Origin of the sequence: Chiayiivirga flava, assembly GCF_014202825.1 — a bacterium.
In the GTDB taxonomy this organism is placed as follows: domain Bacteria; phylum Pseudomonadota; class Gammaproteobacteria; order Xanthomonadales; family Xanthomonadaceae; genus Chiayiivirga; species Chiayiivirga flava.
In genome coordinates this window covers 459894-517564 of record NZ_JACHHP010000001.1, presented here as the reverse complement: position 1 = coordinate 517564, position 57671 = coordinate 459894, and the positions used below count along the sequence as shown (strand labels likewise).

Sequence of the window (57671 nt, the reverse complement as noted above, 5' to 3'; positions counted from 1 at the left end):
GGCGTCGCGGGTGTCGAGGCCTACCACGGCGTGCTGCGCCGGCGCGGCCAGATGCTGCCGCTGTTCGAGGTGGACGCGCGCGACGCCGGCCAGATGATGCTGTTGCTGTCGACCCTGGTCGCGATGGCCGATGCGCCGCCGCTGCCGGGCGCGGCGGTCGGGCGCGGGAGGCCAGCATGAACGTCTCCGCGACGCTGGCGCCGCGATCCGATCTCGCCTCGGTCTGCCGCGAGCAGCTCGACGCGATGGTGCGCGAGACCGCCGGCATCGAATCGGCCGCGGTCGTGACCGGCGACGGCTTCGAGCTTGCCGCCGTGCTGCGGCATGGCGTCTCGGGCAACAAGCTCGCGGCGATGACGAGTTCGCTGCTCGCGCTGAGCGAGGCCGTGGTCGAGGAACTGAACATGCGCGGCTGCCGCAACGTGATCGTCGAAGGCGAGGCCGGCACCGTGGTGATGATCCGCGTTCCCGCCGCAGGCAACGATCTGCTCATGAGCGTGCTGTGCCGGGAAAACGCCGTGCTCGGCAGCGTGCTCTACGCCGCCCGCGCCTGCGCCGTCCGGCTCGGCACCCTGCTGGCGCCGCCGGGCTGACACCGTTTCGATCCGGCCGCGGGGCTGCACCCCTCCGCGGTCGCAATACAGGGTGCGCACACCGGAGTACTGCAATGGCCAACGTGAATCAGACCCTCGAAGACATCATGAACATCGACGGCGCGCTCGCCGCCGCCGTGGTGGACGCGAACAGCGGCATGGTGCTGGGCAAGATCGGCGCCGGCGTCGACCTGGACATCGCCGGTGCCGGCAACACGGAAGTGGTGCGGGCCAAGCTCAAGACGATGAAGGCGCTCGGCCTGAAGGACAACATCGAGGACATGCTCATCACGCTCGGCAAGCAGTACCACATCATCCGTCCCATGACGGAAAAGCCGGGCGTGTTCATCTATCTCGTGCTCGACAAGGCCAAGTCCAGCCTCGCGCTGGCACGCATGAAGACCGCGGACCTGGAAGGCCAGCTCGCGCTCTGAGCGGTGCGGCCGGCCGGGCCGGCGGCAGGTGGGCATCGACGCCGTGCGATGTCCGCCGGCATCGCCGACGCGGGCGATGGCAGCTTTGCACGGCGTCTTGCGTATCGGGGGAGGGGTTGGGATGGGGGCGCCGGTCCAGGCGCGGCGGTCTTGATGCGTGACGGTGCGCTGCGGTCCCTGTTCCCGCGGCGTGGCGTCCAATCGATGCCTGCCTCGCAGGCGACCCCCATCTCAACCCGTCCCCCGATGCCCATCGGTTCCGGCGGCGTCAGCCGGAGCCGGCGCCTGCGCGGCGCAGGTTCGCATCGACGTAGGCACCGTGCGTGGGCCGCGGCAGGTAACGGCCGCGGCCGCGTTCGGCGCGCAGGTCGCCGTCCACCCACGCAAGATGCCCGCGCGTGAACGTGTGCGTGGCGATGCCGGTCACGCTGCGGCCCTCGAAGATGTTGAAGTCGACGTTCTGGTGGTGTGTCTTCGCCGAGATCGTGCGCGAGCCGTTCGGATCCCACACCACGAGGTCGGCGTCGGCGCCGACGCGCACCGCGGCCTTTTTCGGATACAGGTTGAAGATCTGCGCGGCGTTGGTCGACGTGATGCGCACGAACTCGCTCGGCGTGAGTTTTCCGCTGCCGACACCGTAATGCCAAAGCGCCGACATGCGATCCTCGACACCGGCGGTGCCGTTCGGGATCTTCGTGAAGTCGTCCTTGCCCGCGGCTTTCTGCGGCGCGCAGAAGGCGCAGTGATCGGTCGCCGTCGTGTGCAGGTGGCCGGCCTGCAGGCCGTGCCACAACGCGTCCTGGTGCTCCTTCGGCCGGAACGGCGGGCTCATCACATGCCCGGCGGCAAACGCGAAATCCGGGTTGCGGTACACCGAGTCGTCGATCAGCAGGTGCCCGGCCAGCACTTCGCCGAACACGCGCTGGCCTTCGCCGCGCGCCCGCGCGATGGCCTCCAGCGACTGCCGCGCCGAGTTGTGCACAATGTACAGCGGCGTGCCGAGCACTTCCGCAATCCGGATCGCGCGGTTCGCCGCTTCGCCCTCGACTGCGGGCGGTCGCGAGAGCGGATGCGCGTCGGGCCCGGTCATGCCGCGCGCGAGCAGGGCCTTCTGCAGGCGGTAGACGAGTTCGCCGTTTTCCGCGTGCACGGTCGGGATGGCGCCCAGTTCGATGCATCGCGTGAAGCTGTTCACCAGCACTTCGTCGTCGCACATGATGGCGTTCTTGTACGCCATGAAGTGCTTGAAACTCTGCACGCCGTGCTCGTTGGCGAGCACGCCCATGTCGCGGTGCACGCTCTCGTCCCACCACGTGACGGCCACGTGGAAGGCGTAATCGGACGCGGCTTTTTCGGCCCAGCCGCGCCAATCGCGCCACGCCTCCATCAGCGGCTGCTGCGGGTTCGGGATCACGAAATCGATGATGCTGGTGGTGCCGCCGGCGAGTCCGGCCGCGGTGCCGGTGTAGAAGTCGTCGCTCGCCACCGTGCCCATGAAGGGCAGCTGCATGTGGGTGTGCGGATCGATGCCTCCGGGCATCACGAGGCGATCGCCCGCGTCGACGATCCGCGTGCCGGCCGGAACGTCCAGATCGGTGCCGATGGCGGCGATGGTGTTGCCCACGATCAGCACGTCGGCGCGGTAGCTGTGCTCCGCGTCGACGACGGTGCCGCCGCGGATCAGGGTGGAGGATGCTGGGGACTGGGTCATCGATCCGGCTCGTCGAAAAGGTGGCGGGCCGCATTGCGCCCGTGTGTTATCGCGTTTTCCTGAAGCCCAACCGCGGCGACGTGGTGGCGAGCCACGAGGAAACACACGTCATGATGCCATCGCTCGGGGGCGGTGACCGAAGCGGACTTCGTGCAATGGCTGCGCACGCGCACCGTGGTGCAGGAGCCGCGCGGATGCTCCGGCAAACGCCGAGCCGCGCCTACTTCTTGCGGCCGAACACCAGCAGCGCCAGGCCCACCACACCCGACACCGCGCCGCCGACGATGTAACCCATCGTGCCGTCGCTGTAGCGCCCGGTCACGCCTTCGACGATCTTTTCGCCGACGGAATCGGTGGACTGCAGGCCGAAGTACAACAGCACCGCGCCGAGAATGATCAGGGTGATGCCGAGAATGCGTGCGATGCTCATGCGAAAGATCCTGCAGTGGGTTCGGGTGCGCACACTGTACGCGATCGGGACTCAGGCGCGCGCGGGCGTCCGCGGGATCGACGCGCGCATCCACACGAGGTAGATCAGGCCGGAGATGCCGAGCCCGACGAACCACGCGTAGGTGTAGATCGTCTTGAAAATGTCGGGCACCCCGGCAAATGATGCTGGAAACGCCGCATGCAGGAACCCGGGCAGGTTCGGCAGCACGCCCAGCACCAGCGCCACGATCGCCGCCGGATTCCAGCCGCCGCGGTAGCTGTACACGCCGTGTTCCTCGAACAGCTGCGCGGTGTCCAGCCGCGCGCGGCGCAGCAGCCAGTAGTCGACCAGCATGATGCCGGCCACCGGGCCGAGCAGGGCGGAGTAACCGATCAGCCACGTGAAGATGTAGCCCTCGGTGCTGGCGAGGATCTTCCACGGCATCGCCACCACCGCGATCAGCGCCGTGATCATGCCGCCGAGGCGGTAGCTGATGCGCTTCGGCGAAAGGCTCGCGAAATCGTAGGCCGGGCCGACCAGGTTCGCCGCGAGGTTGCAGCACATCGTGTCCAGCGTCAGCACCAGCAGCGCGAGGCCGACGCCGATGCCGGTGAAGCGGCTGGAGAGGTCGACCGGATCCCAGATCGCCTTGCCGTAGATCACGACGGTGGCCGAGGTGACGATCACCGAGATCAGCGCCAGCGCACCCATCGGCACCGGCAGGCCGATGGCCTGGCCGACGATCTGGTCCTTCTGCGAACGCGCGAAGCGCGTGAAATCCGGGATGTTCAGCGCGAGCGTGGCCCAGAACCCGACCATCGCCGTCAGCGACGGCCAGAACACGGCCCAGAACAGCCCGGCCTTCGCACCGCCGGGCTCGAACTGCGACGGCATCGACATCATCTGCCCGAAGCCACCGGCATTCGACAGCGCCCACCACACCAGGAACAGCAGCATCACGATCTTCACCGGCGCCGAGATCGTCTCCAGCCACCGGATCGATTCCGTGCCATGCAGCACGAAGTACAACTGCAGCAGCCAGAACGCGAGGAAACAGGCCAGCTGGCCCGCGTTGATGCCGAGCCAACCGATCGGATCGCCGGCCAGCGCGTTCCCGGTCATGATGTTGAGCAGCGTGTAGATCGCGAGCCCGCCGAACCACGTCTGGATGCCGTACCAGCCGCAGGCCACGATCGCGCGCAGCAGCGCCGGCAGCTTCGCTCCCTGCGTGCCGAAGCTCGACCGCACCAGCACCGCATAGGGAATGCCGTACTTCGCACCGGCGTGGCCGATCAGCAGCATCGGCACCAGCACGATGGCGTTGCCGAGCAGCACCGTGGTGACGGCCTGCCAAGGCGACATGCCCTGTTCGATGAGCCCAGACGCGAGCAGGTAAGACGGGATGCACATCACCATGCCGATCCACAGCGCGGCGAAGTGATACCAGGTCCAGGTGCGCTGTGCGGCGGTGGTGGGGGCGAGGTCGGCGTTGTAGAGCGCGCCCTGGCTCACGTGGGTCGATGCTGCGTCGGTGTGTGCCATGCGGATCCCCATCCGGAAGCGTGGTGCAATGTCAGGTGCGGGCTCCGCACGGTGTGAGCCATCGCGTCAGTCGCTCTATGGCCTGCGCATGGTCCAGCGTGCGTCCGTCCGACAGCGCCATTTCACCACGAGCGATGCCTTCGCTGATCAGGTTGGAGCGTGTTCGTTTCTGGCGTCCATTGCCATTGGATTGTGTTTGGCGCGCGTGTAGCAGGTGTGGCGGCTCATTGCAGCGATTGGACATGAGATGTCAGACCGGTTCCGGCTTCTTTGCCATCGGATTGTTCGGATGCGTGGTCCAGTTGCGGTACTCGCCGGTGTCCACGCGCTCCATCGTGATGCAGTCGTCGATCGGGCACACATGCATGCAGAGGTTGCAGCCGACGCACTCCTCGTCGACCACTTCGAAGAAGCGCAGGCCGTTTTTCTCTATCGTGATGGCTTGGTGCGAGGTGTCCTCGCATGCGATGTGGCACAGGCCGCATTTGACGCACTTGTCTTGGTCGATGCGGGCCTTGATGTCGTAGGCCATGTTGAGGAATTGCCAGTCGGTGACGTTCGGCACGGCGCGGCCGACGACGTCCTCGAGGCGTGCGTAGCCCTTCGCGTCCATCCAGTTGTTGAGGCCGTCGATCATGTCGTCGACGATGCGGAAGCCGTAATGCATCGCCGCCGTGCACACCTGCACGCTGCCGGCGCCGAGCGCCATGAATTCCGCCGCGTCCTGCCACGTGCCGATGCCGCCGATGCCGGAGATGGGTTTCAGCCGCGTTTCCGGATCGCGCGCGATTTCCGACACCATGTTCAGCGCGATCGGTTTCACCGCCGGGCCGCAGTAGCCGCCGTGCGTGCCCTTGCCGTCGACCGTGGGCGTGGGCGCCATCAGGTCGAGGTCGACGCTGGTGATGGAATTGATCGTGTTGATCAGCGACACCGCATCGGCGCCGCCGCGGAAGGCCGCGCGCGCCGAGGTGCGGATGTCGGTGATGTTGGGTGTGAGCTTGACGATGCACGGCAGCTTCGAGTGTTGCTTCACCCAGCGCGCGACCATCTCGACGTACTCGGGCACCTGACCCACGGCCGAACCCATGCCGCGCTCGCTCATGCCGTGCGGGCAGCCGAAGTTGAGTTCGACGGCGTCGGCGCCGGTGTCCTCCACCTGCGGCAGGATCCATTTCCACGAGTCCTCGTCGCACGGCACCATCAGCGAGACGATCATCGCGCGGTCCGGCCAGTCGCGTTTCACCTGGCGGATCTCGGCAAGATTCACCGCAAGCGGGCGATCGGTGATCAGCTCGATGTTGTTGAGGCCGGCGATGCGCTGGCCATTGATCCGAATCGCGCCGTAGCGCGACGACACGTTCACCACCGGCGGGTCCATGCCGAGCGTCTTCCACACCACGCCGCCCCAGCCGGCCTCGAAGGCGCGGTTGACGTTGTAGGCCTTGTCGGTGGGCGGTGCGCTCGCGAGCCAGAACGGGTTCGGCGAACGGATGCCGACGAAGTTGCAGGAAAGGTCTGCCATGGTCTGGTCCTCAGGCGGCTTTCAGCGCGCGCTGCAGCAGCGCGCGATCGATGGCGGCGGCGGCGCGCTGGCCGTCTTCGACGGCTTGCACGGTGAGGTCGACCTTGCCGCCGACGCAGTCGCCTCCGGCGTACACGCCCTGCAAGGATGTTTCGAAGTCGGCGTTGACGGCGATGCGGCCGTTGCGGATGTCGAGCAGGTCGGTGCCGCCGTCCTGCAGCGCGGACGGCACCAGCACCTGGCCGATGGCCTTGAGCACGGTGTCGGCGTCGAGCGTGAAGTGGTCGCCGCTGCCGAGCAGCCGGCCGGCGTCGTCGAGCAACGTGTGCTCAAAGCGGATGCCTGCGAGCTGGCCGTCCTGTGCGACAAAGCTCCGCGGCGCCGCCCAGTACACGACGTTCACGCCTTCGTCCTTCGCGAAAGCCTGCTCGTGCGTGGTGGCGCTCATCGATTCCGGGCCGCGACGATAGACGAGCGTCACCGATTCGGCGCCGAGGCGCTTGCTCTGGATCGCCGCATCGATCGCGGTGTTGCCGCCGCCGATCACGACGACGCGACGGCCGATCGGCAGTGTTGCGAGGTCGGCGCACTGGCGCAGCTCTTCGATGAAATCGACGGCGTTGCGCACGCCGGGCAGGTCCTCGCCGTCGAGGCCGAGGGCGTTGACGCCGGCAAGTCCGAGGCCGAGGAACACCGCATCGTGGTCGCGGCGCAGGTCGGGCAGATGCAGGTTGCGGCCGAGTTCGGCGCCGCCCTGGAACGTGATGCCACCGATCGACAGCAGCCAGTCGATCTCGCGCTGCGCGAAGCCCGGCACCTTGTACGCGGCGATGCCGTATTCGTTGAGGCCGCCGGGTTTGTCCTTGGCGTCGAACAGCGTCACTCGGTGGCCGGCGCGCGCGAGGCGATGCGCACAGGCGAGGCCGGCCGGGCCCGCACCGACCACGGCGACGTGTTTGCCGGAGTCCGGTGCACGCGAGAACAGCGGGGCGTTGGCGTCGTAGACCCAGTCGGTGGCGTAGCGCTGCAGCGCGCCGATCTGCACAGGTGCGTCGTCCGGCGTGTTCCGCACGCAGCTGCCTTCGCAAAGGATTTCCGTGGGACAGACGCGGGCGCAGGCGCCGCCGAGGATGTTGGCGCCGAGGATGTCGGCCGCCGCGCCCTTGAGGTTGTCGGTGGTGATGCGTTTGATGAAGCTCGGGATGTCGATGCCGGTGGGGCAGGCCTGGATGCACGGGGCGTCGTAGCAGTAGAAGCAGCGCTGCGCGGCGATCAGGGCGCCGCGGCGGTCGAGCGGTGGCGCGACATCGCTGAAGTTGCGCGCGAGGGTGTCGGCGTCGAGGCGGGCGGGGGCGATGTCGCCGAGATCCTTGCGGGGCATGCGGGGTCCTGGGGGTTGCCTGGGATGGTCGTTTGAAGTTGCGGCGGGATGCGGTGTCAACGATTCGCGGCTGGTGTCATGCCGAGCAGGTGCATCGAGCGTTGTGGAGCAGTGAGCAGGCTCCAACGGTTGGCGACGCGGACTCATCGGCCACGCCGAGCCACCCCAACCGTCGTCCCGGCGTCCGCCGGGACGACGGAGAGGAGAAGTGACGCGCCGAGGCAAGACGAATCCTTCGCGCTGCAATGCCCGAGCCTCCGTCGATATCACCGCGACGCCCGTCCCAGCATCGCATGCAGCAACACGTTCGCTCCGGCCTCGATCCATTCCGGCGTCGCATCCTCGATCTCGTTGTGGCTGATGCCGCCGATGCAAGGCACGAACACCATCGCCGTCGGCGCCACCTTCGCGAGGTAACAGGCATCGTGGCCGGCGCCGGAGACGATGTCGCGGTGCGAGTAGCCGAACCGCTTCGCGCCTTCGCGCACGGAGTCGACGCACGCCGCATCGAACGGCACCGGCGCGTAGTAGAAGATCTGTTCGAGTTTCGTCGTTTCGAGCTTCAGCTCGGAAGCAATCTTCGCGATGCCGTCGCGCACTTCGCGATCCATCTGCGCCAGCACCGCATCGTCCGGATGGCGGATGTCGACCGTGAAGAACACGCGGCCCGGGATCACGTTGCGCGAGTTCGGATGCACCTGCACCATGCCGACCGTCGCGCAGGCGAGCGGCGCGTGCGCGAGGCCGATGCGGTTGACGAGGTCGATGCAGCGCGCGGCACCCAGCAGCGCATCACGACGGCTCGGCATCGGCGTCGGGCCGGCGTGCGATTCCTGGCCGGTGAGCACCACTTCGTACCAGCGCTGGCCTTGCGCCGCGGTCACGACGCCGATGGTGATGCCTTCGTTTTCGAGGATCGGGCCCTGCTCGATGTGCAGCTCGAACGCGGCGTGGATCGGCTTGCCCATCGGCAGGTCGCCGGCGTAGCCGATGCGCTGCAGTTCCTCGCCCATGGTCTTGCCGTCGACGTCGGCGCGCGAGAGGCCGTAGTCGAGCGAAAACACGCCGGCGAACACGCCGGACGCCACCATCGCGGGCGCGAAGCGGGAGCCTTCCTCGTTGGTCCAGATCACCACTTCGATCGGGCGATCGGTTTCGACGCCGTGGTCGTTGAGCGTACGGATCACCTCCAGCCCGCCGAGCACGCCGTAGATGCCGTCGAAGCGGCCGCCGGTGGGTTGCGAATCGGCGTGCGAGCCGGTGACGACGGGCGCGAGGCTGTCGTCGCGACCGGAGCGGCGGGCGAAGACGTTGCCCATGCGGTCGATGCCGATGCTGCAGCCGGCGTCCTTCGCCCATTGCACGAAGAGATCGCGGCCCTGTTTGTCCAGGTCGGTGAGGGCGAGGCGGCAGACGCCGCCTTTCGGCGTGGCGCCGATCTTCGCCATCTCCATCAGGCTGTCCCAGAGGCGCTGGCCGTTGATGGCGAGGGGGCGGTTGCGGGTGGTGTCGAGCATTGCGTTCATTGGGTCACCGTTGTTTCAAACGAAGTCCGCGCGTTTCATGCTTGCCCATTCCTTCCATCGTCATTCCCGCGAATGCGGGAATCCAGTGACCTTGCTTGGTGTTGATTTAATTGTCTGGCGGGAAAGAAAAACCAAGAAAGGTCACTGGATTCCCGCATTCGCGGGAATGACGATCTGGATGGGTTGGAGAGGGGCATGGGCCACGACCTCTTCATCCCCCCGTCGGCATCACGAACTGCGCGCCTGCCCGAATACTCGTCGGCCACCGCGTCGTCACCGCCTTGAGCTTCGTGTAGAACCGCACACCTTCCGGCCCGTAGACATGGTGGTCGCCGAACAGCGACGCCTTCCACCCGCCGAAGCTGTGGAACGCACTCGGCACCGGAATCGGCACGTTCACGCCCACCATGCCCACCTGCACGCGGTGCACGAAGTCGCGTGCCGCATCGCCGTCGCGGGTGAAGATCGCGGTGCCGTTGCCGTACTCGTGTGCGTTGATGAGCTGCAGCGCCTCCTCGTATGTATCGACGCGCACGACGCACAGCACCGGCCCGAAAATTTCCTCGCGATGGATGCGCATCGCGGGCGTCACGCGGTCGAACAGGCAGCCGCCGAGGAAGAAGCCGTCCGGCGCGTCCGGCAGCGAGAATCCGCGGCCGTCGACGACAAGGTCCGCGCCTTCGCTCACGCCCAGGTCGACATAGCCGCGCACGCGGTCGCGATGCGCGGCGGTGACCAGTGGCCCCATGTCCATGCCCGACGTCATGCCGTTGCCGATTTTCAGCGCCCGCACCCGCGGCGCAAGTTTTGCCACGAGCGCATCGGCCACGGCGTCGCCCACCGCCACCGCGACGGAAATCGCCATGCAGCGCTCGCCGGCGGAGCCGTAGCCTGCGCCCATCAGCGCGTCGGCCACCTGGTCGAGATCGGCATCGGGCATCACCAGCATGTGGTTTTTGGCGCCGCCGAGGGCCTGCACACGCTTGCCGTGCTTCGTCGCGGTTTCGTGGATGTACTTTGCGATCGGCGTCGAGCCGACGAAGCTGATGGCAGCCACATCGGGATGTTCGAGCAGTGCATCGACCGCCACCTTGTCGCCGTGCACGACGTTGAACACGCCCGCCGGCAAGCCCGCTTCGGCGAGCCAGTCTGCGAGCAGCAGCGTCGCCGACGGATCGCGCTCCGACGGTTTCAGGATGAACGTGTTGCCGCAGGCAATCGCAATCGGCGCCATCCACAGCGGCACCATCGCGGGGAAGTTGAACGGCGTGATGCCGGCGACCACGCCGAGCGGTTGCCGCACCGAGTGCGCATCGATCTGCGCGCCGACGTTTTCGGTGACTTCGCCCTTGAGCAGATGCGGAATGCCGCAGGCGAATTCGACCACCTCGATGCCGCGTGCCACTTCACCCAGCGCATCGCTGTGCGTCTTGCCGTGTTCGGCCGTGATCGCCGCGGCAAGCTCCGACGCGCGCGCATCGAGCAGTTCGCGGAACTTGAACAGCACGCGCGCGCGTCGCAGCGGCGGCGTGGCGGACCACGCCGGAAACGCCGCCTTTGCGGCTGCGACGGCAGTGGCGACCACCGACGCATCGGCCAGCGGCAGCACACCGCTCTGTGCACCGGTGGCGGGATTGAACACGGGCGCGGACGCGGCATCGGCGCCGACGCGCACGCCGGCGATGACGTGGGGAATGATCTGCGGAACGGCCGCTGCCGGCACGCTGCGAATGGGAACGCTCATCTGTCACTCCGTGTGGTCGCGCGACATGCGAGCCATCGGATTCCCGCGCGTCTCGGTGAGCGGGAACGCCGCCTCGCGGCGGCGGGTGCGTGACGACGGACGGCGAACCGTCGCGTCGTGCTGCGCAACCGGATCGTTGCCGATCCAACCTTCCGCCCGGCCGGGGTGCGGAAGGACGAGGTGTCGCTTCGTTGCCCGTTCTACGCAACTCCGGCGCGGGTTGCAAGCCTGCATGCACCGGCGCTGAACGCGCTGCGGCGCGCCTCGCCGCGCGCAGCGACGTGACTCAGGCGACGGCGCGGATCGCCTCGCGCATCGTGTCGACGAGCCGGTGGATTTCGGCCTCGGTCGAGATCACCGGCGGGGCGAGGGCGATGGTGTCGCCGGTGAAGCGCACCAGCAGGCCGCGCTTGAGGGCGTCCTCGAACAGGCGGATCGCGCGCAGGCCGGGCTTGCCGGGCAGTGGGGCGAGCTCGACGGCGGCGGCGCCCGCGTAGTTGCGGATATCGATCACGTTGGGCTCGCCGCGCAGCGAGTGCACGCCGTCGGCGAGGAGCGTGCCGAGCGCGGTGAAGCGGTTCGGAACGTCGTCGCTTCCGAGGATGTCGAGCGTGGCGTGGGCGGCGGCGACGGCGAGGGCGTGCGCGGAGTAGGTGTAGCCGTGGAAGAATTCGACGGCGTAGTCCGGGCCGGTCATGAAGGCGTCGTAGATGGGCTTGCTGGCGATCACGCCGCCCATCGGCACGGTGCCGTTGTTGACGCCCTTGGCGAACGTGATGAGGTCGGGCGTGACGCCGAAGGCCTGCGCGCCGAACCAGTCGCCCATGCGGCCGAAGCCGGTGATCACTTCGTCGAAGATCAGCAGGATGCCGTGTTTCGTGCAGATTTCGCGGAGTTTCTGCAGGTAGCCAATCGGCGGGATGATGACGCCGACCGAGCCCTGCATCGGTTCGACGATCACCGCGGCGATCGTGGACGCATCGTGCAGCGCGACGATGCGTTCGAGTTCGTCGGCAAGATGCGCGCCCCATTCGGGCATGCCCTGCGAGAACGCCATCTGCGAGAGGTTGTGCGTGTGCGGCAGGTGGTCGACGCCGTTGAGCATGGCCGGCGCGAACATCTTGCGGTTCGCCACCATGCCGCCGACCGAGATGCCGCCGAAGCCGACGCCGTGGTAGCCGCGTTCGCGGCCGATGAAGCGGGTGCGCGAGGCCTCGCCGCGCAGGCGGTGGTAGGCGAGCGCGATCTTGAGCGCGGTGTCAACGGCTTCCGAGCCGGAGTTGGTGAAGAAGACGTGGTCGAGGTCGCCGGGCGCGTGTTTGGCGATGCGTTCGGCGAGACGGAAGCTGTCCGGGCTCGCGACCTGGAAGGCGGGGTAATAGTCGGCGACGTCGAGCTGGTTCTTCACCGCCTCGACGATGCGCCGGTCGCGATGCCCGAGTCCGCAGCACCACAGGCCCGAAAGGCCGTCGAAGAGCGTCTGGCCCTGCGATGTCGTGTAGTAGGCGCCCTCGGCACCGACCAGCAGCCGATCGAGCGGCCGATGCTGCTTGAAGTAGCGGTTGTGCGTGAACGGCATCCAGTACGGATCGAGGTTCAGCGTGGCGGGGTCGGGAGTGGCATCGGTCATCGTGGGGTCCGTGCGGGTGCAAGCGGGCGGACGGGCACTATGCGCAGTGAGCGGCGGGCGGTGCAAGGTGGTGCGGGGCCTGCGCAGGCCCCGCCGCGTCCGGGGCCGGCGCGCGTCCGACGTCAGGACGCCTTGCCGCCCGCGGTCGCGAGCATCTGGCGCGCATGCGCGCGGGTTTCCCTGGTGATGTCGATACCGCCGAGCATGCGCGCGATTTCCTCGGTGCGCTCCTTCGCATCGAGCACGTCGATGCGGCTGCGCGTGCTGTCGTCGCCGGCGTGCTTGCTCACGCGCAGGTGCGAATGGCCCTGCGCCGCGACCTGCGCGAGGTGGGTCACGCACAGCACCTGGCGGCTCGCGGCGAGCGCGCGCAGTTTCTGGCCGACGACTTCGGCCACGGCACCGCCGATGCCCGAATCGACTTCGTCGAAGACCATCGTCTGCACCGCGTCGAGCCCCAGCGCGGCGACCTCGATCGCGAGGCTGATGCGCGACAGCTCGCCACCGGACGCGACCTTGCGCAGCGGGCGCGGCGGCTGCCCCGGGTTGGCCGACACGAGGAATTCCGCGCGTTCGGCGCCGTGCGCGTCGGGCGCCGGGTCGGGCAGCGCGGTCAGCTCGACCGCGAAGTGGCCGCCGGCCATGCCGAGGGTGTCCATCAGCGCACTGACCTTGCGCGCAAGCGTCCCGGCCGCCGCCGCGCGCGACGCCGACAGCGCCTGCGCCGCGCGCGCCCAGTCCGCGCGCGCGGCGTCGCGCTCGCGCTGCAGGCGCACGAGCGTTTCGCCCGCGCCCTGCAGCTGGTCGAGCTCGTCGGCGATGGCATCGCGCCGCAGCGCCAGTGCGTCGAGCGGCACGCGGTGCTTGCGGGCGAGGTCGTGCAGGCGCGCGATGCGGGCATCGAGTTCCTGCAGGCGCTCGGGGTCGAGGTCGAGGCCGTCGCGCACGCGGTCGAGTTCCGCGGCGGCTTCGTCGAGCTGGATCTCCGCGCCGTCGAGCAGGGCATCGACCTGTGCCAGCCGGGGTTCGTGTTCGCCCAGGCGTGCGAGCTCGGCGCGCGTCTGGCGCAGCAGGCTCAGCAGCGAGACACCGTCGTCGCCGCCCAGACGCGCCTGGGCGCGCGCCGTGCCTTCGATCAGCGCGGCCGCATGGCTGTGGCGGCGGTGCGCGGCGGACAGTTCCTCGAGCGCGGCCGGGGCAAGCTGCTCGCGGTCGAGTTCGGCGAGCTGCGCCGCGAGCCAGTCGCAACGGTCGCTGACGTTGCCCCGGTCCTGCAGCTGTTCGATGGTGCGCGCGGCCGCCTGCCAGCGGCGGGCGCTGTCGGCCACGTCGGCGAGCAGCGCCGGGTGCGCGGCGAAGCCGTCGAGCATCGCCAGCTGCTGGGTGCGATCCAGCAGCGCCTGGTGCTCATGCTGGCCGTGGATTTCGACCAGCCGCTCGCCGACCGCACCGAGCTGCGCCGCCGTCGCCGGACGGCCGTTGATCCAGGCGCGCGAGCCGCCGTCGGCGCGGATCACGCGGCGCAGTTGGCAGTCGCCGCCGTCGTCGAGTTCGTTCTCGCGCAGCCACGCCAGCGCCGGGGCGTCGGGCGCGAGACGGAATTCCGCCGCAAGTTCGGCGCGGTCGGCGCCGTGGCGCACCATGCCCGCGTCGGCGCGCGCGCCGGTCAGCAGCAGCAGGGCATCGACCAGCAGCGACTTGCCGGCGCCGGTTTCGCCCGAGACCACGGTCAGGCCGGCGCCGAGCGCGACTTCGACTTCGCTGACGATGGCGAAGTCCTTGACGTAGAGGGAAACCAGCATGCGGTCCGGACGAGGGCGGCGGTAACGCGGCGGGCAAAATTACCATGCGCGCGGTCACGGGAACCAGCGCGCCGCGGTGTCCGCGTCAGAGGTGTGCGATCCAGCGCCGGATCAGGGCTACGAAGGCATCGCGTCGCGCCGAGACGTCGGCCAGGTCGCGGAACGCGACCATGGCGCGGTCCCGCGCCAGCCACTGCAGCAGGCCGTCCGGGTCGTCGATCGGCACGCCGTGTTCGGACGCCGCGGTTTTCTTCGCGCCCAGATGCAGGATCACGCCAACGCCGGTCCGGGCGCGCAGGTGCAATGTGGCGAACCAGTCCCTGGTGCGGAAACTGGGCACGTTCCATTTGATGCCTTCGGCGATCGACGGGTCTGCACCGAGGATGGCGCTGCGCATCGCGAGCAGGGCGTCGCGGCGCGGATGGTCGAGGGTCGCGAAAAACGCGTCGACGTCGGGCGGCGCGGCGGCCGGGGTCCTGCGCGGGGCGGGCGGCATCGGGGAAACCTCCTGTGCGGTGGGTCCGTCCGGCGCAGCTGCCGCGGCCGGAGCCGGCCATCATGCCCCGGCGCGGCCGTCCTGTGCGCCAGCACTTGCCCATTCGCCGCGCAAACACTATCTAATGCGCTCCCCACCCACGTTTCCAGCGCATTGGCCACGTCCCACGATCTCGACCCCCGCGCCCGCAGCCTGCTGCGCGCCATGATCGCCCAGTACATCCGGGACGGCGTGCCCGTGGGTTCGCGCACGCTGGCCAAGCACGCGGGGCTGGACGTGAGCCCGGCCACGATCCGCAACGTGATGTCGGACCTGGAAGACATCGGCCTGGTCACCACGCCGCACACCTCGGCCGGGCGCGTGCCGACGGCGCAGGGCTACCGCGTGTTCGTCGACAGCCTGCTGCAGGTGGAGCCGATGGCATCCGGCGAGGTGGAGCGTCTGGGCCGGCAGCTGCCGCACCAGCTCGGCACCCAGGGCCTGCTCAACAACGTGTCCGAAATGCTCTCGGCGATGAGCCATTTCGTGGGCCTGGTCACCGTGCCGCGGCGCGAGCAGTTTTCGCTGCGCCACATCGATTTCGTGGCGCTGGAGCCGAGCCGCGTGCTGGTGATCCTGGTCTTCACCGACAACGAGGTGCAGAACCGCATCGTCGCCACGCGCCGGCCGTACAGCAGCTCCGAGCTCGAACAGACCGCCAATTACCTCAATGCCACATTCACCGGCCGGCCGCTGCCGGAAATCCGCGCCCAGCTCCAGCGCGAGCTGCGCGATGCGCGCAGCGCGATGGAGCGCGTGCTGTCGGTGGCCGCCGACGTCACCGAGGCCGCTTTCACACCCGGCGCGGACGAGGACGTGCTCGTCGCCGGCCAGACCCGCCTGATGGGCGTGCAGGACCTGTCCGACCTCGACCGCCTGCGCGACCTGTTCGACACCTTCGCGCGCAAGAAGGAGCTGCTCCAGCTGCTCGAAGGCTGCATCCACGCCCAGGGCGTACGCCTGTTCATCGGCGAGGAAACCGGGCACGCGCCGCTCGGGCAATGCAGCATCGTCACCGCGCCGTACGGCACCGACGGCAAGGTGCTCGGCGTGCTCGGCGTGATCGGCCCCACGCGCATGGCCTACGAGCGCGTCATCCCGATGGTGCAGGCCACCGCCACGGTGCTCAGCACGGCGTTGAACCGGGCCTTGCCTTGAAATCCGGCCAGACGCCCCCACCGAGCGCACGCCGCCGGGGACGGCGCAGCACTTGAAACCGCGCCCGCGGCATCCATGAATCGCGCGATCGGGCCGCGACAGCGGCCGAAATTCCACGGAGTGACCATGCATTCGAACGACACCGCGCCGGCGCCCACGCCGGACCAGCCGCCGCGCGACGACGGTTTCGAGCCCTCGCTCGAGGACCGCATCGCCGACCTCGAACAGCAGCTCGGCGCCGCGCGCGACGAACAGCTGCGCGACCGCGCGGACCTGGAAAACCAGCGTCGCCGCCTGATCCGCGACGTGGAGCAGGCGCGCAAGTTCGCCAACGAACGCCTGCTCGCGGACCTGCTGCCGGTGCTCGACAGCCTCGAAGCCGGCCTCGCCGCAGAAGGCGAGCCGGGCAAGCTGCGCGAAGGCATGGAACTTACGCTGCGCCAGCTGCTGCGCGTGGCGCAGGGCAACGGCCTCAACGTCGTCGACCCCACCGGCGGCGCCTTCAATCCCGAGCACCACCAGGCCATCAGCACCGTGCCCAGCGCCGAGCACGCGCCCGGCCACGTGGTGCAGGTGTACCAGAAGGGCTACGTGCTCAACGACCGCCTGCTGCGACCCGCGCTGGTGGTGGTGGCCCAGGACGGCTGATCGCCTCCTCCCGGCGCGAAAAAATTCGCTCCGGCGCGCTTGAAGCCCTTCGCATAACCCTCACATAACGACCAGACGCGGCCGCCACGGCCCGCATATTTTCCGGGAGACACACACATGGGCAAGATCATCGGTATCGACTTGGGTACCACCAACAGCTGCGTCGCGGTGATGGAAGGCGGCAGCGTCAAGGTCATCGAGAACGCCGAGGGCGACCGCACCACGCCGTCGATCGTGGCCTACACCAAGGACGGCGAAGTCCTCGTCGGCGCCTCGGCCAAGCGCCAGGCCGTCACCAACCCGAAGAACACCTTCTACGCGGTGAAGCGCCTCATCGGCCGCAAGTTCACCGACGCGGAAGTCAAGAAGGACCTCGACCTTGTCCCGTACGCCATCGTGGCGCACGAGAACGGCGACGCCTGGGTCCAGACCAGCGACGGCAACAAGATGGCCGCGCAGCAGATCTCGGCCGAAGTGCTGGCCAAGATGAAGAAGACCGCGGAAGCCTACCTCGGCGAAACCGTGACCGAGGCCGTCATCACCGTGCCCGCCTACTTCAACGACTCGCAGCGCCAGGCCACCAAGGACGCCGGCCGCATCGCGGGCCTGGACGTCAAGCGCATCATCAACGAACCCACCGCGGCGGCGCTGGCGTACGGCCTCGACAAGTCCGGCGGCAAGGACCGCAAGATCGCCGTGTACGACCTCGGCGGCGGCACCTTCGACGTGTCCATCATCGAGATCGCCGAAGTCGACGGCGAGAAGCAGTTCGAAGTGCTCGCGACCAACGGCGATACGTTCCTCGGCGGCGAGGACTTCGACAAGCGCGTCATCGACTACCTCGTCGAGCAGTTCCAGAAGGACTCGGGCCTCGACCTGCGCAAGGACCCGCTCGCGCTGCAGCGCCTGAAGGACGCGGCCGAGCGCGCCAAGATCGAACTGTCCAGCGCGCAGCACACCGAAGTGAACCTGCCGTACGTCACCGCGGACGCCTCGGGTCCGAAGCACCTGGCGATCAAGCTCACGCGTGCCAAGCTCGAAGCGCTGGTCGAAGACCTCGTCAAGCGCACCATCGAGCCGTGCCGCACGGCGCTCAACGACGCCGGCCTGCGCGTGTCCGACATTTCCGAAGTCATCCTCGTCGGCGGCCAGACCCGCATGCCGAAGGTGCAGCAGGCGGTCACCGAATTCTTCGGCAAGGAGCCGAAGAAGGACGTGAACCCGGACGAAGCCGTGGCCATCGGTGCCGCGATCCAGGGCGGCGTGCTGGCAGGCGACGTGAAGGACGTGCTGCTGCTCGACGTGACCCCGCTGTCGCTCGGCATCGAAACCATGGGCGGCGTCTTCACCAAGCTCATCGAGAAGAACACCACGATCCCGACCAAGGCCTCGCAGATCTTCTCCACGGCCGAAGACAACCAGACCGCCGTCACCGTGCACGTGCTGCAGGGCGAACGCGAACAGGCGCGCTACAACAAGTCGCTCGCCAAGTTCGACCTCGCCGGCATCGACGCCGCCCCGCGCGGCATGCCGCAGGTGGAAGTCACCTTCGACATCGACGCCAACGGCATCCTGCACGTCAGTGCCAAGGACAAGAAGACCGGCAAGGAACAGCGCATCGAGATCAAGGCGGGCTCCGGTCTGTCCGAGGAAGAGATCCAGCAGATGGTGCGCGACGCCGAAGCCAACCGCGAGGAAGACCGCAAGTTCCACGAGCTGGTCGGCGCGCGCAACAAGGCCGACGCGCTGGTACACGCCACGCGTTCGGCGCTCAAGGAGCACGGCGACAAGGTGCAGGGCGACGCGATCGGCCGCATCGAGGCGGCGCTGTCGGATCTCGAATCGGTGATGAAGGGCGACGACCAGGCGCAGATCGAGGCGAAGACGAAGGCACTGGAAGAGGCGGCGCAGTCGCTCTCGGCCGCCGCCGCTGCGGCCTATCAGGCCGGTGCGAATCCCGAGTCGGCCGGCGCCGCACCGGGCGGCAAGAACGACGATGTGGTCGATGCCGAGTTCACCGAAGTGAAGGACGACAAGAAGGCGTGATTCGTGATTCGGGATTCGCGATTGGCTGGAGCGTGAATCCCGTCCGCCTTTTCAAGGCCGTCGCGCCTCGCAGGCACGACGGCCTTTTCTTCGAATCACGAATCTCAAATCACGAATCCACGCTGCCATGAAACGCGACTACTACGACATCCTCGGCGTCACCAAGAGCGCCAGCGAGGACGAACTCAAGAAGGCGTATCGCCGCTGCGCCATGAAGTACCACCCGGACCGCAACCCGGGCGACAAGGCCGCGGAAGAGGCGTTCAAGGAGTGCAAGGAAGCCTACGAAGTGCTGTCCGAGCCGGCGAAACGCCGCGCGTACGACCAGCACGGCCATGCCGCGTTCGAACGCGGTGGTGGCGGCCACGGCGGTGCGGATTTCGGGGACATCTTCGGGGACATCTTCGGCGACATCTTCGGCGGTGGCCGCGGCGGGCGGCAGCAGGCGCGGCGCGGGTCGGACCTGCGCTACGTGATCGAACTCGATCTCGAAGAAGCCGTGTTCGGGGTGGAGCGCAAGATCGACGTGCCCACGCTGGTCGGCTGCGTGGAGTGCAAGGGCACGGGTTCGGAAGACGGCAAGACCGAAACCTGCGGCACGTGTCGTGGCCAGGGCCGCGTGCGCATGCAGCAGGGCATTTTCTCGGTGCAGCAGGTGTGTCCGCACTGCGCCGGTGCCGGCAAGCGCGTCAGCAATCCATGCAAGAGCTGCCGCGGGCAGGGCCGTGTCGAGGACGAGAAGACGCTGGAAGTGAAGATTCCCGGCGGCGTCGACAACGGCGACCGGATCCGCCTCGCAGGCGAGGGCGAAGCCGGTCCGGCCGGCGCACCGGCCGGCGATCTCTACGTGGAAGTGCGCGTGCGCGAACACGCGATCTTCCAGCGCGACGGCGACGATCTGTATTGCGAACTGCCGATCCGCCTCTCGCAGGCCGCGCTCGGCGCCGACATCGAGGTGCCGACGCTGGAGGGCGAAGTCATCGTCAAGGTGCCGGCCGAAACCCAGACCGGCAAGCAGTTCCGCCTGCGCGGCAAAGGCGTCAAGTCCGTGCGCAGCCATGCACCGGGCGATCTGCTGTGCCGTGTCGTGGTCGAAACGCCGGTGAACCTGACGCGTCGCCAGCGTGAGATCCTGCAGGAATTCGAGGGCACGTTCGAAGGCGACAACGCCGCCGCGCATTCGCCGCGGTCGAGCACGTTCCTCGACGGCGTGAAGGCATTCTGGAACCGCGTGGTGTCCTGACCGTGTTGCGGGCGGGAGGCCGATCCCGCCAGGCGCAAGGAGCGTCGAACACCATGCCCGACGCGCGCCTCGGACCTGCGCGCGCCGCGTGGCATCATGATGCGCCGTCTTCTTCGAGTCGCCGATGTCCGACCCCCTCCGCCTGCTGATCCACGGCGCCACCGGACGCATGGGCGCGGCGCTGCTGCGACTGCAGCCTGATGTTCCCGCGACAACGCTCGGTGCTGCGGTAGCGCGTCGCGCCGGAACGAGCGCTGCCGGCGTGGCGATCGCAGGGGTCGACACGCTCGGGGACGTGCCGGCATTCGAGGTGGCGATCGATTTCAGCCTGCCCGATGCCTTCGATGCGGTGCTCGATCTGTGCCTCGCGCGGCGCGCCGCGTTCGTGTCGGGCACCACGGGCCTGTCGGCGGACCAGCGCGCGCGCCTGCGCGCCGCGGCCCGGCAGTTGCCGGTGCTGTGGGCGGCCAACTTCAGCCCGGGCGCCGCGCTCCTGGCCGATCTTGCGCGGCGTGCGGCGGCAGCGCTGCCGCAGTGGGATTGCGACATCGTCGACATCCATCACGCGCACAAGAAGGACGCGCCGTCGGGCACCGCGCTGCGGCTCGGCGATGCCGTCGCGGCGGGCGGCGGTCAGCCGCGCTATGCCTCGATCCGCGCCGGCGATGTCGTCGGCGAACACACGGTGCAGTTCTGCGGTCCCGGGGAACGCATCGAGCTGGTGCATCGCGCGGCCGATCGCGACGTGTTTGCGCGCGGCGCGCTGCGGGCGGCGGTCTGGCTCGCGCGGCAGCCGCCGGGCGAGTACACGATGAACGACATGCTGGGGCTGACGCCGGACTGACGGCAGAACGGAGGGCCGAAGCCCTCCGTTCCGTTGTTGCGGCGATGACGCGGGATCAGCCGCCGTGATCGTGATCGTCGTCATCGTCGTCGCCGCCGTGATCGTCGTCGTCATCGTCATCGTCATCGTCGTCGCCGCCGTGATCGTCGTCGTCGTCATCGTCGTCGCCGCCATTGTCGTCGCCCGGACCGTCGTCATCACCGCCGCCGTTGTCGTCGCCGGGGCCGTCGTCGTCACCGCCGTTGTCGTCGCCGGGGCCGTCGTCATCGCCGCCGCCATTGTCGTCGCCGGGACCGTCGTCATCGCCGCCGTTGTCGTCACCGGGGCCGTCGTCGTCGCCGCCGTTGTCGTCGCCCGGGCCGTCGTCGTCGCCACCACCGTTGTCGTCGCCGGATCCATCGTCGTTGCCGGACGGTGCGCCGTTCGGGGCCGTCGGGAACGTGCCGCTGAACACGCTGGTTCCGTTGAAGGTCACGACGATCTGGGCGCCACGCGGATCGAAATCGAGGACGAACTTCCCGGGCTCCACCGGGTTGCGATACTCGATCTCGCCCTCGGTACCGCCCGGAACGGAAACGACGTCGATGCTGCCGCGCTGCACGCCGCCGACCTGCAGCCGGTATGTGCCGACCGCGACATCTTCGAGTTCCACCGAGAAATCCACGCGGTCCTGGCGCAGCTCGAGTTTGGCGTCGAGTTCCGGGCCGTCGTTGCCGGACGGTTCCAGCACGAGTTCGTACCTGGCGTTGCCGTTGCCCGGCGCGCCGCCCGGGGGCGGCGTGTTGCCGCCGCCGGTGTCGGTGCCGCCGTCGAACACGCTGTCGAACAGCACGCGGTTGCCTTCGAGAATTTCCACGATGGCGCCGCGCGGGTCGAAGTCGAGCAGCACCTTGCCCGGCTCGACCGGACTGCGGAATTCCAGCTCGCCTTCGGTGCCGCGCGCGATCGGCGCAACGGTGATGCTGCCGCGCACCACATCGTCCACGCGCAGCGTGTAGCTGCCGGCGGGCAGGTCTTCGAGTTCGACCGAGAACTCGCTGCGGTCGCTGCGGTCCTCGAAGCGCACGCGCGCCGATGCCGCCGGATACGCGCCGCGATTGACGAGGAATTCGGCACTGCGCGTGGCGGTGGCGGCGGTGTTGCGGTCGTCGCTGATACCGCCGGTGCAGGTGGAGTTGAACAGGCGCGTGAGGCGGGTCAGCGGCATGGTCCCGTGCGGGGCGGCGGGGTCGTTCGGAGTGTAGCGCAGGGTGCCGGTGTCGCAATCGGCAAAGGAGAATTCGAGCGTGCCCCAGGCGCTGCTGCGCACCGATGACGGGCTGAACGCGCCGTCGAAGCGGCCGCCGCTGGTGACGTACGCCGTCATGCGCACGGTGTCGCCGGCGATCGGCGCGGTGCCGAACACCCACATCTGCCGGCCCTGTGCATCGTAGGTGAACCAGTACGCGAGCAGCTCCTTGCCGCCGGCGCCCTCGATCACCTCGAGGCCCAGGCCGTGACCGCTCTTCGCGGGGTCGAACCACACCGAGGAAAATTCGCGCGTGATGGTGGTGGCGTGCGCGGCGCCGGCGAGACCGGCGGCGAGCAGTACCGCGGACGTGAGGCGGGTGAGGCGGAACGAGCGGGACATGGTGAACTCCGGACGGGACGTGACCGACGTGCTGTCGATCGGCGAGGCCATGCTAGGTGGCGTCCGGCGAGGGCGGCATCGGGAAAAACACCCAGCTGCCTGCGGGAACGCGCCCCAGCCGGCCACGCCGATGCCGCGAACGTGGGTGAAATCCCCCAGCGCCGTGCGGGGACTTTCCCCAGCGACGCCGCAACGCCCGCGCAACGCTCGACGTGACCGATGCGCTGGCCTATGGTGCGATCACCCGACCCACCCGACACCGCAATGCCCAGCCTCCGCGCACTCCGACTCCCGCACCTGCTGCTCGCCGGCGGCCTGCTGGCGGCCGGCGCCGCGCGTGCGGACATCGTCGTCAGCATCGCAGGCAATGTGGCCGAAGCGCAGATCGAACTGGAGGATGCGCTCGGTGCCTCGTACGAAGCCGTGTTCCGCCTCACCTTCGAGCAGCCGCAGAACCTCACCGAAGCCTGCCTGGGACTGAGCGCCGACCTGCTCGACGCCGCCGGCATCGCGGCCGTGGATGCGCGTCTGCCGGATCCGGCGGGGCAGGCGATCGATCCGGCGTTCCCGATGCGCATCACGGTGGAGCCACCGCCGGCCTGCGGGCTTGCGTTCGTCAACGACGTGCAGATCGAACTCGTCACCGGCGACCTCGTCTACACGGCGTTTTCTCCCTATCGGCTCATGAAGGCGCCGGTCGGCGGTGCCTTCGCCGACATCACCGGCGCGATCGAATCGGGCAGCGTTCGCGCGCGCGGTCGCGGCGGCGGCTTTTCGGAATTCGTGCTCGCCACGGATCTGTCGCAGGACTACGCACCGGAGGCCGAGGATCTGCTCGACGAGCTCGCCGACGAACTGCAGGATCCGGACATCGCGCTCACCGCGCAGACCACGCTCGACATCGCGATCGCGCTGGTGGCCGCAGCCTACGCGGACGACGATTTCGTTGCAGCGCTGGCGGCGCTCGACAGCTTCGACGCGGACCTGCGCGGCTTTGCCGGCGAAGCGGTGCCCAATCGCTACGCCGCCGACGCGCCCGACGGCGACGACCTGGGCGAAATCGCCGCCCTGGCCGCGGCGCTGCGGTTCCGCCTCGCGCGACTGTCCGGCGCGCCGTGAACGCGACGGCGGCGCGGTTGCTGGTGCACGTCGCGGACGCTCCGGCGATCGAGCGCGTTCTGACCGACGAGCGCTCGCTCGTGCTCGGACGCGATCCGTCGGCCGACGTGGTGGTGCCGCATGCGTCCGTATCGCGCCGCCATGCGCGCCTGCTGCGCGATGCGGACGGCGCGTGGTCGATCCAGGATCTCGCATCGAAGAACGGCGTGCGGCTCGACGGCCAGCGCGTGGTCGATGCGCCGCTGGCCGGACACGCCTGGTTCGCGATCGGCGACGTGTTCTGCGAGTTCGTCGCGCTCGATGCGGCAGGCGCGGCGCGCCTGGCCGAGCGTGCGCGCGAGCGCCGTCATTCGTCCGCCGCGTTTTCGCAGCAGCTCAGCCTGGCGCACGGCATCGAGGCGCTGCTCGACCACACCCTGCAGGGCATGGTGGCGCTGGCCGAGTGCCGCCGCGGGTTCATCCTCGTGGGCGACGCGCGCGGCGGCATGCGTCTGCGCGCCTGGCACGCGCTCGATCCGGACGAACTGGCCCGGCCGGCCTTCTCCGGTAGCCGCTCGGCGGTGGAGCGCGTGCTGCGCGAACAGCGGCCCGTGTACCTGTCGGACCAGCGCGATCAGGCCTGGTTGCGGGCCCAGGCCAGCGTCGTGGCGCAGGGCATCCGGGCGCTGGCTAGCCTGCCGCTGCTGCACCACGGGCGCCTGCTTGGCGTGGCCTACGTCGACACCGACGAGGCAGCCAAGCTCTTCACCGCGCTCGATGCCGAATTGCTCGATGCCTTCGCCGAACGCGCGGCCGCCGCGCTTGCGCTCGCGCGCATCGAGGACGATATCGCGCGCATCGAAACGCGCGCCGCCGGCGACGCACCGTTGTTTCCCGCGGCGTACCCATGACCGCGCCCGGCCGCGAATTCATCGGCGACGGCGGCGCCACCGCAACGGGTCTGCTCAGCGCGGCGGAGTTCGCGCGCGGCGACCTCGTGGCCGCACGCTTCCGCATCGAGCGGCTGCTCGGCATGGGCGGCATGGGCGTGGTCTACCAGGCACACGACGAGCAACTGGGCATCGAAGTGGCGCTCAAGCTGCTGCGGCCGGAGCTCGCTTCGCGCCCGGATGCGTTCGAGCGCTTCCGCCACGAACTGCTGCTGGCGCGGCAGGTATCGAGCCCACACGTGGTGCGCATCCACGATCTGGTGCAGCACGCGGGCGTGTGGCTCATCAGCATGGATTTCGTGCCGGGGCGCTCGCTCGAGCAACTGCTCGATGCCGAAGGACCCCTGGGGCCGGAGCGGGCGCTGCGCATTGCGCGGCAGATCGCGCTCGGGCTGGCTGCCGCGCACCACCGCCAGGTGATCCATCGCGACCTCAAGCCGGCCAACGTGCTGGTCACGGACACGGACGAGGTGCTGATCTCGGACTTCGGCGTGGCCCGTTCGGCCGGTGCGACGGGCCTGACGCTGAGCGGGGTCATCATTGGCACGCCCGAATACCTCTCGCCCGAGCAGGCGCGCGCCGAGCGCGTGGACGGTCGCAGCGATCTCTACGCGCTCGGCCTGATCCTGCACGAAATGCTGACCGGCAGCGTACCGTTCGCAGGCGGAACGCCGGCGGAAATGCTCGCGCAGCGCATCGTGCGCAGCCCGCCGGGCGTGGACACCGTGAAGCCGGGCCTGCCGACGTTCGCGGTGCGTCTGTGTGCGCGCCTGCTCGCGCTGCAGCCGGCGCACCGGCCACAGAGCGCGGACGAGGTGGTGCGGGCGATCGACGCCGGTGCGCTGTCGCGGCCGCCGGCGGCGTCGCGTCGCCGCGCGGCGCTGCTGGCGCTCGCGCTGGCCGTGGCGGCGCTCGCCGGCGCACTCGCCTGGCGGCAGCACGACGGCGACGGCGAGGCGTCGCGCGCGGCCGTCGCGCCGCGCATGCAACTGGCCGCCGCGGTGGTGCCGATCGTGTCCGGCGATGCCCCGGACGACCGTGCCCTCGCGCTGGGTCTCGAACGCACCCTCGCGCTGCATCTGGCGGCGCAGGGCGCCGCCGTCGCCGACCCCCTGCGCACCGCCCGCGCGCTGCGCGAACTGGGCCTCGATGCGGCTTCGGCGCCGCGCAACCGCGAGCGGCTCGGGGCCGCATTGCGTACGTCCGCGCTGCTGGAAGGCGAACTCGTGCGCGACGACACCGGCCTGCGCGTGCTGTTCACGCTGCGCGATACCGCCGGCGGCACGCAGTGGCAGGAGCGCACGCGCAGCGTGGCCGAGGAGTCACTGCACGACGAACTCGCCGCGCTGTGGCCGCGCATTGCCCGTCGCATGGGCGTGCAGTCGCCCGACGCCACATTCCCGTCGCCCGCGGCGCTGCGGACGCTCGCGCGCGCCTGGCCGCTCGATACCGACGTCGCCTGGACACCCGCAACCGGTGGCGATGCCCTCGCGCCGGACGTCTGGTGGTGGACGCTCGAGCGCCTGGATCGCAACGGCCGCCAGGCCGAAGCGGCCGGCGTCGCGCGTGCGGCGCTCGATGCGCTCGGCGACCTCGCCGCGCCGGACGCCGCGCGTGCGCGCTGGCTTGCGCGTTATCTCGTCGGCGACACCGACGCCGTGCTCGCCATGCTCGATGCGCAGACCGGCGCCCCGGATCAGGACCACCCGTGGCAGCTGTTCGCCGCGCGCGCGCTGATCGCGGCGGGTCGCTACGACGATGCGCTCGCGCGCCTGCGCACGATCACCGAAAGCGATCCGCGCAACGTCGACGCCTGGTTCCACACCGGCAAGGCATTGCTGATGCAGGGCGACGCACAGCTCGCTGTCGACGACGCGCTGACGCGCGCCCTGGTGGCCGCGAACCGCCAGTCGGACCGCCGCATGCAGGCCGATGTCACCAATGCGCTCGGCATCGGCTATCGTCAGCTCGGCCAGCTCGATGCCGCGGCCGAACACTTCGACAAGGCCGCGCGTTTGCGCCATGCGCTGGCCGACGCGCGCGGCGAAGGCACCAGCCTGCGCAACCTCGCCACCGTGCATGCGATCCAGGGCCGCTTCGACCGCGCCGACGCCGCCCTCGCGCAGGCACGCGCCACGCTCGAACCGCTCGGCGATCCTGTGGCGATGGCCGATCTGGTCAACGACGTCGGCACGCTGGAAGAGGAGCGCGGCGATTTCCGCAAGGCGCTCGCGGCCTACCGCGAGGCGCTCGGATTCCGCCAGGCGCAGGGCGATCCGGGCTGGATCGCAGAAAGCCTGATCAACGTCGGCTTTGCCTACCTGCAGCTGGGCGAATTCGACAACGCGCAGGTGTATCTGCAGCAGGCCGACAGTGCCTACGGTTCCATCGACGACCGTGCCGGCGCCATCCGCGCGCGCCAGGGCCTTGGGCTGGCGCACACCGCGCGCGGCGAATTCGTGCAGGCGCGCGAGGCGATCGAGGGCAGCCTGCGCGACGCCGAGACGCTGCAGATGCCCGAAGAGCAGGCCACGGCGCTCGCCGGCCTGGCCGAGCTCGATCGGCTGGAAGGCCACTACGCGGCGGCGCTCGATCGCGCGTCGCGCGCGCAGACGATGTTCGAATCGCGCGAGGACCCGCGCGGCGCGCTGGAAATGCGGCTGATCCGTTCGGCGGCGCTGGCGGACATCGGCAACTACGCGCAGGCGCAGGCGGTGCTGGTGGCCGAGGATCCGGACGCCGTGCAGAACATCGAACAGCGTGCGTTGCTGCAGTGGCGCCAGGGCGAGGCCGCGCTCGGACTTGCCCGGCACGACGACGCACTGCGGCTGGCGACGGAGGCCATCGACACCGCTCGCGCCGCCGGCGCCGTGGTGCCCGAGATCGGCGCGCACCTGCTGCGCATCCGCGCCTTGGCTGCCGCCGGCCGCCAGCGCGAGGGCGGGGAAGACCTCGCCGCTGCGCGCGACGGTCTCGCGCGCTTCGCGAGCGTGCCGGTGCGGCTGCTGTTCGACGAAGCCGCGCTCGCGAGCGGCGGCGGCGATACCGACCTGCGCGAAGCCCGTGCCCTGATCGCGCGCCTGCCGTCGTACGGGCGGCGCTGGCGGGTCGAGGCGCTGGCGGCACGCACCCTCGCATCGGCCGACGCCGTGACCGAGGCGCGCGCAGCGGCACACGAGGCGCTCGCGCGCGTGGCCGGCGCCCTCGACGGCGCGCAACGCGAGGCCCTGCTGACCGAAGCGCGTGCGCTTGGCCTGGAACCTGAAACGCCATGAACGATCCCTCGCGCGCCGACGTCGACCTGTCCGACGACGCACTCGCCCAGCTTGCGAAGCTGCGCGGCGAGCAGAAGCGCCTGTTCGCCGAATTGCAGTCGGGCGAGGGCCAGTTCCGCCGCCTGGCGCGGTCGGTGTGGCGCGTGCAGGAGGACGAACGCCGCCGCATCGCGCGCGATCTGCACGACGGCCTCGGTCAGACCCTGAGCGCGTTGCGCCATCGCATCGAGGCGCTCGGTGCCTTGCGTGAAGAGACGGGATTCGATGCGCAACTGTCCGCCACGCTCGCCCTGTGCGACGGCGCGCTTCAGGAAATGCGACACCTCGCGCGTCTGTTGCGCCCGCAGATCCTCGACGACCTCGGCCTCGAAGCCGCCATCCGCTGGCTGGCGCGCAGCACGGGCGAGCAGGCGCGCTGCCGTGTCGAGGTGGACGTCGTCGCACTGCCCGAGCCGTTGCCTCCGGACATCGCCAGCGTGGCGTTCCGCGTGGTGCAGGAAGCGCTCGCGAACATCGCGCGACACGCGCATGCGACCCAGGTCATGGTGCGCATCGGACAGCGCGATGGGCATCTCGTGCTGCTGGTGGTCGACGACGGCCGCGGCTGCGATCTGGCGGCCGCGCAGGCCGCCGCCAGCGGCAGCCGCAGCAGCGGGCTGGCCGGCATGCGCGAGCGCGTGCTGTTGTTCGGCGGACGCTTTCAGGCGATTTCGGCGCCGGGCGAGGGCATGCAGATCCGCGTCCTGCTGCCGCTGGCGGCGGGGGACCCGACATGAAGCCGATCCGCGTGCTGGTGGCGGACGACCACACCATCCTGCGCGAGGGCATCGTGGCCCTGCTCGAACGCAGCGGCGACTGCCAGGTGGTGGGGCAGGCGAGCGACGGCACCGCGGCCGTGGACGCGGCGATGCGGTTGCGGCCGGACGTGGTGGTGACGGACATCTCGATGCCCGGGCTCAACGGCATCGAAGTGGTGCGGCGGCTGTCGAAGGATCTGGACGGCACGCGCGTGCTGGTGCTCACGATGCACGCCGAAGAGGAATACGTGCTGCATGTGGTGCGCGCGGGCGCCGCCGGCTTCCTGCTCAAGGACAGCGCCGGCAGCGAGATGCTCGCCGCGGTGAAGTCGCTCGCCGCCGGGCGCGCGTATTACGGCACCCATGCCTCGCGCGTGCTCGCGCAGCAGATGCAGCAGCCGCGCGCGGCGCTCGAGGATCCCTACCGCGACCTGACGCCGCGCGAGCGCGAGGTGTTCCACCTCATCGTCGAGGGCCTCACCACCAAGGAGATCGCGCGCCGGCTCGATACCAGCGTCAAGACCGCGGAGAACCACCGCACCCGGGTCCTCGCCAAGCTCGACGCGCGCAACACCGCGGAACTGGTGCGTTACGCCGTGCGCCACGGCCTGCTGGACTGACCGGGCCAGACGGACTCGGCGGCTCACGGAGCGCCGCAGGCCGGATCCGGTTGTTCGTAATCGTCGCTGAACAACGCCAGATCGCCGCCGAGCCTGCGCGCAATGCCCGCGTGCGGCTGCCCCGGTCGCGCGTACGCGGGCGCGCCGATGATGGTATCGACGCCGTTGCTGGCGACACTCCAGCCGGCCAGTTCCGTGGCGGCGGGCTGCCCGTCGGCCAACGGCGCGGCCGACCAGGCGCTGCCGTCTCGCACGAACCGCAGCGCGCGACCGCAATGCGCCGCCGCGTCCGTGCCTGCGAAGGGTGCGCCGCCCACGAGCGTGTCGCCGGCCAGCGCCAGCGACCAGCCGAGGCGCTGGCCGGGAAGCGCGCCCGCATCGTCCAGGCGCTGCGCCCACACCATCGCGCCCGGCGTGCCGGCGAACACGTCGATGGCGCCGCGCTGCGCGTCCGCGCGCGGTGCACCGACGGCCGCGTGAGCGCTTCCCAGCGCCACGCTCCAGCCGAAGGTCTCGCCCGCGAGCGGTGTTGTCGATTGCAGCGTCTGCAGTTCCTTCCAGGTTCCGCCGCCGCGCGTGAACACGTACGCCGCGCCGTGCGCGGTGCCCGGCGCGGCGGCCGTGCGCAGCGGCGCGCCGACCAGCGCCGTGTCGCCGTGCAGCGCGACGGAGGTTCCGAAACGGTCGCCGCGCTCGCCGTCGCCGCTGTCGATGCGTGCGGCCTGCATCCACGTGCCGCCGCTGCGTTCGAATGCGTAGGCCGCGCCCTGCGCCTGTTCGGCACCTGCGGCTCCGACCAGCAGCGTGTCGCCGTCGAGCGCCAGCGCGATGCCGAAGGCGTCGTCGTTGTCGCCGTCGAATGCCGACAGGCGTGCCTGCCGCGACCAGATGTCGCCGCTGCGCACGAACACCTCGGCCGCGCCGCGGCCGTCGCCGGGTTCGCCGACCGCGAGCGTGGTCGCGTCGAGCGCGAGAGCGGCGCCGAAGCGGCGCTCGGGGTCGGGATCGGCCGAGTGCAGCCGTTGCGTCGCGACGCAGCGCGCGGTGCGGCAGTCGAACAGGTCGACGGCGCCGGCGCCGTCGTCGTCGCCCGGAATCCCCACCGCCACCCAGCCGCCGGCCACCGCCACCGCGTAGCCGGCGTCGCCTGTCGCTTCGCTGGCCGGCGCCCGCAGCGGTTCGACGGCCGCCGCGGTGCCGCAGGCGATGCCGAGCCACAGCAGCCCGTGCAGCGCACGCGCACGCGGACGGGAAGACAGGGAGCGGGGCATCGACATCATGCCGCCATTAGCCGCGCCTGCCCGCGGCGCTGTCAACCCGCGCGTGGGGGCTTTCACCCACACGCGCGCTGCGCCGTGGCGTTGCCGGTGGCGCGGAATTCGAGCGGCCGCTGCATTCGGCGGTCGATGCCGGAGCCTCGTCGGTGGACGCACCGATGCCCAGCCGCTATCATTTCCGCTCGCCTGACCCCCGACTTTCGAACCGCCGGACCCGCCCACCCGCAGGCCCGCCGGTTTGCCTGCAACCTGCGCCCGCGCACAGCGCGCGCAGGCCGTGGGGTTCCCACCCAGACCCAAGGGCGAACCCGTGTCCAACCCCGCAATCCTTGCCCTCGCCGACGGCACCGTCTACCACGGCGTCTCGATCGGTGCCGATGGCGAACGCGCCGGCGAAGTGGTGTTCAACACCGCGATGACCGGCTACCAGGAAATCCTCACCGATTCGTCGTACGCGCGGCAGATCGTCACGCTGACCTATCCGCACATCGGCAACACCGGCTGCACCGACCTCGACGACGAAGCGTGCGAGCTCTTCACCGCCGGCCTCGTGGTGCGCGAACGGCCGCTGCCGGCCAGCAACTGGCGCAGCCAGAGCGAACTTTCCGACTGGCTGCGGGCGCGCAACGTCGTGGCCATCGCCGAGATCGACACGCGCAGCCTCACGCGTCGCCTGCGCGACACCGGCGCCCAGAACGGCGCCATCGTCGCCGGTGCACACGCCACGCCCGAGCGCGCCATCGCCGCCGCACGCGCCTTCCCGGGCCTCAACGGCATGGACCTGGCGAAAGAAGTCAGCACGCGCGAACGCTACGGCTGGGCCGAAGGCTCGCTCGACCTCGACAGCGGCGCCATCGCCCGTCCGGACGCGCGCTTCCACGTGGTCGCCTACGACTTCGGCGTGAAGCTCAACATCCTGCGCATGCTCGTCGACCGCGGCTGCCGCCTCACCGTGGTGCCGGCGAAGACGCCCGCCGCCGACGTGCTCGCGGAACAACCCGACGGCGTGTTTCTGTCCAACGGCCCGGGCGACCCCGCTCCGTGCGACTACGCCATCGCCGCGATCCGCGCCTTCATCGCCGCGAAGGTGCCGACGTTCGGCATCTGCCTCGGCCACCAGCTGCTCGGCCTTGCCGCCGGCGCCCGCACCCACAAGATGAAATTCGGGCACCACGGCGCCAACCATCCGGTGATCGACCTCGACAGCGGCCGCGTGATGATCTCCAGCCAGAACCACGGCTTCGCGGTGGACGAATCCACGCTGCCGGCGAACGTGCGCGTCACGCACCGCTCGCTGTTCGACGACAGCAATCAGGGGATCGCGCTCACCGACGCACCGGCCTTCAGCTTCCAGGGCCACCCGGAAGCCAGCCCCGGCCCGCACGATGTGAGCGGGCTCTTCGACCGCTTCATCGACCTCATGTCCCGCGACCGCGCCACACGCGTCGCATAAGCCCCGCCCGATCGAAACGGAAGAGTCCCAGATGACATCGAACGCCCTGCTGCTGTGCGCCGGCCTCGCGCTGTCCGCGCTCCTCGCCGCTCCCGTCTCCGCGCGCGAGGTGCCCGTCGAGGACTTCGCCCGCCACGCCGAATTTCAGGACGTGCAGCTCTCGCCCACGGGCGAGTTCCTCACCGTCAGCGTGCCGATGGACGACCGCACCATCCTCGCCGTGCTGCGCGTGAAGGACAAGAGCGTGGTCGCCAAGTGGGACTACGGCGAGCGCATGCACGTGGACAGCGTCACGTGGGTGAACGACGAACGCTTCATGGTGCGCGTGGCGGAGAAGAAAGGCACGTTCGATTTCATGGTCGGCACCATGGACATGCACTTCGCCAACGCCGACGGCTCGCGCCGCATGAGCGTGCCGGTGGGCGGCAGCTACGGCCTCGTCGACCTGCTGTGGAGCGATCCGCGCAACATCCTCGTGCAGCGCACGATCGAGCGCGCCAACCTGTTCAAGCTCGACGTCTACACCGGCAAGTTGGCGAAGGTGGCCGTGAGCCCGGTCGAATACGGCAGCTTCGCGGTCGACCACGAGGGCAGGGTGCGCTTCGCCTTCGGCATGACCGACGACGGAAAGAAGAACCAGACCTGGCGCTACAACGGCCCCAACGACTGGACCCTGTTCGACGAATCCGATGCGATCGAAGGCACCACGCGCCGCCCGCTCGGGTTCTCGCACGACAACACCCGGGTCTACTTCGAGGCGTCCGTCGACGGCGCGCCGAGCACCCTGGTCGAATACGACACGCAGACCCGGGAAGAGCGCACGCTGTTCCGGCACGACGCGGTCGACATCGGCGGCACGATGTGGAACGCGGACCGCACCGAACTGCTCGGTGTCACGTTCGAGCCCGGCCTGCCGTTCAAGAAATACTTCAACGGCGACGACGAGACCACGCAATGGCGTGCCGGCCTCGACCAGGCCTTCCCCGACCATGCCGTGGTGATCACCAGCATGACGCGCGACGGCAAGAAAGCGCTGGCGCACGTCTACAGCGACATCGATCCTGGCCAGGCCTACCTCTACGACACCGAAACCGGCAAGGCCACCTTCCTGCTCGCCAGCCGCGCGTGGATCAAGCCGGCCGAGATGAGCCCGATGAAGCCGGTGGCGGTGAAGACCCGCGACGGTCTCACCCTGCACGGTTATCTGACGCTGCCGAAACACAGCGACGGCAAGAACCTGCCGCTGATCATGCACCCGCACGGCGGCCCGCACGGTCCGCGCGACGTGTGGGGCTACAACCCGGAAGTGCAGTTCCTCGCCAACCGCGGCTACGCCGTGCTGCAGATGAACTACCGCGGCTCGGGCGGCTACGGCAGCAAGTTCCAGAACGCCGGTTACCGCCGCTGGGGCCTGGAAATGCAGGACGATCTCATCGACTCCGTGCAGTGGGCGATCCGCGAAGGCTACGCCGACGCCGACCGCATCTGCATCTACGGCGCCTCGTACGGCGGCTACGCGGCGCTGATGAACGTCGTGCGCGCGCCCGACCTGTACCAGTGCACGGTCGGCTACGTCGGTGTCTTCAGCCTGCCGATGATGATGCAGAAGGGCGACATTCCGGACAGCGACTACGGCCAGCGCTACCTCGCGCGCGTGCTGCCCGAATCCGACGCCGAGCGCAAGGCGCAGTCGCCGGCGTTCAACATCGACAAGATCAACATTCCCGTGATGCTCGTGCACGGCGCCAAGGACCAGCGCGTGCCGATCGCGCAGTACGAGTTCCTGCTCAAGCAGCTCAAGGCCGCGGGCAAGCCGCCGGAGGTGCTGGTCGTGGAGCCGAAGGAAGGCCACGGCTTCTACAAACCGGAAAACAACGTGAACCTGTACACGAAGTTGCAGGCGTTCTTCGACAGGCACATTGGCGAAAAACGCGCCGTCGCCGCCGATTGATCGCAACCGTCGCCCCGGCGCAAGCCGGGGCCCAGAGGCGTTCGCCTTGATCGGCAAGGCAGGCGATCGGAGCAACGCCGCTGGGTCCCGGCGTCCGCCGGGACGACGGTGAAACAAGCCCTCGTTCGAACTGCAACGACGCAGCACGCCAGACACATCGCAGCACGCCAGACACATCGCAACACGCACCAACCCCACGCACACCCGGACTTGCACCCCCATGCCCAAGCGCACCGACATCAAAAGCATCCTGATCATCGGCGCCGGCCCGATCGTCATCGGGCAGGCCTGCGAGTTCGACTACTCCGGCGCCCAGGCCTGCAAGGCGCTCAAGGCCGAGGGCTTCCGCGTCATCCTGGTCAACTCGAACCCCGCCACGATCATGACCGACCCGGACACGGCCGACGCCGTGTACATCGAGCCGATCAACCGCCACACGGTCGAGAAGATCATCGCGAAGGAGCAACCCGACGCGCTGCTGCCGACGATGGGCGGCCAGACCGCGCTCAACTGCGCGCTGGATCTCGCGGACGAAGGCATCCTGGAAAAACACGGCGTCGAACTGATCGGCGCCTCGCGTGAAGCCATCCGCATGGCCGAGGATCGCGAACTCTTCCGCGTCGCGATGAGCGAGATCGGCCTGGACTGTCCGAAGGCCGCAGTGGCGCGTTCGTTCGACGAAGCTGTCGAGATCCAGGCGAAGGTCGGCTACCCCACGATCATCCGCCCGAGTTTCACGCTCGGCGGCAGCGGCGGCGGCATCGCGTACAATCGCGAGGAATTCGAGGAGATCATCAAGCGCGGCCTCGAACTGTCCCCGACGCACGAAGTGCTGGTCGAGGAATCGGTGCTCGGCTGGAAGGAATTCGAGATGGAAGTGGTCCGCGACACCGCGGACAACTGCATCATCGTCTGCTCGATCGAGAACCTCGACGCCATGGGCGTGCACACCGGCGACTCGATCACCGTCGCGCCGGCGCAGACGCTCACCGACAAGGAATACCAGCGCCTGCGCGATGCCTCGATCGCGGTGCTGCGCAAGATCGGCGTCGATACCGGCGGCTCGAACGTGCAGTTCGGCATCAATCCGAAGAACGGCCGCGTGGTCGTCATCGAGATGAATCCGCGCGTGTCGCGTTCGTCGGCGCTGGCGTCGAAGGCCACCGGTTTCCCGATCGCCAAGATCGCGGCCAAGCTCGCCGTCGGCTACACGCTCGACGAACTGCGCAACGACATCACCGGCGGCAAGACGCCGGCCTCGTTCGAACCGACGATCGACTACGTGGTCACCAAGATCCCGCGCTTCGCGTTCGAGAAATTCCCGCAGGCCGATGCGCGCCTCACCACGCAGATGAAGTCCGTCGGCGAGGTGATGGCCATCGGCCGCAACTTCTCCGAATCGCTGCAGAAGGCGCTGCGCGGGCTCGAAACCGGCAAGTCCGGCTTCGACCCGACCGGGCTCGACCTCGCCAGCGAAGAAGGCCTGTTCGAACTGAAGCGCCAGCTGCGCGAGCCGGGTCCGGAACGTCTGTTCTTCGTCGGCGATGCGTTCCGTGCCGGCCTGTCCGTGGCAGACGTGCATGCACTGAGCTTCGTCGATCCGTGGTTCCTGGTGCAGATCGAAGCCATCGTGCGGGCCGAAGCCGGCATCGCCGCCGGCGGACTCGACGGCCTCGACGCCACCGGCCTGCGCCGCCTCAAGCGCCAAGGCTTTTCCGACGCGCGCATCGCCGCGCTCGTCGGCAGCGACGAAGCGGCCGTGCGCACGCTGCGCCGCGCGTTCGGCGTTCGTCCGGTGTACAAGCGCGTGGACTCGTGCGCCGCGGAGTTTTCCACCGACACCGCGTACCTGTACTCGACCTACGAGGTCGAGTGCGAAGCCAACCCGGGCTCGCGCGACAAGATCATCGTGCTCGGCGGCGGCCCGAACCGGATCGGGCAGGGCATCGAGTTCGACTACTGCTGCGTGCACGCGTCGCTGGCGCTGCGCGAGGATGGTTTCGAGACCATCATGATCAACTGCAACCCGGAAACCGTGTCGACCGACTACGACACGTCCGACCGCCTCTACTTCGAACCGGTCACGCTGGAAGACGTGCTCGAGATCGTCGACCTGGAGCAGCCCAAGGGCGTGATCGTGCAGTACGGCGGCCAGACCCCGCTCAAGCTCGCGCGCGCGCTCGAAGCTGCCGGCGTGCCGGTGATTGGCACCTCGCCCGATTCGATCGATCTGGCCGAAGACCGCGAACGTTTCCAGCAGATGATCCAGGGCCTCGGCCTGCTGCAGCCGCCCAACCGCACCGCGCGTACGCCGGACGAGGCGCTCGCCGCCGCGCGCGAGATCGGCTACCCGATGGTGGTGCGTCCGAGCTACGTGCTCGGCGGCCGCGCGATGGAGATCGTCTATTCCGACGCCGATCTCTCGCGCTACATCCGCGACGCGGTGAAGGTCTCGAACGATTCGCCTGTGTTGCTCGACCGCTTCCTCGACAACGCGGTGGAGGTCGACGTCGACATCATCGCCGACGGCGACGGCAAGGTGCTGATCGGCGGCATCATGCAGCACATCGAGGAAGCCGGCGTGCATTCGGGCGACTCGTCGTGCTCGCTGCCGCCGTACTCGCTCACGCCCGCGCTGCAGGACCGGCTGCGCGATCAGGTGCGCGAGATGGCGCGCGCGCTGAACGTCGTCGGCCTGATGAACACGCAGTTCGCGATCCAGGGCGACGAAATCTACGTGCTGGAAGTCAACCCGCGCGCCTCGCGCACCGTGCCGTTCGTCTCGAAGGCCACCGGCGTCGCGCTCGCCAAGATCGCCGCGCGCTGCATGGTCGGGCAGACGCTCGCGGCGCAGGGCATCACCCGTGAAGTGGTGCCGGACTACTGGTCGGTGAAGGAGGCGGTGTTCCCGTTCGCCAAGTTCCAGAACGTCGACCCGATCCTCGGCCCGGAAATGCGCTCCACCGGCGAGGTGATGGGAGTCGGTCAGGATTTCGGCGCCGCGTTCGCGCGCGCGCAGGAGGCAGCCAACATCGGCGTGCCGCCACGCGGCAAGGCATTCGTTTCGGTGCGCGATCCGGACAAGGCCCGGCTGCTGCCGGTCGCAAGGCAGCTGGTCGCGCACGGCTTCACCCTCGTGGCGACCGACGGCACCGCGAAGTTCCTCGCCGAGGCGGGATTCGCGTGCGAACGCATCAACAAGGTGATCGAGGGCCGCCCGCACGTGGTGGACCTGATCAAGAACGGCGAAATCGTGTATATCGTCAACACGACCGAAGGCCGCCAGGCGATCGCCGATTCGTTCTCGATCCGGCGCGAGGCGCTGCAGCACAAGGTCACGTATTCCACCACGATCTCCGGCGCGTCGGCACTGCTGCATTCGCTCGACTACCGCGGCAAGGGTGGCGTGTGGTCGCTGCAGGAACTGCACGGCCAGCTGAAGGCATGAGCCACAAGGAGCACACACGATGAGGGCACCGATCACGGTGGCCGGCGCGGCCAGGCTGCGCCAGGAACTGGAACAGTTGAAGTCTGTCAAGCGGCCGGAAATCATCGCCGCCATCGCCGAGGCGCGTGCGCACGGCGATCTGAAGGAAAACGCCGAGTACCACGCCGCGCGGGAAATGCAGGGCTTCGTCGAGGGCCGCATCAACGAGCTCGAATCCTCGCTGTCGAACGCGCAGCTGATCGATGTGGCCAAGCTCAATGCCGGCAGCCGCATCGTGTTCGGCGCCACCGTGGAGCTGGCGGATGCCGATTCGGGCGACACCGTCACCTACCAGATCGTCGGCGACCTCGAAGCGGACATCAAGCGCGGGCTGATTTCGGTGTCCGCACCGATCGCACGCGCGCTGATCGGCAAGCACGAGGGCGACGAAATCGAGATCGACGCGCCGAGCGGCCGTCGCAGCTACGAGGTGGTCTCGGTGCGTTACGTCGCCTGAGGTGGCGTCCCCGCGGAACGCGATGCGCGGGCAAAAAAAAAGACGCAGCGGGGGGTCTCCGTTGCGTCTCCCGAATTGTGCAGAACTCTAACGTCGGCCAGAACAGGCAGGGGGCGCGGCCGCGGGATCTAGCGCACGTCCTGTGCCCTGATCCCATGTGCATCCTACGCAGCGATCGTGACGGATCGATGCCTTCAATCGCGCGTTGATGTGGCTTGAATTACGAATTGGCGTGTCTCGTTCCTCCTGTCGTCATGCCGCGGCGAGTGCCGCGCGCGGTCACGCGCGCGCCTGCATCGCGGACGTGCTGCGAAAGTTCGATGCGCTCACGCCGACGCGTTTCTTGAACAGGCGCGAGAACGCAAAGCGGTTCTCGTAGCCCACGTCGGCGGCGATCTCGGCGATGGCAAGGTCGCTGTTGACGATGAGCGACTTGGCCATGTCGATGCGCGCGGTGGCGAGCAGCACACCCGGCGTCACGCCGAACACGTCGCGGAACATGCGGATGAAATGCGACTTCGAATAGTTCGCGGCGATCGCGAGCGTGTCGAGGTCGTGCCGCTCGAACGGCATGTTGACGATGCGGTTGCGCGCGCGCAGCAGCCGCTGCAGCGCATGGTGGCGGTGGCTCTCGCTGCGACCGGGAATGCGCTGCAGCCACGCCGCGACCTGGTGCTGCTGCGCGAGCGCGAGCTGCAGCAGCTCGGCGGCACGCGGCAGCGGCCAGTCCTGCGCCGAACCGTCGCGCCAGGCCTGCAGCGCATGTCGCAGCAGCGCGAGGTCGGCGCGTGCCTGCGTCGCGAACAGCGGGCGCATGGCGCGCGCGCGGCGTACCGACGATGCCCTGCGTGCCGGCTGCAGGACGGCGCGCGGAATCGCGAGCAGCAGGCCCGCGCCGGAATTGCCGGGCGCCAGCTGGCCGTGGTGATCGGCCGGCAGGGTGAGAACGTCGCGCCGCGCGAGCGTGAACCGGCCGTCGACCGTGTCCACGCGCAACGGGCCGCGCAGGCAGATCCACAGTTGCACGTGGTCGTCGGGGCACTGGGGTGCGGGCAGTCGCGGCGCGATGCGCTGGACGCGCGCGACCGCCGGCAACGGCAGCGAGGCGATCGCGCTGTAGGGCATGGGGCTTCGATAGTGGTGCAAGGGATCCTTCCTGTGGTCGGCGATCTTTCCGGACTCGATCGTTCGCCGGCGACGTGCGCCGTTGCGCGCGTGCATCGGTCCCTGCCTTTGACGCGATTGGCAACGCCGAAGTCGCAACGTTTCGTCGCATCGCGATGCGCGCGCGGCCCGACGGAGAAGTCGCTTCGAGCGTCGCAGCACCGCACACGCGAAAACAAAAATCCGCTCCGGTCCGCAGCGTGCGCGACCTCGTCCATGCCATTCGTCATGGGCGGTTCCAGATCGCGATGAAGTGCACGCGAAAAGCGCAGCAGCAGCACGCGAAGCAACAACGCGACGCCTACTGTTCATCCACCGCTTGTTAAGGATGCGTTGCGACGCACCGGGCGGCTGTTGCTGGCACTTGCCCCACTCTGGAGAACAACAATGAAGTACCAACCGCTACGCACCGCGATCCGGCGTGCGTTGATCGCCGGCGTCGCGCTGCCCTTGGCGCTGCCCGCGCTGGCGCAGGACGAAGCCACCGAACTCGATCGCATCGAGGTCACCGGTTCGCGCATCAAGCGCGTGGACATCGAAGGACCGAATCCGGTCACCGTCATCGACCGCGCCGACCTCGAAGTCAGCGGCGACATTTCCGTGGCCGACGTGCTGCGCTCGTCCACGTTCAACACGCTCGGCTCGCTGACGCAGGCCTCGGGCAACACTGCGCAGTCGCAGGCCACGATCAACCTGCGCGGCGTCGGCTCGCAGTACACCCTGATCCTGCTCGACGGCCGCCGCATCGCCGGCTCGCCGGTGCTCGGCGCGCAGGTGCAGAACCTCAACACCATTCCGTTCGCGGCGGTCGAGCGCATCGAAATCCTGCGCGACGGCGCCTCGGCGCTGTACGGCTCGGACGCGGTCGGCGGCGTGGTCAATATCATCCTGCGCAAGGACTTCGAAGGCCTGACCATCAGCGGCCAGATCGAGCGCCCGACGCGCGGCGAGCCGGACGCGAACTCCGCCTCGATCACCGGCGGCATCACGTCCGACCGCGGCAACGTGACCTTCGTGGTCGACCACCAGGAACGCGACATCTTCTTCAACCGCGACCGCGCGACGGGCATCCCGGGCCTGGATCCGGGCGTGGGTCTGTCGACGCTCGGATTCCCGGGCTCGGCCTACGTCTACAGCTCGACCGACGGCTCCTTCCTCGGCGACTTCGTCGGCGCCTTCGCCGATCCGCAATGCCCGAGCGCGCTCAACTCCGATCCGCTGTTCCCCAACTCGACCATCGTCGAGAACGAATACGGCACGCTGTGCGCCTTCAACTACGCTGCGGTCTCGGCCAACGAGGCCAGTCTGCGGCGCGACAGCGTGATGGTGAACGGCAACTTCCAGCTGACCGACTCCATCAACGCCTTTACCCGCGTCACGTCCGTCAGCAGCGAATCGTTCGGCCGCTACGCCGCGGCGCCGATCACCGGCCCGCTGCCCACCATGGCGGGCTCCAATCCGAACAATCCGTTCGGCGGCGACGCCGTGCTGCTGTACCGCTTCGTGGCCGGCGGCAACCGCGACACCACCTTCGACGATCACATGCTCGACGTGCTGTTCGGCCTCGAAGGCCAGGTCGACCTGTTCGGCGGCGCCGAATGGGAGATCGGCCTGCAGCACAACCGCTACGAGATCGACGCCGTCAGCACGGGCCTGGCACTGCGCAACGCCCTGCAGGCACTGATCGACAGCGGCGAACTCAACCCGTTCGGCAACCCGCTCGATCCCAGCTTCCAGGAAGCGGTGGCGAGCGTGAGCCACACGGCCGTGAAGAACTCCGAATCGCGCTTTGCCGGCATCGACGGCCAGATCAGCTTCGATCTGTTCGAGATGGCGAACGGCCCGGCGGGTCTGGCCGTCGGCTTCGAATACCGCGACGAGCGCTTCAGCGATCTGGTCGACGCGCAGTCCGAAGCGGGCAACGTCGCCGGCACGTCCGGCGGCAGCGCGCAGGGCGAGCGCGCCTCGTACGGCGTCTTCGGTGAGGCGCTCTTCCCGCTGCTGTCCAACCTCAACCTGTCGGTGGCCGGCCGCTTCGACCACTACAACGACTTCGGCAGCGACTTCAATCCGAAGGTCTCGCTCGATTTCCGCCCGCTCGATTCGCTGCTGCTGCGCGCATCGTACGGCACCGGCTTCCGCGCGCCGGGTCTGAACTCGCTGTACCAGGCCTCGCAGCAGTCGTTCAACGGTGCGCGCGACACGCGTGCCTGCAACGGCGACGTGCCGGGCTTCAGCGCACCGTTCGATCCGTGCACCGTGCGCCAGTACGAAAACCTGACCGGCGCCAACCCCGATCTCGACGCGGAAGAGTCGACCAACTACGGCGCCGGCGTCGTCTGGAGCGCGCTCGACAACCTCACCTTCAGCCTGGACTGGTACCACATCGAGGTGACGCAGCAGATCGCGCCGCTGACGCTGCAGACCATCCTGAACCTGGAAGCGGCGGGCAACCCGCTGGTCGACGGCCTGGTGACGCGCAACCCGCAGACCGGCGCGATCCAGTTCGTGAGCCGCCTCCCGCTCAACCTGTCGGGCTTCCGCACCGAGGGTCTGGACTTCGAGACCGATTACCGCCTCGAAACCGACATCGGCGTGTTCAACCCGAACCTGACGGTGACCTACATCGACAAGTTCGAGAACGAAACCCTGCCGGGCAGCGGCTTCAACGACGCGATCACCGGCTTCGGCTTCGTGCCCGACACGCGCGCGACGCTGGCGCTGAACTGGTCGATGGGCGACTTCGCCGCCGGCGTGATCGGCAGCTATGTCGGCAACAGCAGCCAGGTGGTGACGGTGGCCGAGGACGAAACGGTGACCGCGCGGATCCCGTCGTGGACCACGTGGGACATGCAGGCCTCGTGGCAGGCCCCGTGGGACGGACGCCTCTCGATCGGCGTGCGCAACATCGCCGACAAGGCTCCGCCGCTCGACAACCTGGTGCTGTCCTCGCCGTTCTACCTGAACTCGCAGTACGACTTCTACGGCCGCGTGCCGTACGTGCGCTACGAGCAGAAGTTCTGATCGGCGCCGGCATCGGCATCCGCAACGGCCCGCTTCGGCGGGCCGTTTTTTTTTTCGGACCGAGCGGGCGGACGGCCTGGCCCGCGCGATTCATGAGCCGCAGTGAGGCGTCAATACGGCCGACTCGGTCAGCCTGCGCCGGAAGTTCGACGCACTCTCGCCAACGCGGCTCTTGAACATGCGCGAAAACGCGCAGCGGCTGGTGTAGCCCACGTCGGCGGCGATTTCTCCGATGCCCATCGCGCCCTCGCTCATCAGCGACTTGGCCATCGCGATGCGCGACACCGTCAGCAGCGCGCCCGGGGTCTGTCCGAATACGTCGCGGAACGTGCGCAGGAAATGCGACTTCGAATAGTTGGCGGCGAGCGCGAGCGAGTCCAGGTCGTGGTCCTCGAACGGCGTGTTGACGATGGCATGGCGCGCACGCAACAGGCGATGCAGCGTGTTGCGCCGGTGCGCGTCGCTGCGTCCGGGCACGCGTTGCAGCCAGGCGTGTACCTCGGTCTGGCCGGCAAGTGCGAGGCGCATCACTTGCAGCGCGCGCAGCATGCGGGTGTCGTCGTTCCAGCCGTCGCCGTGGCGCAGAAGGGCGGTGGCCTGCAGCAGCACATCGAGCGGCGCCGGGCTGCGGCAGGCGAACACCGGCGGCACGCGCCCGCGGCCACGGGTGCGGGACGGGGTGGTAAGCAACATGGGCGGCACGCTGACCAGCAGTCCGAGTCCGGCGCCGACCGCCGACGTCACGCCGGCGTGCGGCGGCAGGGTGAGCAGCTGCCGTCGGGAAAGCTGGAACGGCCCCTCTGGGGTGTCGATCTCGAGCCCGCCGCGCAGGCAGATCGCCAACGACACGTGATCGGCCGGCGTCGGCACGAGCGGGGCGCGCCAGTTCAGGATCTGGAGGCGCGGACCGGCGGAGGCAGGGACGACGGGCTGCATGAACCGAGCTCCTTCTTTATACCATTACTGTCGTACGTATATTTTCGTAGTTCGTCGCGGACGGCAATGGGTCGAATGGCGAGGCGTCCCGTGCCCCTGCCTCCGGGGGGGGTGATCTTCATCGCGATTTCGGCGCCCTGCGCAATCCCCTGCGCCAGGGCCGATCCGGCGAAAGCGCGCTGCCATGCGGTTTTGCACGAGGCGACCCGCCGGGAGCGCGTACGACGACTGGCGCGAGCACGCCACGCACGCGCAATCGAAATAGCAACAACCGTCTCCGTCTCAGCAAGACCGGTCTCCGTCGGTCGGGCGGTGGGGCCTACTGTTCGGTTGCCGCTTGTCAAGGAAACGTTCGCCCGTTGCGAACGGCAGGCGGCGCTTCATGCGTGCCCCAACCGGAGAAGACAATGCACTACAAACCGCTACGCACCGCCATCCGCCGCGCACTTGCCGTCGGCGTGGCGCTGCCGTGGATGCTGCCCGCGCTCGCCCAGGACGATGGCGATGCCGCCACGCTCGACCGTATCGAAGTCACCGGCTCGCGCATCAAGCGCGTGGATATCGAAGGCCCGAATCCGGTCACCGTGATCGATCGCGCCGATCTTGAAATCTCCGGCGACGTGTCGGTGGCGGACGTGCTGCGCTCGTCGACGTTCAACACGCTCGGCTCGTTCCAGCAGTCCTCGGGCAGTACCGCCCAGTCGCAGGCGACCATCTCGCTGCGCGGCATCGGTTCGCAGTACACGCTGATCCTGCTCGACGGGCGCCGCATCGCGTCCTCGCCGGTGCTCGGCGCGGCGGCACAGAACCTCAACGCCATCCCGTTCGCGGCGGTGGAGCGCATCGAGATCCTGCGCGACGGCGCCTCGGCCCTGTACGGCTCGGACGCGGTCGGCGGTGTGGTCAACATCATCCTGCGCAAGGACTACGAAGGCCTGACCATCAGCGGCCAGATCGAGCGTCCGACGCGCGGCGAGCCGGATGCAAACTCGGCCTCGATCACCGGCGGCATCTCGTCGGACCGCGGCAACCTGACCTTCGTCATCGATCACCAGGAACGCGACATCTTCTTCAATCGCGACCGCGCCACCGGCATTCCCGGGCTCGACCCGGCCGTCGGCCTGTCCGGTGCCGGGTTCCCGGGGACGGCGTATGTGTATTCGTCCACCGACGGTTCGCTCGAAGGCGACTTCGTCGGCCTGTTCCCCGATCCGCAATGCCCGACCGCGCTCGGCGCGGACCCGCTGTTCCCGAACTCGGTGGTGGTGGGCGAGCCGGGCAATTCGTTCTGCGCGTTCAACTACGCGGCGGTGTCGGCCAACGAGGCCAGCCTGCGGCGCGAATCGGCGATGGTCAACGGCAACTTCCAGCTCACCGACACCATCACCGCGTTCACCCGCGTGATGGCGAACTCCGGCGAATCGTTCGGGCGCTACGCAGCCGCGCCGATCACCGCACCCAACCCCACCATCAGCGGCAGCAACCCGAACAATCCGTTCGGTGGCGATGCGCGTCTGCTGTATCGCTTCGTGGCGGGCGGCAACCGCGACAGCACGGTCAAGGACCACATGCTGGACGTGCTGTTCGGTCTCGAAGGCCAGATGGATCTGTTCGGCGGCGCGGAGTGGGAGATCGCCGCGCGCCACAACCGCTACGAGATCGACAACGTCGGCACGGGTTTCGCCCTGCGCGGGCCGTTGCAGCAACTCATCGATTCCGGCGAGCTCAATCCCTTCGGCAACCCGAACGATCCGGCCTTTCAGGCCGCCATCGGCCGCGTTGCCCACACCACCCTGCAGATCTCCGAAACCCGCGACGTGGCCATCGATGGCCTGATGAGCTTCGACCTGTTCGAACTGGCCAACGGCCCGGCGGGCGCGGCGGTCGGCTTCGACTACCGCGACACGTTCTACAAGGATCTGGTCGACGCGCAGTCCGCCGCGGGCAACGTGGCCGGCACCTCGGGTGGCAACTCCACCGGCGAGCGGGCGCAGTACGCGGTGTTCGCCGAGGTTGCGATGCCGCTGCTCGCCAATCTCAATCTGTCGGTGGCGGCGCGCTACGACCACTACAACGACTTCGGCAATTCCACCAATCCGAAGGTCTCGCTGGATTTCCGTCCGATCGAATCGCTGCTGCTGCGTGCGTCGTGGGGCACCGGGTTCCGCGCGCCGGATCTCGCAAGCCTGAACCAGTCTTCGCGCCAGTCCTTCAACGGCGCGATCGACACCTCGGCGTGCGAAGGCCTGGTCGACTATTCCGCGCCGTTCGATCCCTGCGTTGCGCGCCAGTACGAAAACGCCACCGGCGCAAACCCGAACCTCGCGGCGGAGGAATCGACCAACTACGGCGCCGGCATCGTGTGGAGCGTGCTCGACAACCTCACCGTCAGCCTCGACTACTACAACATCGAGCTGACCAACCAGATCGCGCCGCTGGGGCTGCAGACCATTCTCGACCTGGAAGCCGAAGGCGACCCGCTCGTCGACGGGCTGGTGACGCGCAATCCGAACGGATCGGTGGCGATCGTCAACCGCATCCCGCTCAATCTCTCGGGCTTCCGCACATCGGGTTACGATTTCGAAGTGGACTACCGGCTCGAGACCGACATCGGCGTGTTCTCGCCGAAGTTCGTGGTCAGCTACCTGGACACCTTCGAGACCGAAACGCTGCCCGGCTCCGGCTTCGGCGATGCCATCACCGGCTCCGGCTTCGTGCCGGACGTGCGCGCGCAGCTGCAGCTGGACTGGGCGCTCGGCGACTTCGGCGTGGGCATCGTCGGCGATCACATCGGCGACAGCTACCAGGACGCGACCATCGCCGGCGAAGACGTGCGCGTGACGATTCCCTCGTGGACCACCTGGGACCTGCAGGCCACGTGGTCGGCGCCGTGGAACGGCAAGCTGACGGTGGGCGTGCGCAACGTGGCCGACAAGGCACCGCCGCTCGACAACATCATCCTGTCGTCGCCGTTCTATCTCAACAGCCAGTACGACTTCTACGGCCGCGTGCCGTACGTGCGCTACGAACAGAAGTTCTGATCGCGGCGCCGGATCGCGAATGCTCGGCACACGCGGCCCGCTTCGGCGGGCCGCTTCGTTGTCCGCGCAGCAGGACGCACGCGGCGCTACCGATCTTCGTGTGCGTCGCGGTGCACACTGGCGGATACTGTGCAGCCCGATGGAGATCCGCGGATGCCTCGCGCCGAACGCTTGCCGGATGCGCCTGCCGCGCGTCGCACGCATCGCGTGGTGCTCGACACCAACGCATGTCTGGATCTGCTGGTGTTTTCCTCGCAGCGCAGCGGTGCCTTGCGCGATCTGCTGGCCGGCGGACAGCTGCAGGCCGTGACGCGTGCGGACTGCCGCGACGAATGGCGCCGCGTGCTGCGCTACACCACATTGGCGCTCGATGCGCACCGCTGCACCGAGCTCGAGGCGGCCTACGATACCTTGATGCTCGACGTCGGCACCGCACCGGCCGGTAACGTTGCCCGCCTTCCGCGTTGCAAGGACCCGGACGACCAGAAATTCCTCGAACTGGCACGCGATGCCGGCGCGAGCCTGCTGCTGACGCGCGACGCGGAGCTGCTCGTCCTGGCGCGCCGCACGGCGCGCGCGGGACTGTTCCGGATCGCGGCTCCGGTCGATGTGATGGCGGCGCTGGCGGAACTCGATCGCTGATTGCCGCGGACGAACGCGCGTTGCGCCGATCCGGCCGGACGGTGCACGGCGTGTGCCGCGCCGCCCGTCACCCCGACTTTCGCCATAAGCGCGCAGCAGGCGGCGTGACGACAATGCCATCCACCGCGCAACGCACGCGACGTGCCCGCGCATCGACCCAGGACCCAGCCATGCCGACGTCACGCCGTTCCCTGTTCAAGCTCAGCGCTCTGGCCGCCGCCGCGGCGGCGCTGCCGTCCGTCGCGGCCGCGGCCACGTTGCCCGCGGTGCCGCGCGCGGACAAGCCGCTGCGCATCCTCATCCTCGGCGGCACGGGGTTCACCGGCCCGTTCCAGGTGAGCTACGCACTTGCGCGCGGCCACAAGGTCACGCTGTTCAACCGCGGCAAGCGGCCGTCGCCGGAGTGGCCTGGCGAGGTCGAGCAGCTGCACGGCGACCGCAACACCGGCGACCTGACAGCGCTCGAAGGCCGCGAGTGGGACGTGTGCATCGACAACCCGACCACGCTGCCGTTCTGGGTGCGCGACGCGGGCAAGGTGCTGAAGGGCAACATCGGCCACTACCTCTTCATCTCGACGATCTCGGTCTACGCCGACGGCGCGAATCCGGGCATCGACGAAGACGCCGCGGTGGCGCGTTACGCCGGCAAGGACGCGATGGCCGAGACGCAGGAGTCGATGCGTGCGGACATGCAGAATCTGTACGGCTCGCTCAAGGCGCTGAGCGAGGCCGAGGCGCGCAAGCAGTTCGGCGAGAAGGTGACCATCGTGCGGCCGGGCTACATCGTCGGTCCGCGCGACGAGACCGACCGCTTCACCTACTGGCCGCACCGCATCGCGGCCGGTGGCGAGGTGCTGGTGCCGGGCGATGGCAGCGATCCGGTGCAGATCATCGACGGCCGGGATCTGGGCGAATGGATGATCCGTCTGGCCGAAGCCGGCACGACGGGCACGTTCAATGCCGTCGGTCCCGACTACCGCCTCAGCACCGATGCGATGGTGCACGGCTGTCACGCGGTGACCGGTGGACCGATCACGTTCACCCATGTGCCGGCGAGCTTCATCGCGGACAACGAAGTGCCGTTGCCGATCTGGGTCCCGGCGCAGGGCACGCCGTACTCGGGCTACGGCCAGGTCAGCAATGCACGCGCGATCGCGGCGGGACTCACGTTCCGGCCACTGGCCACCACGGTCGCCGATCTGCTCGCGTGGTTCCGCAGTCTGCCGCCCGAGCGGCAGGCCAAGCTCAACGCCGGCATCACGCGCGAGCAGGAGGCGGAGCTGCTTGCGAAGTGGCGCGCGCGCGCCGGCTGAGCCGCGCGCGCGACCGGGACGGTCACGCCGCGCCGCAGGTGCGGCGCGGCGCAGTGCAGCGGCCTCGGCTCCGCGCCGGGCCGCGCGCGCCGGTCATGTCTGCAGTGTCACCACCGGCACGAATCCACCGAAGATCATGCGCATGCCGTCGAACGGCATCGGGTTGTTTTCCGGCGACATGCGCGGGTCTTTCATCATCGCGTCCATGCCCGCGTCGCGGGTCGCCTTGTCGGGCCATTCGATCCACGAGAACACCACGGTCTCGTCGGGCTTGGCCTGCACGGCGCGGCGGAAGTCGGTCTGCTTGCCGTCCGGCACGTCGTCGCCCCAGCCCTCGACCACGCGCGTGGCGCCGAGCTCCAGGAAGATCGGATCGAGCAGCCGTGCGTGGTCGATGAATTTCTGCTTGTTGGCGGTCGGAACCGCGATGACGAAACCGTCGATGTAGGACATGCCTGCCTCCTGCATGACGCCCGTTGCGGGCGCCTTCCCCCGGACGACGAGCGGGGAGGCGGCGTTTCGACATGGGCGGGTCGGCGTCGAACCGCCCGGCGGCGCGGCCGGCACATGCCGTGCCGACCGGCCCGGAGCACTCAGAGCTTGCTGCGGGTGCGCATGTTGCTGCGGAGGCGGGCCTTGCGACGACGGGCGCGTGCGGGTTTCATGGTGAGATCCTTGCGTGGGTGGACTGCGGATTGTCGCACGTGAGCGGGCCCGCGTCGTGGTCGCGTCATTCGAAGCCGTCGCGGAACAGCAGCGGCGACGGCACGATGCGCAGCGTGCCGAACTGGGTCCGGCCGCGCTGCGCGGCCGTGGCGTCGGTTTCCAGATAACGCACGCCGCCGACGAGGCTGAAGCTGCCGCCGTCGCCCGCGGCGATATCGTGGAAGGCCGAATGCCGCGTGCGCGCGCCGCCGGGGCTGTCGGTGAACGGATAGCGCTGGTGCGACAGCAGCGCGCCGTCGGCGGTGGCGATCACGCCCGCTTCGCCGTCGAAGCGGTCTTCCGGGCACGGCTGGCCGACCGGGCACAGCACGCCCGGTCCGCCGACCGCGTAGCTCGACACCGCCACGGTGTCGCCGTTGAGCGCGATGCCGGTGGGAAAACTGTCGCGCACGTTGCCGAGCTGGTTCTGCAGGGAACAGGTGGAGCCGGCGGCCGTGCTGCCCGCGTACCGGGTGCCGCCGTAGGTGTTGCCGAAGGCAGCGACGGTGTAGCCCTCGGCGGAGAACTTCGAGACGCCGATGCCCATCGCGCACGACAGGTCCACCTCGCTCGCGACGTAGATCGCGTCTTCGCCGAGCACCCCGATGCTGCCGCTCACCGCGATGGCACGGCCGCGGCTGCCGCCCTGGAACTGCACGTAACCCAGGCCGTTGCTGCCGAACGATGTCACCGGCTGCGCGTTGGAATCGACCCGCATCACGGTGGTCTGCCAGCCGTGGTAGCAGATGCCGGTGCAGTCGGAAAACCGCGAGCCGACGAGGTAGATGCGCGGCGGCGTAGTGAACGTCGAGCGCCCGCCGAGCGCGATGCCGAACACCGAGCAATGCGTGGTGGCCGAGCAGTTGCTGCCGAACGTGGGATGCTGCACCGCGTAAGCCGAGGTCAGCGTGCCGCCGCTTTCCACCGTGAAGCGGCGCACGGCGGGACGCTCCACGCCGTCGATCTTCTTGCGCCCGGCGTACACCAGCGATACCACCGCCGGAAACTGCCCGTTGTCGTAGGCGGCGATGCCGCCGGCCCACACCGTGCGCGCCTCGGGGTCTTCGTTGTCGAAGTCCATCTCCGTCGCACTCTTGAAGCTGCCGTCGGTGCCGAACACCACCACGTCGACGCCGTAGCCGTGGAAGTGGATGCCCGGATTCTCCAGCGGATTGCCCAGGACGTAGCGCTCGGTTTCCACCAGCACGAACAGGCGGCTCCCGAACGCGATCAGATCGCGTACGCCGGTGATGCGGTTGAAGCTGCCGTTCGGCAGCACGACGTACTGATTGCCGTAGTGCCCGTTGGCGCCGGGGTTGCTCCACGGCTGGCGCACGCCGGCACTGTCGTAGCGCACGAGGCCGAGCGCGCCCAGATCGCCGGACAGCGCGGGCACCACGCCGGCGGCGATCACGTCGCCGTCCTTGAGCACGAGCTTCTGTCCGAAATAGTCGCGCGTGGAGGAGCCGGCGAATGCGTCGGCGCCGATCAGGCCGTCGTGGAAGGCCGGATCCGGCACCCAGGTCGCGGCCTGCGCCGTCGGCGCGAGCGACGCGACCAGCAGCACCAGGATGAAGGCGGCGCGCAGGCCGTGGCTTGCGAACGCGTCGTACGTTCCGTGATCTCGCATGAGGGACTCCTGGCAGGCGATGGGGGAGGGGCCTGCCACGCTCGATACGCGAAATCCGACCTCAACCTGACATCGGGCGCGTGCGCGCGGTCGTCGCATGCCGCGTGTGCCGACACCGCGCGGGTACACTGCGGTCCCGCCCGATCGCGTCGCCGCCATGCCCAATCCGCTGCACGAACAACTGCTCAAGGCGGGCCTCGTCAAGAAGTCCAAGGTCGCCGCGGCGACGCGCGAACTCAACCGCCAGCGCCAGGGCAAGGCCCCCGCGCCGGACGCCGACGCCGTCGACGCGCGCCGATTGCAGGCCGAGCGTGCGGAGCGCGACCGCGCGCTCGCGGCGGAACGCAACGCACTGGCACGTCAGAAAGAGCTGCAGGCACAGATCCGCCAGATCGTGCAGACCCGGGCGGTGCCGCAGGGCGGCGACATTGCCTACCGCTTCGTCGATGGCCACGCGATACGCACGGTGTACGTCGACGCGGCGTTGCGTGCGCAGCTGGCGCGCGGCGCAGTGGTGATCGTGGCGCACGGCGACGGGTACGCGCTGCTGCCGCGCGCCGTCGCCGACATGGTCCGCGAGCGCGGCGGCACCGTGGTGCTCGATCACGGTGCCGCATCCGCGCACGGCGACGCGGGTACCGGCGATGCCGACGACCCGCGCTTCAGGGTGCCGGACGACCTCGTCTGGTAATCCACGCGCCGCCGGATCGCGGCGCCGGCGTAGACTGGCCCGCCCGATCGCCGGCGCCGCCATGCCATCGCTGACCGCCATGCTGGGCCTTGCGTTGCCGATCGTGCAGGCGCCGATGGCCGGCGTGCAGGACACGACACTCGCCATCGCGGTGGCGAGCGCCGGCGGGCTCGGTTCGGTGCCGTGCGCGCTGCTCGACCTCGCGCAGCTGGACGCGACGCTGGCGCGCCTGGCCGACGCCGGCTGTGCTGCCAATCTCAACTTCTTCTGCCACGCGATGCCGGAACCCGATGCCGATCGCGAGCGGCGCTGGCGCGACGTGCTGGCGCCGTACCGTGCCGAGTTCGCGCTGGCAGCGTCGGCGGCCGCCGGTGTCGGCCTGCGGCGCCCGATCGACGACGCCGTGGTCGACGTGCTCGCATCGCACCGCCCGCGCGTGGTGAGTTTCCATTTCGGCCTGCCGCCCGAGCGCCTGCTGCGGCGCATCCGTGCCTGGGGCACCTGCGTGCTTGCCACGGCCACCACCGTCGACGAAGGCCGCTGGCTGGAGCGGCACGGCGCTGACGTGGTGATTGCGCAGGGCGTGGAGGCGGGCGGGCATCGCGGTCACTTCCTCGCGCCCGATCCCGGCGGGTTGTCGCCGACGCGCGATCTCGTCGTCGCGTTGCGCGCCGCCCTCGGTTGCACAGTCGTCGCCGCGGGCGGCATCGCGACGCGCGCCGACGTCGAGTCGATGCTGTCGGCCGGCGCCGACGCGGTGCAGGCGGGAACCGCCTACCTGCTGTGCGCCGAGGCGACCACCCCGGCCGTGCATCGCGCGGCGCTGGCGCGCGCGGCGACGGCAGGCACCGCGATCACCAATCTCTTCACCGGCCGGCCGGCGCGCGGCATCGTGAACCGGCTCATGCACGAGTTGCCGCTGCTGTCCGACCTGCCGCCGCCGTTTCCGTGGGCATCGCAGGCGCTCGCACCGCTGCGCGCGCGTGCCGAGGCGCTGGGTCGCGATGATTTTTCGGCGGTGTGGTGCGGCACACGCGGCGATGCCTGCCGGCCGATCGGCGCTGCCGCGTTGACGCGATCGCTCGCCGGCGTCGCGCCTGCCGCGGCGTCGGTCTGAGCTGCGGCGCAGGACGCCGAACAACCGCACGCGCAGTCACAACCGACGGAGCACACGATGGGATTTCTCGGCTGGATGGCGGTGATCGGCACCTTGCTCCTGCTGATGGCACTGGGCAGCGCGTACCTGCGTCGCCTGCCGCTGACCGCCGCGGCGATCTACCTCGGCGTCGGTCTGCTGCTCGGTCCGGGCATGCTGGGCCTGGTGCGCATCGATCTTGCCGACAGCGCGCCGCTGCTCGAACACCTGACCGAGCTCGCGGTGATCCTGTCGTTGTTCATCGGCGGCCTCAAGCTGCGTTTGCCGCTGCGTCACGCCGCGTGGCGCAGCGCCTATCTGCTCGCGGGACCGGTGATGGTGGTCTGCATCGCGGGCGTCGCCGCCGTTGCCTATTTCGTGCTCGGATTCGATCTGCCGGCCGCGCTGCTGCTCGGTGCGCTGCTCGCACCCACCGATCCGGTGCTCGCCGGCCTTGTCAGTGTCAACGATGCCGAAGACCACGATCGTCTGCGATACGGGCTGTCCGGCGAAGCCGGGCTCAACGACGGCACCGCATTTCCGTTCGTCGCGCTGGCGCTGCTGCTGACGCAGGCGCCGGTCGACGCCGGCACGCTGGGTGGCTGGGCGCTGCATCGCCTGGTCTACGCGGTGCCGGCAGGGCTGCTGCTCGGCTTCGTCATGGGGCGCATCCTCGGCCAGTCCGCGATCGCGCTGCGCAGTGCGCAACGCGATGTCGACGGCCCGAACGATGTGCTGGCACTCGCGCTGATCGTGCTTTCGTACGTTGCGGCCGAAGCGAACGGCGCCTGGGGATTTCTCGCGGTGTTCGCCGCCGGGGTCGGCTTCCGCGAGGCGGAGATCCGCGTGGTCACCGAACGGCCGCATCCGGACGCGGCGCAGCGTCCGCGCGCGGCCGACGGCGGCAGACAGGCCGACGACGATGTCGACACATCGACCCCGGCGCATCCGCCGGCCGAGAACTTGGTCGAGACCGCGCCCGCGCGCGGCGACATGCAGGCGCAGCCGTCCATCGCCGCCGGTCTGGTGGTGGCCGACATGCTCTCGTTCGGCGCCACCGCCGAGCGCCTGCTCGAAGTGCTGCTGGTGGTGATCGTGGGCTGCGCGCTCGCCACGCACTGGGATCCGATGGCGTTGCTGATCGGCGCGGCGCTGTTCGGCGTGATCCGGCCGCTGGCCGTGGCGGCGATCCTGCGTGCCGCGCCGGTCACCGCCACGCAGCGACGCCTGATGGCGTGGTTCGGCATCCGCGGCATCGGCAGCGTGTACTACCTGTGCTATGCGCTGACGCACGGCTTCGACGGGCCGCACGCAGATCGCGTGGTCGACATCACGCTGTCGGTGGTGGCGCTGAGCATCGTCGCGCACGGCGTCACGGTGCGCGCGGCGCTGACGCGCTACGAACGCGGGCTGCGCCGGGCCCACCCAACCGACTGAACGCGCTCGCCGTCACTGCGCGCGCGCCAGGGCCACCGCGTCGGCGCCCGCGGCGAAGCGCAAGCGTGCCGAGGTGTCGGTGGCGGCCTGCCAGACTGCGCGTGCCACGTCGTCCGGGTGCGTCACGGCATCGAGTTGCCGGTAGCCGTCAAAGATGCGCTCGGCGAAGGGACCGTACGGCTGGGTCACCAGACCGCGCATGCGCTCGGCGCCGTTGTCCGCGAAGCGGGTGTCGGGGCAGTAGCCGGGCTCCACGAGCCGCGCGCGGACGCCGAATTCGGCCAGTTCCAGCGCGAGCGAGCCGGTGAAGCCCTCGATCGCCGACTTGCTCGCGGTGTAGGCCGCGACCAGAGGGAATGGCGCCAGCGTCGCGCTGGAGGTGACGTTGACGATGGTGCCTGCGCCGCGGGCGCGGAACTGCGGAATGACGGCCCGGCACATCGCCATCGTGCCGAAGGTGTTGGTGTCGAAGATCTCGCGCACGGTCGCCATCGGTGTGGCTTCGAACGCACCGAACAGGCCGACGCCGGCATTGTTGACCAGCACATCGACCGGGCCGGCGGCGTGCAGCGCGTGCGCGATGCTGTCCGCGTCGGTCACGTCGAGCGCCACCACGCGCAGGCGGTCCGACGCGGGGAACAGATCCTTGCGCGGCCGACGCATCGTGGCAACGACGCTCCAGCCCTGGGCGAGGAAGTGACGGGCCGTGGCCAGGCCGTAGCCGGAGGAGCAGCCTGTGATCAGTGCGGTGTGCATGCGGGGTTCCCGGGAGTGATTGACTGGGAGCCCAGCGTAGGCGAGCATTTCCGGATGATCGATATCAGGATGTCCGATCTTGTTTAGCAGGAGTCCGGAGTTCGACGATCCGCTGTCGCAGGTGGTCGGCGTGCTGCGCCCGCGCGCGGTGTTCGCCAACGTCATCAGCGGCGCGGGGCGCTGGGCGGTCCGTTATTCGGCCTACGGCAAACCCGGCTTCTGCATCATGCTCGACGGCCGCTGCCGGCTGAGCGTCGACGGCCATGCGCCGTTCGACATCGAGGCCGGCGATTTCGTCCTGCTGCCGACCACGCCCGCGTTCACGCTGGCGAGCGACGATCCGCCCGATCCCGTGCCGCGCGATCCCCACCTGTTGCCGGACGATGGCAGCGAAGTTCGCTACGGCGACGCGTCCGGTACACCGGACATGCGTTCGCTCGGCGGCGCGTTCGTCTTCGACGAAGCCGATCCGGCCCTGCTCGCCGCGTTGCTGCCGGCCGTGGTCCACGTCCGCGGCGCCGCCCGGCTGGCACAGCTGGTCGCAATGGTGGCCGACGAAACGCGCGATTCGCGGCCGGGCAGCGGCTTCGTGCTTGCGCGCCTGGTCGAGCTGCTGCTGGTCGAGGCGATGCGCGTCAGCGCCGGCGCGGACGCGCCGCCGGGGCTGTTGCGCGGTCTGGGCGACGAGCGGCTGGCGCGCGCGCTCAAGCGCATGCATGCCCGGCCGGATCGGGCGTGGAGCATCGCGCAGCTCGCCGACGCCGCGGCGCTATCGCGCTCGACGTTTTTCGAGCGCTTCACCCGCACCGTGGGCGTGGCTCCGATGGAGTATCTCCTGGCCTGGCGCATGGAGCTGGCGAAAGACCTGCTGCGCCGCGGTGGCCTGCGCATCGCCGACGTGGCCGAACGCGTCGGCTACGGCTCCGGCAGCGCCTTCAGCGTGGCGTTCCTGCGGCATGTCGGTCTCGCGCCGAGCCGCTTCGCGCAGGCCGTGGGCGCGCCGCCGCTGGCGCTGCGACCGGACCGCGCCGACGTGTAATCTGTCCACTCATTCCCGGGGAGGTTCCGCATGAATGCCGCACCGTTGTGGTTCAAGGTCGTTGCCGTGATCGCGCTGCTCTGGAACCTTCTCGGCTGCCTCGCGTTCGCGGCCGACGCAAGCATGTCGGCGGACGCCGTGGCGTCGCTGCCCGAAGCGCAGCGGGCACTGTACGACGCGCGCCCGGCGTGGGCGCTTGTCGCCACCGGCGTCGCGGTCATCGGCGGCGCGCTCGGTTGCATCGGACTGCTGTTGCGCAAACGCTGGGCATTCGCGTTGCTGGTGGTGTCGCTGATCGGGATCGTGGTGCAGGACGTGGGGCTGTTCGTGCTGGTCGACGGCGCGACCCTCGCCGGGCCCGTGGCCGTCGTGCTGCAGGGCGTGGTGCTGGCGGTGGGCATCGGCCTCGTGTTGCTGAGCCGCCGGGCGATCGCGCGCGGCTGGATCGCGTGACGCACGCCGCCGGGCGTTGCCCGGCGGCGCGTTTCGCCCCGGTCGGGCCGCCGTCGCGCGGCCCCTCGGCAGGTCCGCGTCCGGCAACGGCCGCCGACCTGTGCGCCTAGCCGCGCAGCGCCACGTCCGGATGCAGCCGCGCCGCGCGCCACGCGGGACCGAGCGTCGACAGCGCCGCGGCGAGCGCCAGCAGCAGCACGACGCCGGCAAAGGTGAGCGGATCCAGCGCCTCGACGCCGTACAGCGCGGATTCGAGCCAGCGGCTCATCAGCATCGCGCACGCGAATCCCACCGCGGTGCCGGTGGCGATCAGGCCCGCGGCGCCGCGCACCACCAGCCGCAGCACGTCGTTCGCGGTGGCGCCCAGCGCCATGCGCACGCCGTAATCGCGGGTGCGCTGCTGCACCGAGTAGGCGAGGATGCCGAACACGCCCACCATCGCAAGCAGCAGCGCGAGTGCGGCGAAGGTGCCCACCAGCACGGCACGGAAGCGGTGGCGCGACGTGGCCTCCCAGGCCACGTCGGCCAGCGTCATCACGTCGCGCACGCTGACCAGCTGCTCGCGGTCGACGCTGGCGATGGCCGCGCGCACCGGATTGGTCAGCGCCTCGGGGCGGCCGGCGACGGAGCGCACGATCAGGTACATGTCGTCGCTCGGGTCCTGTGTCAGCGGCACGTACATCTGCGGCGTGGCCTGGGTTTCGGTGGCGCGCGATGTCACCTGCTCGGCCACGCCGATTATCTCGCGCAGCACCACGTCCGCATCCGCGTCGGACGAGGCACGCACCGCGATGCGTGTGCCGACGGGCGCGATGCCCTGCAGATGCGTCTGCACAAACGCCTCGTTGACGATGACCACCGGAACGCTGCCGCTGCGGTCGCCGGCATCGAACGCACGTCCGCTGCGCATGGCCACCTCCAGCGCGGAGAAGTACGACGCGCTGACCACCTGGTAGTCGGCCGCCGGCCGTTCGCTCGCGGGAATCGGCGGCGCGCCCTCCACCTCGAAGAACGATTGCCCGGCCGCCTCGCCGAGCGGCAGCGAGCTCGACCAGGCGACCTCGCGCACGTCATGAATTGCGGAAATCTCGCGTTCGATGTCGTCGAAGAACTGCAGTAGCGAGTCCGTGGTCGGATAGCGGTCGCCGAGCGGGTCCACCAGCATCGTCAGCGCACCGTCGGCGCGGTAGCCGCGGTCGGCGGTTTCCACCGCGAGCAGGGTGCGCAGCAGCAGGCCGGCGCCGAACAGCAGCACCACCGCCACGGCGACTTCGGCCACCACCAGCAGGCCGCGCAGTCTGCCGCCGCGTCCGGTGGTGCCGCGTGTCTCGGCACCGATGGCCTGCGCCGGCGACAGCCGCGTCGCCTGCCACGCCGGTGCGAGGCCGAACAGCACGCCGACGCCGAGCGCGGCGACGATGCAGAACCCGACCACGCGCAGATCGAAGGCCAGCGTCACCGCGCCCGGCAGCAGGCCGTCCGGGATCAGCGCCGGCGCGACGCGCAGGATGGCCGCGCCGAGCGCGAGTCCGAGCGCGCATCCTAGCGCCGCGAGCAACAGGCTCTCGGTCAGGATCTGGCGCACCACGCGCCAGCGGTTGGCGCCGAGCGCGGCGCGGATGGCGAGTTCGCGCGATCGCACCGTGGCGCGCGCCAGCAGCAGGTTGGCGACGTTGGCGCAGCAGATCAGCAGCACGAAGCCGACCACGCCGAGGAAGAGCAGCGCGGTGTGGCGCAGGTCGCTGCCCACCATCGCCTGCTGCAGCGGTTCCACCGCCACGCCGCGACCGCGGTTGGTGTCCGGATAGTCGCGTGCGAGCCCCTCGGCCACGGCGTTCATGTCCGCGGCGGCCGCTTCGAGCGTGGCGCCGGGTGTCAGGCGTCCCACCGCGCGCATGAAGCGCGCGGCGCGGGCGCG

44 protein-coding genes (2 of these 44 cut by a window edge) are annotated in these 57671 nt (G+C 69.4%); 26 read left to right on the top strand and 18 right to left on the bottom strand.

What is annotated here, in order from left to right; all coding sequences use genetic code 11:
* From HNQ52_RS02160 to HNQ52_RS02150, 3 genes are all read left to right on the top strand, one after another.
* A protein-coding gene (locus HNQ52_RS02160) for a GTP-binding protein (RefSeq protein WP_183959340.1) crosses the window boundary here: on the top strand, positions 1–180 show its 3' end. 390 nt of this gene lie to the left of the window's left edge; only the last 180 of its 570 coding nucleotides appear in the window; its start codon lies beyond the left edge, outside the window; the stop codon is at positions 178–180.
* On the top strand, positions 177–593 hold the full coding sequence (locus HNQ52_RS02155) for a roadblock/LC7 domain-containing protein (protein ID WP_183959338.1): 417 nt from the start codon (positions 177–179) through the stop codon (positions 591–593). The genes HNQ52_RS02160 and HNQ52_RS02155 overlap by 4 nt, the downstream gene beginning before the upstream one ends.
* 74 nt (positions 594–667) lie before the next feature.
* Positions 668–1027, top strand: a complete 360-nt coding sequence (locus HNQ52_RS02150; protein ID WP_183959336.1) for a hypothetical protein — start codon at positions 668–670, stop codon at positions 1025–1027.
* A gap of 268 nt (positions 1028–1295) precedes the next feature.
* Here HNQ52_RS02150 and hydA read toward each other — a convergent pair whose 3' ends face one another.
* The 10 genes from hydA to HNQ52_RS02100 all read right to left on the bottom strand — a co-directional run bounded on the left by hydA (position 1296) and on the right by HNQ52_RS02100 (position 14814).
* The gene (gene hydA / locus HNQ52_RS02145; RefSeq protein WP_183959334.1) at positions 1296–2738 is read right to left on the bottom strand and encodes a dihydropyrimidinase; all 1443 of its coding nucleotides are present in this window, start codon (positions 2736–2738) and stop codon (positions 1296–1298) included.
* A 220-nt stretch (positions 2739–2958) separates the two neighbouring features.
* Positions 2959–3168, bottom strand: coding sequence for a DUF3185 family protein (locus HNQ52_RS02140; RefSeq protein ID WP_183959332.1), 210 nt, complete (start codon positions 3166–3168; stop codon positions 2959–2961).
* A 51-nt stretch (positions 3169–3219) separates the two neighbouring features.
* Entirely contained in the window at positions 3220–4710 is a 1491-nt protein-coding gene (locus HNQ52_RS02135; RefSeq protein WP_221281881.1) for an NCS1 family nucleobase:cation symporter-1, read from the bottom strand.
* Between the two features lie 250 nt (positions 4711–4960).
* Positions 4961–6235: an NAD-dependent dihydropyrimidine dehydrogenase subunit PreA gene (preA, locus tag HNQ52_RS02130; RefSeq protein ID WP_183959328.1), complete on the bottom strand. Its 1275-nt coding sequence runs from the start codon at positions 6233–6235 to the stop codon at positions 4961–4963.
* A gap of 10 nt (positions 6236–6245) precedes the next feature.
* Positions 6246–7616 carry an NAD(P)-dependent oxidoreductase gene (locus tag HNQ52_RS02125; RefSeq protein WP_183959326.1) on the bottom strand — a complete coding sequence of 457 codons (1371 nt, stop codon included), beginning with the start codon at positions 7614–7616 and terminating at the stop codon, positions 6246–6248.
* Positions 7617–7882: 266 nt separating this feature from the next.
* Positions 7883–9142, bottom strand: a complete 1260-nt coding sequence (locus tag HNQ52_RS02120; protein ID WP_183959324.1) for a Zn-dependent hydrolase — start codon at positions 9140–9142, stop codon at positions 7883–7885.
* Positions 9143–9353: 211 nt separating this feature from the next.
* Positions 9354–10886, bottom strand: a complete 1533-nt coding sequence (locus tag HNQ52_RS02115; RefSeq protein ID WP_183959322.1) for a CoA-acylating methylmalonate-semialdehyde dehydrogenase — start codon at positions 10884–10886, stop codon at positions 9354–9356.
* Between the two features lie 286 nt (positions 10887–11172).
* Positions 11173–12516, bottom strand: coding sequence for an omega-aminotransferase AptA (aptA, locus tag HNQ52_RS02110; protein ID WP_183959320.1), 1344 nt, complete (start codon positions 12514–12516; stop codon positions 11173–11175).
* 122 nt (positions 12517–12638) lie between these two features.
* Positions 12639–14318 carry a DNA repair protein RecN gene (recN, locus tag HNQ52_RS02105; protein ID WP_183959318.1) on the bottom strand — a complete coding sequence of 560 codons (1680 nt, stop codon included), beginning with the start codon at positions 14316–14318 and terminating at the stop codon, positions 12639–12641.
* A gap of 85 nt (positions 14319–14403) precedes the next feature.
* On the bottom strand, positions 14404–14814 hold the full coding sequence (locus tag HNQ52_RS02100) for a DUF1801 domain-containing protein (protein ID WP_183959316.1): 411 nt from the start codon (positions 14812–14814) through the stop codon (positions 14404–14406).
* 204 nt (positions 14815–15018) lie between these two features.
* Here HNQ52_RS02100 and hrcA point away from each other — a divergent pair, with 204 nt between their 5' ends.
* The 5 genes from hrcA to HNQ52_RS02075 all read left to right on the top strand — a co-directional run bounded on the left by hrcA (position 15019) and on the right by HNQ52_RS02075 (position 20792).
* A complete protein-coding gene (gene hrcA / locus HNQ52_RS02095) occupies positions 15019–16011 on the top strand; it encodes a heat-inducible transcriptional repressor HrcA (RefSeq protein ID WP_246387543.1) in 993 nt (330 codons plus the stop codon).
* Between the two features lie 126 nt (positions 16012–16137).
* Positions 16138–16659 carry a nucleotide exchange factor GrpE gene (gene grpE / locus HNQ52_RS02090; RefSeq protein WP_183959312.1) on the top strand — a complete coding sequence of 174 codons (522 nt, stop codon included), beginning with the start codon at positions 16138–16140 and terminating at the stop codon, positions 16657–16659.
* A gap of 117 nt (positions 16660–16776) precedes the next feature.
* Complete coding sequence (gene dnaK, locus HNQ52_RS02085) at positions 16777–18705, top strand: molecular chaperone DnaK (protein WP_183959310.1); 1929 nt, start codon at positions 16777–16779, stop codon at positions 18703–18705.
* Positions 18706–18832: 127 nt separating this feature from the next.
* Complete coding sequence (dnaJ, locus tag HNQ52_RS02080; RefSeq protein WP_183959308.1) at positions 18833–19948, top strand: molecular chaperone DnaJ; 1116 nt, start codon at positions 18833–18835, stop codon at positions 19946–19948.
* A 124-nt stretch (positions 19949–20072) separates the two neighbouring features.
* Positions 20073–20792, top strand: a complete 720-nt coding sequence (locus HNQ52_RS02075) for a 4-hydroxy-tetrahydrodipicolinate reductase (protein WP_183959306.1) — start codon at positions 20073–20075, stop codon at positions 20790–20792.
* Positions 20793–20847: 55 nt separating this feature from the next.
* Here the strand turns inward: HNQ52_RS02075 and HNQ52_RS02070 are convergent, their stop codons facing one another.
* Positions 20848–22422, bottom strand: a complete 1575-nt coding sequence (locus tag HNQ52_RS02070; protein WP_183959304.1) for a hypothetical protein — start codon at positions 22420–22422, stop codon at positions 20848–20850.
* Positions 22423–22686: 264 nt separating this feature from the next.
* On the opposite strand from HNQ52_RS02070, the gene HNQ52_RS02065 reads away from it, so the two are divergent.
* Genes HNQ52_RS02065 through HNQ52_RS02045 form a run of 5 tightly spaced genes read left to right on the top strand, consistent with a single transcriptional unit; the run spans position 22687 to position 29162 of the window.
* The gene (locus tag HNQ52_RS02065; protein ID WP_183959301.1) at positions 22687–23541 is read left to right on the top strand and encodes a DUF6689 family protein; all 855 of its coding nucleotides are present in this window, start codon (positions 22687–22689) and stop codon (positions 23539–23541) included.
* Positions 23538–24431 carry a GAF domain-containing protein gene (locus tag HNQ52_RS02060; RefSeq protein ID WP_183959299.1) on the top strand — a complete coding sequence of 298 codons (894 nt, stop codon included), beginning with the start codon at positions 23538–23540 and terminating at the stop codon, positions 24429–24431. Before HNQ52_RS02065 ends, HNQ52_RS02060 begins: the two co-directional genes overlap by 4 nt.
* On the top strand, positions 24428–27745 hold the full coding sequence (locus HNQ52_RS02055; protein WP_183959297.1) for a serine/threonine-protein kinase: 3318 nt from the start codon (positions 24428–24430) through the stop codon (positions 27743–27745). The genes HNQ52_RS02060 and HNQ52_RS02055 overlap by 4 nt, the downstream gene beginning before the upstream one ends.
* Positions 27742–28521: a sensor histidine kinase gene (locus HNQ52_RS02050; RefSeq protein ID WP_183959295.1), complete on the top strand. Its 780-nt coding sequence runs from the start codon at positions 27742–27744 to the stop codon at positions 28519–28521. Before HNQ52_RS02055 ends, HNQ52_RS02050 begins: the two co-directional genes overlap by 4 nt.
* Positions 28518–29162, top strand: coding sequence for a response regulator (locus HNQ52_RS02045; protein ID WP_183959294.1), 645 nt, complete (start codon positions 28518–28520; stop codon positions 29160–29162). Before HNQ52_RS02050 ends, HNQ52_RS02045 begins: the two co-directional genes overlap by 4 nt.
* Positions 29163–29185: 23 nt before the next feature.
* On the opposite strand, the gene HNQ52_RS02040 is transcribed toward HNQ52_RS02045, so the two are convergent.
* Entirely contained in the window at positions 29186–30433 is a 1248-nt protein-coding gene (locus HNQ52_RS02040; RefSeq protein WP_183959292.1) for an FG-GAP repeat protein, read from the bottom strand.
* Positions 30434–30749: 316 nt separating this feature from the next.
* Here HNQ52_RS02040 and carA point away from each other — a divergent pair, with 316 nt between their 5' ends.
* The 4 genes from carA (at position 30750) to greA (ending at position 37787) form a co-directional block, all read left to right on the top strand.
* Entirely contained in the window at positions 30750–31892 is a 1143-nt protein-coding gene (gene carA, locus HNQ52_RS02035; protein ID WP_183959290.1) for a glutamine-hydrolyzing carbamoyl-phosphate synthase small subunit, read from the top strand.
* A 31-nt stretch (positions 31893–31923) separates the two neighbouring features.
* A complete protein-coding gene (locus HNQ52_RS02030; RefSeq protein ID WP_183959288.1) occupies positions 31924–33843 on the top strand; it encodes an alpha/beta hydrolase family protein in 1920 nt (639 codons plus the stop codon).
* Positions 33844–34063: 220 nt separating this feature from the next.
* Positions 34064–37291 carry a carbamoyl-phosphate synthase large subunit gene (gene carB / locus HNQ52_RS02025; protein WP_183959286.1) on the top strand — a complete coding sequence of 1076 codons (3228 nt, stop codon included), beginning with the start codon at positions 34064–34066 and terminating at the stop codon, positions 37289–37291.
* A gap of 19 nt (positions 37292–37310) precedes the next feature.
* The gene (gene greA / locus HNQ52_RS02020; RefSeq protein WP_183959284.1) at positions 37311–37787 is read left to right on the top strand and encodes a transcription elongation factor GreA; all 477 of its coding nucleotides are present in this window, start codon (positions 37311–37313) and stop codon (positions 37785–37787) included.
* Positions 37788–38066: 279 nt separating this feature from the next.
* Here the strand turns inward: greA and HNQ52_RS02015 are convergent, their stop codons facing one another.
* Positions 38067–38912 carry a helix-turn-helix transcriptional regulator gene (locus tag HNQ52_RS02015; RefSeq protein ID WP_183959282.1) on the bottom strand — a complete coding sequence of 282 codons (846 nt, stop codon included), beginning with the start codon at positions 38910–38912 and terminating at the stop codon, positions 38067–38069.
* A gap of 426 nt (positions 38913–39338) precedes the next feature.
* Here HNQ52_RS02015 and HNQ52_RS02010 point away from each other — a divergent pair, with 426 nt between their 5' ends.
* Complete coding sequence (locus HNQ52_RS02010) at positions 39339–41975, top strand: TonB-dependent receptor plug domain-containing protein (protein ID WP_183959280.1); 2637 nt, start codon at positions 39339–39341, stop codon at positions 41973–41975.
* 90 nt (positions 41976–42065) lie between these two features.
* On the opposite strand, the gene HNQ52_RS02005 is transcribed toward HNQ52_RS02010, so the two are convergent.
* A complete protein-coding gene (locus HNQ52_RS02005) occupies positions 42066–42911 on the bottom strand; it encodes a helix-turn-helix transcriptional regulator (RefSeq protein ID WP_183959279.1) in 846 nt (281 codons plus the stop codon).
* 407 nt (positions 42912–43318) lie between these two features.
* On the opposite strand from HNQ52_RS02005, the gene HNQ52_RS02000 reads away from it, so the two are divergent.
* From HNQ52_RS02000 to HNQ52_RS01990, 3 genes are all read left to right on the top strand, one after another.
* Entirely contained in the window at positions 43319–45952 is a 2634-nt protein-coding gene (locus HNQ52_RS02000) for a TonB-dependent receptor (protein WP_183959276.1), read from the top strand.
* A gap of 153 nt (positions 45953–46105) precedes the next feature.
* Entirely contained in the window at positions 46106–46594 is a 489-nt protein-coding gene (locus HNQ52_RS01995) for a putative toxin-antitoxin system toxin component, PIN family (RefSeq protein WP_183959274.1), read from the top strand.
* A gap of 170 nt (positions 46595–46764) precedes the next feature.
* Positions 46765–47907: an NAD-dependent epimerase/dehydratase family protein gene (locus tag HNQ52_RS01990; RefSeq protein ID WP_183959272.1), complete on the top strand. Its 1143-nt coding sequence runs from the start codon at positions 46765–46767 to the stop codon at positions 47905–47907.
* A 93-nt stretch (positions 47908–48000) separates the two neighbouring features.
* Here the strand turns inward: HNQ52_RS01990 and HNQ52_RS01985 are convergent, their stop codons facing one another.
* Positions 48001–48360, bottom strand: a complete 360-nt coding sequence (locus tag HNQ52_RS01985) for a DUF1428 domain-containing protein (RefSeq protein ID WP_183959270.1) — start codon at positions 48358–48360, stop codon at positions 48001–48003.
* Between the two features lie 277 nt (positions 48361–48637).
* Positions 48638–50242: a hypothetical protein gene (locus HNQ52_RS01980; protein ID WP_183959268.1), complete on the bottom strand. Its 1605-nt coding sequence runs from the start codon at positions 50240–50242 to the stop codon at positions 48638–48640.
* Between the two features lie 157 nt (positions 50243–50399).
* On the opposite strand from HNQ52_RS01980, the gene HNQ52_RS01975 reads away from it, so the two are divergent.
* The 3 genes from HNQ52_RS01975 to HNQ52_RS01965 all read left to right on the top strand — a co-directional run bounded on the left by HNQ52_RS01975 (position 50400) and on the right by HNQ52_RS01965 (position 53505).
* The gene (locus HNQ52_RS01975; RefSeq protein WP_183959266.1) at positions 50400–50933 is read left to right on the top strand and encodes a DUF2058 domain-containing protein; all 534 of its coding nucleotides are present in this window, start codon (positions 50400–50402) and stop codon (positions 50931–50933) included.
* Positions 50934–50994: 61 nt separating this feature from the next.
* Positions 50995–52050, top strand: coding sequence for an NAD(P)H-dependent flavin oxidoreductase (locus tag HNQ52_RS01970; protein ID WP_183959264.1), 1056 nt, complete (start codon positions 50995–50997; stop codon positions 52048–52050).
* Positions 52051–52107: 57 nt separating this feature from the next.
* Positions 52108–53505, top strand: a complete 1398-nt coding sequence (locus HNQ52_RS01965; protein ID WP_183959262.1) for a cation:proton antiporter domain-containing protein — start codon at positions 52108–52110, stop codon at positions 53503–53505.
* A 12-nt stretch (positions 53506–53517) separates the two neighbouring features.
* On the opposite strand, the gene HNQ52_RS01960 is transcribed toward HNQ52_RS01965, so the two are convergent.
* Positions 53518–54261, bottom strand: coding sequence for an SDR family oxidoreductase (locus tag HNQ52_RS01960; RefSeq protein WP_183959260.1), 744 nt, complete (start codon positions 54259–54261; stop codon positions 53518–53520).
* 79 nt (positions 54262–54340) lie between these two features.
* On the opposite strand from HNQ52_RS01960, the gene HNQ52_RS01955 reads away from it, so the two are divergent.
* Together HNQ52_RS01955 and HNQ52_RS01950 are read left to right on the top strand one after the other, a co-directional pair.
* Positions 54341–55300 (top strand): AraC family transcriptional regulator, encoded by a 960-nt coding sequence (locus tag HNQ52_RS01955; RefSeq protein WP_183959258.1) that lies wholly within the window; start codon positions 54341–54343, stop codon positions 55298–55300.
* Positions 55301–55330: 30 nt separating this feature from the next.
* Positions 55331–55753 (top strand): hypothetical protein, encoded by a 423-nt coding sequence (locus HNQ52_RS01950; RefSeq protein WP_183959256.1) that lies wholly within the window; start codon positions 55331–55333, stop codon positions 55751–55753.
* A 106-nt stretch (positions 55754–55859) separates the two neighbouring features.
* Here the strand turns inward: HNQ52_RS01950 and HNQ52_RS01945 are convergent, their stop codons facing one another.
* Positions 55860–57671, bottom strand: partial view of an ABC transporter permease gene (locus HNQ52_RS01945; RefSeq protein ID WP_183959254.1) — the 3' portion only. It continues 888 nt past the right edge of the window; only the last 1812 of its 2700 coding nucleotides appear in the window; its start codon lies off the right edge, out of view — the gene reads right to left on this strand; it ends in the stop codon at positions 55860–55862.

Coding starts and splice junctions, on each gene's coding strand:
- HNQ52_RS02155 (WP_183959338.1), top strand. CDS start 177: ATGAACGTCTCCGCGACGCTGGCGCCGCGATCCGATCTCGCCTCGGTC.
- HNQ52_RS02150 (WP_183959336.1), top strand. CDS start 668: ATGGCCAACGTGAATCAGACCCTCGAAGACATCATGAACATCGACGGC.
- hydA (WP_183959334.1), bottom strand. CDS start 2,738: ATGACCCAGTCCCCAGCATCCTCCACCCTGATCCGCGGCGGCACCGTC.
- HNQ52_RS02140 (WP_183959332.1), bottom strand. CDS start 3,168: ATGAGCATCGCACGCATTCTCGGCATCACCCTGATCATTCTCGGCGCG.
- HNQ52_RS02135 (WP_221281881.1), bottom strand. CDS start 4,710: ATGGCACACACCGACGCAGCATCGACCCACGTGAGCCAGGGCGCGCTC.
- preA (WP_183959328.1), bottom strand. CDS start 6,235: ATGGCAGACCTTTCCTGCAACTTCGTCGGCATCCGTTCGCCGAACCCG.
- HNQ52_RS02125 (WP_183959326.1), bottom strand. CDS start 7,616: ATGCCCCGCAAGGATCTCGGCGACATCGCCCCCGCCCGCCTCGACGCC.
- HNQ52_RS02120 (WP_183959324.1), bottom strand. CDS start 9,142: ATGAACGCAATGCTCGACACCACCCGCAACCGCCCCCTCGCCATCAAC.
- HNQ52_RS02115 (WP_183959322.1), bottom strand. CDS start 10,886: ATGAGCGTTCCCATTCGCAGCGTGCCGGCAGCGGCCGTTCCGCAGATC.
- aptA (WP_183959320.1), bottom strand. CDS start 12,516: ATGACCGATGCCACTCCCGACCCCGCCACGCTGAACCTCGATCCGTAC.
- recN (WP_183959318.1), bottom strand. CDS start 14,318: ATGCTGGTTTCCCTCTACGTCAAGGACTTCGCCATCGTCAGCGAAGTC.
- HNQ52_RS02100 (WP_183959316.1), bottom strand. CDS start 14,814: ATGCCGCCCGCCCCGCGCAGGACCCCGGCCGCCGCGCCGCCCGACGTC.
- hrcA (WP_246387543.1), top strand. CDS start 15,019: ATGATCGCCCAGTACATCCGGGACGGCGTGCCCGTGGGTTCGCGCACG.
- grpE (WP_183959312.1), top strand. CDS start 16,138: ATGCATTCGAACGACACCGCGCCGGCGCCCACGCCGGACCAGCCGCCG.
- dnaK (WP_183959310.1), top strand. CDS start 16,777: ATGGGCAAGATCATCGGTATCGACTTGGGTACCACCAACAGCTGCGTC.
- dnaJ (WP_183959308.1), top strand. CDS start 18,833: ATGAAACGCGACTACTACGACATCCTCGGCGTCACCAAGAGCGCCAGC.
- HNQ52_RS02075 (WP_183959306.1), top strand. CDS start 20,073: ATGTCCGACCCCCTCCGCCTGCTGATCCACGGCGCCACCGGACGCATG.
- HNQ52_RS02070 (WP_183959304.1), bottom strand. CDS start 22,422: ATGTCCCGCTCGTTCCGCCTCACCCGCCTCACGTCCGCGGTACTGCTC.
- HNQ52_RS02065 (WP_183959301.1), top strand. CDS start 22,687: ATGCCCAGCCTCCGCGCACTCCGACTCCCGCACCTGCTGCTCGCCGGC.
- HNQ52_RS02055 (WP_183959297.1), top strand. CDS start 24,428: ATGACCGCGCCCGGCCGCGAATTCATCGGCGACGGCGGCGCCACCGCA.
- HNQ52_RS02050 (WP_183959295.1), top strand. CDS start 27,742: ATGAACGATCCCTCGCGCGCCGACGTCGACCTGTCCGACGACGCACTC.
- HNQ52_RS02045 (WP_183959294.1), top strand. CDS start 28,518: ATGAAGCCGATCCGCGTGCTGGTGGCGGACGACCACACCATCCTGCGC.
- HNQ52_RS02040 (WP_183959292.1), bottom strand. CDS start 30,433: ATGCCCCGCTCCCTGTCTTCCCGTCCGCGTGCGCGTGCGCTGCACGGG.
- HNQ52_RS02030 (WP_183959288.1), top strand. CDS start 31,924: ATGACATCGAACGCCCTGCTGCTGTGCGCCGGCCTCGCGCTGTCCGCG.
- carB (WP_183959286.1), top strand. CDS start 34,064: ATGCCCAAGCGCACCGACATCAAAAGCATCCTGATCATCGGCGCCGGC.
- greA (WP_183959284.1), top strand. CDS start 37,311: ATGAGGGCACCGATCACGGTGGCCGGCGCGGCCAGGCTGCGCCAGGAA.
- HNQ52_RS02015 (WP_183959282.1), bottom strand. CDS start 38,912: ATGCCCTACAGCGCGATCGCCTCGCTGCCGTTGCCGGCGGTCGCGCGC.
- HNQ52_RS02010 (WP_183959280.1), top strand. CDS start 39,339: ATGAAGTACCAACCGCTACGCACCGCGATCCGGCGTGCGTTGATCGCC.
- HNQ52_RS02005 (WP_183959279.1), bottom strand. CDS start 42,911: ATGCAGCCCGTCGTCCCTGCCTCCGCCGGTCCGCGCCTCCAGATCCTG.
- HNQ52_RS02000 (WP_183959276.1), top strand. CDS start 43,319: ATGCACTACAAACCGCTACGCACCGCCATCCGCCGCGCACTTGCCGTC.
- HNQ52_RS01995 (WP_183959274.1), top strand. CDS start 46,106: ATGCCTCGCGCCGAACGCTTGCCGGATGCGCCTGCCGCGCGTCGCACG.
- HNQ52_RS01990 (WP_183959272.1), top strand. CDS start 46,765: ATGCCGACGTCACGCCGTTCCCTGTTCAAGCTCAGCGCTCTGGCCGCC.
- HNQ52_RS01985 (WP_183959270.1), bottom strand. CDS start 48,360: ATGTCCTACATCGACGGTTTCGTCATCGCGGTTCCGACCGCCAACAAG.
- HNQ52_RS01980 (WP_183959268.1), bottom strand. CDS start 50,242: ATGCGAGATCACGGAACGTACGACGCGTTCGCAAGCCACGGCCTGCGC.
- HNQ52_RS01975 (WP_183959266.1), top strand. CDS start 50,400: ATGCCCAATCCGCTGCACGAACAACTGCTCAAGGCGGGCCTCGTCAAG.
- HNQ52_RS01970 (WP_183959264.1), top strand. CDS start 50,995: ATGCCATCGCTGACCGCCATGCTGGGCCTTGCGTTGCCGATCGTGCAG.
- HNQ52_RS01965 (WP_183959262.1), top strand. CDS start 52,108: ATGGGATTTCTCGGCTGGATGGCGGTGATCGGCACCTTGCTCCTGCTG.
- HNQ52_RS01960 (WP_183959260.1), bottom strand. CDS start 54,261: ATGCACACCGCACTGATCACAGGCTGCTCCTCCGGCTACGGCCTGGCC.
- HNQ52_RS01950 (WP_183959256.1), top strand. CDS start 55,331: ATGAATGCCGCACCGTTGTGGTTCAAGGTCGTTGCCGTGATCGCGCTG.